The sequence below is a fragment of the Streptomyces cellostaticus genome, assembly GCF_001513965.1.
GTDB lineage: Bacteria > Actinomycetota > Actinomycetes > Streptomycetales > Streptomycetaceae > Streptomyces > Streptomyces cellostaticus.
Genome location: NZ_KQ948023.1, coordinates 1 through 55,262 on the forward strand (window position 1 = coordinate 1; position 55,262 = coordinate 55,262).

Sequence of the window (55,262 nt, forward strand, 5' to 3'; positions counted from 1 at the left end):
TTCTAGTCCGCGACCGCGTCCGTTGCTTCCTGCCTGGGCCCGCTCCCGTTACCGAGGGAGCGGGCCCTCGCACGTCGTTAAGGTGAACACCATGAGCGCACCCGCTGCCCGCTTCGACCGCGGCCACACCGACGACCTGATGTCCTTTCTGGCGGCGAGCCCGACGCCGTACCACGCCGTGGCGAACACCGCCGAGCGGCTGGAGAAGGCGGGCTTCAGGCAAGTCGCCGAGACGGACGCCTGGGACGGGTCGAGCGGCGGCCGGTACGTGCTGCGCGGCGGGGCGATCGTGGCCTGGTACGTCCCCGAGGGCGCCGCTGCGCACACCCCCTTCCACGTCATCGGCGCGCACACCGACTCACCGAGCCTGCGCGTCAAGCCGCAGCCGGACACCGGGGCGCACGGCTGGCGGCAGGTCGCGGTGGAGATCTACGGCGGCCCGCTGCTGAACTCCTGGCTCGACCGGGACCTGGGCCTGGCCGGCCGGCTGACCCTGCGCGACGGCTCCACGGTCCTCGTCAACGTGGACCGGCCGCTGCTGCGGGTGCCCCAGCTCGCCATCCACCTGGACCGCACGGTGTCCTCGGAGGGCCTCAAGCTCGACAAGCAGCGCCATCTGCAGCCGGTGTGGGGCCTCGGCAACGACCTGCGTGACGGCGACCTGATCGCGTTCCTGGAGGCGGAGGCGGGGCTGGCGGCGGGCTCGGTGACCGGCTGGGACCTGATGACGCACCCGGTGGAGGCGCCCGCATACCTGGGCCGGGACCGGGAGCTGGTCGCCGGGCCCCGGATGGACAACCTGCTGTCGGTGCACGCGGGCGCGGCCGCCCTGGCCGCCGCCGCGACCTCCGGCGCCGCGCTCACCCGCATCCCCGTGCTGGCCGCCTTCGACCACGAGGAGAACGGCTCGCAGTCGGACACCGGCGCGGACGGCCCGCTGCTCGGCACGGTGCTGGAGCGCTCGGCGTTCGCGCGCGGCGGGTCGTACGAGGACCGGGCCCGCGCCTTCGCCGGCACGGTCTGCCTGTCCTCCGACACGGGCCACGCCGTCCACCCCAACTACGCGGAGCGGCACGACCCGACGCACCACCCGCGGGTCAACGGCGGCCCGATCCTCAAGGTCAACGTCAACAACCGCTACGCCACGGACGGTTCGGGCCGCGCGGTGTTCGCCGCCGCCTGCGAGAAGGCGGGCGTCCCCTTCCAGTCCTTCGTCTCCAACAACTCCATGCCCTGCGGCACCACCATCGGCCCGATCACCGCGGCCCGGCACGGCATCCGGACCGTGGACATCGGAGTGGCGATCCTGTCGATGCACAGCGTGCGCGAACTGTGCGGCGCGGACGACCCGTTCCTGCTGGCGAACGCGCTGACGGCGTTCCTGGAGGGCTGAGTCCCCGTCAAGGGCCCGCCCCGGACATGACCGGGGCGGCGCCGGGTACCCGGACGGACCGGAGATTCCGGAACCGAAAGGGGAGGCGACGACTCATGGGCCTCGGCGGATGCATCATCCTCATCGCCGTAGGAGCCATCCTCACGTTCGCGACCGACTGGCACATGCAAGGGGTCGATCTCCACGTCGTCGGCGTCATCCTGATGGCCGTCGGGCTCATCGGCACCGCCACGTTCAGCAGCATCGCAGGGCGCCGGCGGGTCGTGGTCCCGCCGACGCACGTGGTCGACGAGGAACCCCACCACCCTCACCGCGGCGACGGCTGCACCGACGGCTACGGCGTCTGAGGCTCCCCGACCGCCGGTGGCGCGGCTACTGCTCGTCCATTCCCGCCAGGACGAGCGGCAGCCGGTCCGTCCCGCCCTCCGTGAGGCGCACCGGCACCCCCCAGTCCTGCTGGTGGACATGGCACGCGGGGTATTCGTTCGCCGGATCGTCGTCGCAGGACGCCGCCATCGCCGAGACGTGCAGGACGCCCTCCGCGACCGCAGGGTTCAGCTCCAGCTCGCGTGACAGGTCCGTGTCCGCTCCCTCGCCCCCCAGCAGCAGCTCGGGCGGGGTCGAGGAGACCAGCAGGCGGGTCGAGGGGCCGTATCGGGTGTCCAGCTTCTGGCCCGCGGGGGCCTGGAAGATCACGTCCAGCCGGAGGCGGCCGGGGGCGACCTCGGTCGCGGCGCGCCGGGTGCGGTGGGCGACCGCCTCCACGCGGACCGCCTCCTCGGGCAGCCGCAACCGGGTCAGACGGTGCCGGGCCGACTCCACGACCACGATGTCCTCACCGGCGAGGACCGCTCCGCTGGGCTCGCGCAGATCGGTGGCGAGGGTGCTGACCTCGCCGGTGGCGGGGTCGTAGCGGCGCAGGGCGTGGTTGTAGGTGTCGGCGACCGCGACCGAGCCGTCCGGGAGGGCGGTGACACCGAGCGGGTGCTGGAACAGGGCCTGCCCGGCCGCGCCGTCCCGGTGACCGAAGTCGAACAGGCCGGTACCGACGGCGGTGTGGACGTGTCCGTCCGGGTCCACCCAGCGCAGCGCGGAGGTCTCGGAGTCGGCGAGCCAGAGCCGGTCGGCGGTGGCCGCGAGCCCGGAGGGCTGCGCGAACCAGGCCTCGGCGCCGGGGCCGTCCACCAGGCCCTCGTTGGTGGTGCCCGCCGCCACGGCGACGGTCCGGGCGGCGGGATCGTACGTCCACAGCTGGTGGACGCCCGCCATGGCGATCCACACCCGGCCGCCGAAGACCGCCACGTCCCAGGGGGAGGAGAGGTCCACCTCGCGGGCCGGGCCGGACGTCGGGGACCCCTGCCACCACTGCCTGCCGGTGCCGGCCAGGGTGGTCACCTCGCCGGTGGCGAGGTCCAGGCGGCGCAGGGCGTGGTTGACGGTGTCGGCGACGATCACCGCCGTACCGTCCTCGGACAGGGCGAGGCCCTGCGGCTCGCTGAAGGAGGCCTCCTCGGGGCCGCCGTCGGCGAAGGCACGCATACCGCTGCCGATGCGCCGTACGACCGTCTCGGCGTCCTCGGCCAGCTCCACCAACTGGTGCCGGGTGGTGTCGCTGACCAGGAAGGTCCCGCCGGGCAGCAGCAGCGCCTTGCCAGGGAAGCGCAGCACCGTCGGCTCGGGCTCCGGCGGCACATAGGGGCCGTCGCCGCGGCGCAGGGTGCCCTTCGCGGCGTGCTCGGCCTCCAGCTCCTCGACCAGCCGCTCGATGGCGTGCGCATGACCCTCACCGGCGTGCTGGGCGACCACGTAGCCCTCGGGGTCGATGACGACGAGGGTCGGCCAGGCCCGGACCGCGTACTGCTTCCAGGTGGCCAGCTCCGGGTCGTCCAGCACGGGGTGCTGCACGCCGTACCGCTCCACCGCGTCCACGACCGCCTGGTGCTCGGCCTCGTGCACGAACTTCGGCGAGTGCACGCCGATGACCACCACCGTGTCCCGGTGCTTCTCCTCCAGCTCGCGCAGCTCGTCCAGGACGTGCAGACAGTTGATGCAGCAGAAGGTCCAGAAGTCCAGGACGACGATGCGTCCGCGCAGGTCGGCCAGGGTGTACTGCGTGTCTCCCGTGTTCAGCCAGCCACCCTTGCCGATCAGTTCGGGGGCGCGGACGCGGGCGCGTCGGGGTGCGGAGTCGGTCATGGCTCCAAGCGTGCCACCCGGCACCGACAACCGGCCCGGCGCCCGCCCTCAGTCCGGGTGGACCACGTTCCTGCCGGGTCCGCCGGAGAGCGTGTCCCGGCCGGGCCCGCCGTACAGCCTGTCGTTCCCGCTGTTGCCGTACAGCTTGTCGTTGCCGCCGTTGCCGTACAGGACATCGTCGCCCTTGCCCCCGTACAGCGAGTCGGCGTCGGCTCCGCCGTAGACGGTGTCGTTGCCGTCGTCGCCGGACAGGTACTGGGCGCCGGCGCCGCCGTGCAGCACGTCGTCGCCCCTGCCGCCCTGCACGATGTTGTCGCCGCCGCTCGCGTGGACCGTGTCGTTGCCGTCGCCGCCCCAGGCAAGCCCCTCCGCGCCCACCGTGAGGGTGTCGTCGCCGGCGTCGCCCGATACGTAGGCGCCGTCGAGACGGCCGGAGTCGGTCGCCTTGTCGTTGCCGGGGCCCAGCGAGATCTCGGCGTAGAAGTAGACCTGGTCGGTGGCGTTCTTGTACGCCACCGTGTCGTCGCGGTCGCCGAGGTCCATCACCAGGGCGGCATACGGGTCCTGGCTGTCCACGTCGGTGACCGTGCAGGAGACCTTCGTGCGGTCCGCGCTGTCGGGGTGCGCGCAGCCGTGGCCCGCGCCGATCGGGACGACGTCGTCGATCACGTAGGTGATGCCCGTGCGGTCCGCGGTGAGCGACGCGGTCACGGTGGCCTTGTCGGCCTGGCCGGGGGCGGCCTTGTAGGTGAGCTGCCAGCCGTACTGGTTGACCGCGGCGGTGGCCGGCGCCGTGGCGGCGTCGGCGGTGCCGGCCACCGTGAACGGGACGGCCAGGGCCAGCGTCGCCGCCGAGACGGCGTGTATCACCCGGCGGCGGGCGGGACGAGAGGGCATGGCGAAACCTCCGAGAGGAACGTGCGAAGCCGTGCGACTTCCGCAAGGTCCGACTCGGGGTCCGCCTGTTTGGTTGGGCAACTTCCTTACCGGCACGGGAAGTTCAGCTGCCGGACACCCCTCGGCCGGGTGGATTGCGGGGCTCGGTCAGGTGAGGGCGTGCCCGGCCGTCGCGTCCACGTGGTCCGGCACCTCGTCATGCCGGTCGCCCACCGTCGACGTACCGGTGGGCTCGATCACCAGGATTTCGGTGGGCACGCGCGCGTACGGCTTGTGTTCGGTGCCGCGCGGGACGGTGAACACCGAGCCCTTGGGAAGCACGACCGTGCGCTCGCCGGCCGGCTCGCGGAGAGCGATGTGCAGCTCACCCCCCAGGACCAGGAAGAACTCGTCGGTGTGGTCGTGCACGTGCCAGAGGTGTTCGCCCTCCACCTTCGCCACGCGTACGTCGTAGTCGTTGACGGTGGTGACGATGCGGGGGCTCCACTGCTCGGCGAAGGAGGCGAGGGCCATGTCCAGGGAGATCGGTTCCATGCGTTCCATCGTCGGGGGTGCCGGACCGGCCGACGAGTGCTAGAAATCGCATATGCCGCAAGGATCCTCTCACCGCGTCGTCCTCGTCGTCGACGAGAACTCGAACCCCTTCGAGATGAGCTGCGCCATCGAGATCTTCGGGCTGTCGCGGCCCGAACTGGGGCGGGACCTGTACGACTTCCGGCTGTGCGCGGCCGATCCGCAGACCCGGATGCGGGACGGCTTCTTCACGCTCACCGGGGTGGCCGGGCTGGAGGCCGCCGAGCAGGCGGACACGCTGATCGTGCCGAACCGGCCCGACACCGAGGTCCCGCGCGCGGAGCGCGTCCTGGACGCCGTACGCCGGGCCCACGCGCGTGGCGCCCGGTTGGTCGGCTTCTGCTCGGGCGCGTTCACCCTCGCGGAGGCGGGGCTGCTGGACGGGCGCCGGGCGGCCTGCCACTGGATGTGGGCCGAGGCCTTCCGGGCCCGCTTCCCCCGGGTGCGCCTGGAGCCGGACGTGCTCTTCGTGGACGACGGCGACATCCTCACGGCCTCCGGCAGCGCCTCCGCGCTCGACCTGGGCCTGCACCTCGTGCGCCGGGACCACGGCGCCGAGATCGCGGGCCACGTCTCCCGGCGCCTGGTCTTCGGCCTGCACCGGGACGGCGGCCAACGGCAGTTCGTGGAACGTCCGCTGCCCACGGTCCCCGACGAGTCGCTCGGTCCGCTGCTGGCCTGGGCGCAGGAACGGCTCGGCGAGCCGCTGACCGTCGCCGGCCTGGCCGCCCGCGCGGCCGTCTCCCCCGCCACCCTGCACCGCCGTTTCCGCTCCCAGCTGGGTACGACTCCGCTGGCCTGGCTCACCGGGGAGCGCGTCGCGCTCGCCTGCCGGCTGATCGAGCGGGGAGAGGAGCGGCTGGACGTCGTGGCGGCGCGCAGCGGTCTGGGTACGGCGGCCAACCTGCGGGCGCGGCTGCGGCGCGAGACGGGGCTCAGCCCGTCGGACTACCGCAGGCGTTTCGGGCCGACGGCCGGCGTCCTGGAGTCAGGGGACGCCGGGCGCTGAGGAGTCCGGCCCTTCGTCCGGCTCTGTGATGATCAGGTCCTGCCGGGGAACGGTATCCGCATGAGATTCCTCGTACGCGACCGGCTCCTCGGCATCGGTGACGACTACTGGATCGAGGACGAGCACGGCCGGAAGGTGTTCCTCGTCGACGGCAAGGCGATGCGGCTGCGCGACACCTTCGAGCTGAAGGACACCCAGGGACGCGTCCTGGTCGACATCCACCAGAAGATGTTCGCCCTGCGCGACACCATGGTGATCGAACGGGACGGCGAGGGCCTGGCCACCATCAAGCGCAAACGGCTCTCCCTGCTGCGCAACCACTACCGGGTGTCCCTGGTCGACGGCACCGAGCTGGACGTCAGCGGCAAGATCCTCGACCACGAGTTCGCCATCGAGTACGACGGTGAACTCCTCGCGGTGATCTCCCGCCGCCGGCTGCACATCCGGGACACGTACGGCGTCGACATCGTGCGCGAGGACGCGGACCCGGCGCTGCTGATCGCGGTGACCGTGTGCGTGATCCACCTGGCGCAGAAGGAGCGGGAGGATGACTAGAGGAGGCCAGGGCGTCACCACGGCTTCGGTCAGCGCCGTGGTGGCTCCAGGCCCAGCATCCGGTCCTTCAGGGCCGGGAACTGCTCACGGGTCGCCGCCACCTTCGCCGGGTCGAAGTCGACCGTGAGGACCTCCTCGCCGGCGCCCGCCTCGGCGAGCACCTCGCCCCACGGATCCACCACGATCGAGTGACCCGCCTGCGGAACTCCGGCGTGTGTCCCGGCCGTTCCACATGCGAGCACGAACGCCTGGTTCTCCACCGCCCGCGCCTGAGCCAGCAGCGTCCAGTGCGCACGTCGCCGCTCGGGCCAGCCCGCCGGGATCACCAGGGTCTCGGCGCCGGCGTCGACCAGTCCACGGAAGAGTTCGGGGAAACGGAGGTCGTAGCAGGTGGCCACGCCGAGCGTGGTCCCGGGCAGCCGGACCGTCACCAGGTCCCGCCCGGCGCTCATCAGCACGGCCTCGCCCTGGTCGAAACCGAAGCGATGGATCTTGCGGTAGGCCGCGGCCAGATCACCGGAGGGGGAGAAGAGGAGAGAGGTGTTGTAGAGGGGGCCGTCACCCGCGGCGGAGCCGCTGTCGGATGCAGTCCGCTCCGGGATGGAGCCCGCGTGCAGCCACACGCCCGCGTCGCTCGCCGCCTTGGCCATCGCCTCGTACGTCGGGCCTTCGAGCGGCTCGGCCTCGGGGCCGAACTCCTCGTAGGCGAAGGCGCCGGTGGTCCACAGCTCGGGCAGGACCACGAGGTCGGCCCCGGCCTGCTCCCGCACCAGCGCGGCCACCCGCTGCCGTCGGGAGGCAACCGATTCGCCCTCGTCTACGGCAATCTGGATCAGCGAGGCGCGCACACTACCACCGTCCTGGCATTCGAGTTGTCCACACGGGCCTACGATCGTCACACGAAAGCACTGCCGGGGTGCCTCAGAGCAGCGTAACTTGGGGGTCCCCCCGGTTCGAGCGAAGCCGAGAATCGGGGGAGTCCCGAGACGCCGCCGAGTGCAGCCACCTCCCGCTGGCAACGCCGCCACAACCTGCCCGTGTACCGAACCGCCGAGGGGTCCCGTTCCGTGAGTCTGCATCCCACCCTCCAGCCCTACGCCGACGCCTGGACCCACTCCATCGAAGCGATATCCGAGTTGGTGGGCTCGCTCGTGGAGGGCGAGTGGAACCGGCGGACGCCATGCCCGGGCTGGTCGGTCCGTGACGTGGTCTCGCACGTCATCGGCCTGGACTGCGAGATGCTCGGCGACCCGCGCCCCATCCACACGCTGCCCCGCGACCTCTTCCACGTCACCAACGAGCACCAGCGCTACATGGAGATGCAGGTCGACGTCCGCCGCCACCACACGGCTCCGGAGATGACGTCCGAGCTGGAGTACACGGTCATCCGCCGCAACCGCCAGCTGCGCAACGAGTCCCGCGACCCCGGCACCAAGGTCCGCGGCGCACTGAGCACCGAGGTCACCCTCGAACAGGCGATGCGGACCCGGGCCTTCGACGTGTGGGTGCACGAGCAGGACCTGCGCACGGCCCTCGGCCACCCCGGCAACCTCGACTCGCCGGGCGCGCACATCGTCCGCGACGTCCTGCTGTCCGCACTGCCCAAGGTGGTCGCCAAGGACGCGGACGCGCCACGCAGTTCGGCGATCGTCTTCGACGTGCACGGACCGATCGAGTTCCTGCGCACCATCCGCGTCGACATCCAGGGCCGCGGCACCCTGGAGACCGCCCCCGCGCTCGGCCCCGCCGCCACCCTGACCCTCGACTGGGAGACCTACGTCCGCCTGGCCTGCGGCCGCGTGACCCCGGAGGCGGTGGCGGACCGGGTGAAGACGGAGGGCGACCTGGATCTGGCGGCGGCGATCCTGCGCAACTTCGCAGTGACGCCGTAGACCCGGCCCCCCTCTCCGAGGCCCGTGCGACCGGGCTGGTCCGGCGCCTGGCGGCCTTGTGGACATCGGCTGCGGCTGGGGCTGCGGCTGGGGCTGGGGCTGGGGCGAGTTGATGCCGGCTCACGCCGGCACGTGCACCGTCTCCACCCGGCTCGCCACCAGCCGTTCCCGCTCCCGCCGGGCCGCCCGCCCGCGCAGCCGCAGGATCTGGCTCACCCCCAGCGCCTGGAGGACGAACACGGCCGAGAAGGCCACCGTGTAGTCGTCGCCGGTGGCGTCCAGCAGCACGCCGATCGCGAAGAGCGTCGTCATCGAGGCGACGAAGCCACCCATGTTGGTGATGCCGGACGCGGTGCCCTGTCGCTCGGGCGGGTTGGCGGGGCGGGCGAAGTCGAAGCCGAGCATCGAGGCCGGCCCGCAGGCACCGAGCACCGCGCACAGGGCCACCAGCAGCCCTGTCGGGGCGCGGTCACCGGGCCAGGCGAGGGTGAGCGCCCACAGGGTCGCCGTCGCCGCGACCGTGCCGAGGGCCAGCGGCAGCCGGGCGGCGTGGTGCCGGGCGACGATCTGGCCGTAGACCAGGCCGATCACCATGTTGGACAGGACGACGAGTGTCAGCAGCTCACCGGCCGTGGCGCGGCTGAGCCCCTGTGCCTGGACGAGGAACGGCAGGCCCCACAGCAGCAGGAACACCATCGCCGGGAACTGGGTGGTGAAGTGCACCCAAAGGCCGAGCCGGGTGCCCGGCTCCCGCCAGGACGCCGTGATCTGCCGGCGGACGTAGGCCGCGCCCTGGTGCGGGGACGGCTCGGGCTCGTGCCCCTCGGGGTGGTCCTTCAGGAACAGCAGCGTCAGCACGAGGACGACCGCACCGGCCAGCGCGCTGCCCGCGAACGCCCGGGTCCAGCCGACGCCGTGCAGCAGCCGGGCCAGGACCAGCGTGGAGACCAGGTTGCCCGCCATGCCGGCCAGGCCCGCGAGCTGGGCGACCAGCGGCCCGCGCCGGGCAGGGAACCAGCGCGTGCCGAGGCGCAGCACGCTGATGAAGGTCATCGCGTCGCCGCACCCGAGCAGCGCGCGCGAGGCGAGCGCCGTGCCGTAGGAGGGCGAGAAGGCGAAGCCGAGCTGGCCCGCCGTGAACAGCACCGCGCCGATGCTCAGCACCTTCCTGGTGCCGAGCCGGTCGACCAGCAGTCCCACGGGTATCTGCATGCCCGCGTAGACCAGCAGCTGGAGGATCGAGAAGGTCGACAGGGCCGAGGCGCCCACGTGGAAGCGGTCGGCCGCGTCCAGACCGGCCACACCCAGGGACGTTCGGAAGATGACGGCGACGAAGTAGACCGAGACGCCGATGGACCACACCGCGACGGCACGGCGGCCGCCCGGAGCATCACCCGGCAGGGTGGCGTTGTTCATCGCACCTCACCCCGGGCCAGGTGCGAGAACCAGCTCACGTGCCGGTGCACGATCCCGACGGCTGCCTCCGCGTCCCCGGCCCGCAGCGCGGCCAGGATCTCCTCGTGCTCGGCGAGCGTCTTGGCGATCCGGTCGGGGTGCGAGTGCATGACGGCGACGCCCATCCGCAGCTGACGGTCGCGCAGTTGGTCGTACAGGCGGGACAGGATCTCGTTGCCGCCGCTGCGGACGATCTCGGCGTGGAAACAGCGGTCGGTCTTCGCCGCGGCGGCCAGGTCACCGGCCGCGGCCTCGGCCTTCTGCCGCTCCAGCAGCTCGGCCAGCCGCTCCAGGAGCCCCGCAGGGGCCGGTACGGCCTTGCGGGCCGCGTGCTCCTCCACCAGCAGCCGGGTCTCCACCACGTCGGCGATCTCCTGCGCGGAGACCGGCAGGACCAGGGCGCCCTTCTTCGGGTAGAGCCTGATCAGGCCCTCCACCTCCAGTCTGAGCAGCGCCTCGCGGACAGGCGTGCGCGAGACCCCGACGGCCTCGGCCAGCTCGCCCTCGGTGAGCAGGGTCCCACCCTCGTAGCGGCGGTCGAGGACGCCCTGCTTGACGTGGGTGTAGACGCGGTCGGCGGCGGGTGGTTGCTTGGTGGGCGTGGCCATGCCCACAGGATAGATACAACACGTACGCAAGGGGCAGGGGCGTCCAGGATGCGGACGTGACGGAGATCTCACGCAGCGGCCACGCAACCTTCTGTGCTACTTACGTGTCACACACGTGCGGCCCCACTCCCCCTTGCCACCTCAACTCGGCCGCACAGTAGGGGCATTCAACATAATCGGGGTATCTCACTTGATTACCGGTATTAAGGGCACCCGCCGCTTCCGCAGAGCAACCGCCGTCGCCGTCACCTCCGGCGCGCTGCTCGCCACCGGGGCCCTCACCGCGGCGCCCGCGCAGGCCGTCACGACGCCCTCGATCGTGGCCAAGGGCGGCTACGTGATGAACAACGCGAACGGCTCCACGCTGTACAACAAGGCGATGGACTACAAGCGGTCCACCGGCTCCACCACCAAGATCATGACCGCCAAGGTCGTGCTCGCCCAGTCGAACCTCAACCTCGACGCCAAGGTGACGATCAAGAAGGAGTACAGCGACTACGTCGTCAGGAACAACGCCTCCCAGGCGCACCTGATCGTCGGCGACAAGGTCACCGTCCGCCAGCTGCTGTACGGCCTGATGCTGCCGTCCGGCTGCGACGCCGCCTACGCGCTCGCCGACAAGTACGGCAGCGGCGACACCATGGCCAAGCGCGTGGCGAACTTCATCGGGAAGATGAACACCGCCGCCAAGAACCTCGGCCTGAAGAGCACGAGCACCCACTTCGACTCGTTCGACGGCATCGGCAACGGCAACAACTACTCCACGCCGCGCGACCTGACGAAGATCGCCAGCAGCGCGATGAAGAACTCCACGTTCCGCACGATCGTCAAGACGAAGTCGTACACCGCGAAGACGATCACCAAGACCGGCGGCACCCGGATCATGCCGACGTGGGACAACACCAACACGCTGCTCAGCAGTTACAGCGGCGCCATCGGTGTGAAGACCGGCTCCGGCCCCGAGGCCGGCGCCTGCCTCGTCTTCGCCGCCACCCGCAACGGCAAGACCGTCATCGGCACGGTCCTGGCCTCCACCTCGTACGCCCAGCGCGCCGCGGACGCCACGAAGCTCCTCAACTACGGCTTCGCCAAGCTCGGCTGACCTGGGGTCACCCGCACAACGGGCCCGCCGTGAGACACGACGGGCCCGTTTTTCTGTGCCCGGCATCCGTTTCTGTGCCTGGAATCGGTCTTCTGTGCCCGGCCCCTGCACGAGCAGGTGGCGGGCGCCATCCGGCGGGCCATCGCCGAGGGAGAGTGCCGCCCGGGCGACCGTCTGCCGTCCGCACGCGAACTCTCCGAGGCGCTGGACGTCAATGTCAACACCGTCCTGCGCGGCCTGCGCGGCCTCAGGGACGAGGGACTGCTGGAGTTCCGCAGGGGCCGTGGGGTGACCGTGGCCGAGAGCGCCGGCCAACGCTCCGGGCTGCAGATCCGCGTGCACGAGCTGGTGACCGGGGCGGCACGCCTGGGCTACAGCCGGGCCGATCTCATAGAAATGATCAGGGGGATGCCCTGAACGAACGGAAGAGGCTCGGCTGCGGGGCGCGCCGGGCGGCCGCGGTGTGGGCAGGAGGCACCACAGCAGTGATCGCGGGGCTGCCGTGGACCGTGAGCGACCGGCTTCCGCACCGCGTGGCGACCCACTGGGGTGGGCCGGCGGGCCGACCCGACGGCTCGATGCCCCTCTGGGCCGCCTCCCTCTTCCCGGCCGCGATCATGGCCGGCGCTCGCGCTGACGCTGCTCCTGATACAGCGGCGTACCGCGGCGGCCGGCACCGGGATGCTCCCGTGGACGACGGCCGGACTCCTGACGAGCGGCATTGCCATCACGGGCGCCCAGGCCTCGATCGTACGGGCCAATCTCGACCGCGCGGACTGGCATAAGGCACGGCAGCCGACCGTCTGGATCGTCGCCTCGCTCGCCATCGCCATGGCCGCCGGCGTCGGCGGATGGCTGGTGAGTTCGCGTCGGCGGAAGAACGCCCCGGCCGCCGGGCGGGACGACCGTGAACCGATGGTGGAGATACCCGAAGGGCAGCGCCTGGTGTGGTTCTCCCGCGCCACGAACCTGTGGTTCCAACTGCTGGCCGCCGCGACCGGCCTGGTGGCCGTGACCACGCTTGTCGCCGTCGTCGCGGGTCTCGCCGGAACCGGGCAGCTGTGGGCCCTGTTCGCCCCCTTCGCCTTCGTCTCCCTCGCCCTGACCGCCTGCTCCTCGGTGCAGGCGCGCGTGTCGGAACGAGGCCTGGAGGTGTCCTTCGGTCCGCTCGGCCGGCCGGTACGGCGCTGGGCGCCCGCCGACATCGAGTCCGCGCGCGCCGAGCACCGTACGCCCGCGCAGGTCGGCGGCTGGGGCTACCGCCTCAGCGGCCTCGGCACCACGGTCATGCTGCGTGCCGGGGAATGCCTGGTCGTCCGGATCCGGGGGAGGCGGGGCGAATTCGCCGTGAGCGTGGACGACGCGGAGCGCGGCGCCGCACTGCTCAACGCGCTGACAGCGCCCCGGTGAACGCCGCCCACGTGGTGGGGGTGAGCCGGAGTACGGGGCCGTCGGCGTCCTTGGAGTCACGGACGGCGACGGTGCCGGGGATGTTGCGGGCGACCTCGACACACTCGCCATGGGGCTCACCGCTGCTGTACGTCGACTTCGTGAACTCGAACTCGGACACGTCGGTTTACATCTCCTTGCGGAAGTTGTCGATGAATGTGAGGGAGTCGTTCTGCGCCAAGCCCACGCGTGCGATGCGGTCGAAGAGCGCGTTGTGGTGTGCGGCATCAGTCTCGCTCTCCAGCCAGACCTGCGTCGAGAAGGTATCCGCCTGCACGAGATCCAAGGCTCCCGGCTCGGTGAACGAGACGACGGTGAACGCGCTGGTCATACCGGGATGGGCGCCCGCGCTGAACGGGACCACCTGCAAGTGCACGTTGGGAAGTTGAGCCGCGTCAAGAAGGTGCTCCAACTGGACACGCATCACGTCCCGTCCGCCGACCAACTGGCGCAGCACTCCCTCATGCAGCATCGCCCACAGTGACAACGGACGCTCACCGGTCAACCGCGCCTGACGAGCCATCCTCGCCTCGACAAAGGACTCGATCGCGCCGGGATCCTCCCAGACGCCGTTGCCCATCGCGAGGGCACGGGTGTAGTCGGGCGTCTGCAAGAGGCCAGGCACGAAGGCGAGTTGCCAGGTACGGAGTTCCGTGGCGATGTCTTCCAGGGCCACGTATTCCATCTGCGCCTTCAGCTGGGGGTACTGGTGCCACCATCCCTGAACCTTGCGCCGGTCTCGGTCAGCCTTCGCCAGCGCAAGCAGCTTTTCGATCACCGTCTCATCGGTCTCGCCATACAGATGGCACAACGCGCGGACATCAGGGTCACGCAACGGCACCTGGCCACGCTCCATCTTCGCGACCTTCGCGGTTGACGCCGTGAGCGCCTCGGCGGCATGCGTCTGGAGGAGAGAACGCAACTCCCGCATCCGCAGCAGCTCCCCACCGAGCCTGCGCCCCAGAACAGTTGTGATCGTCTTCCCACGGTTGGGGTCTCTGCCTGCCATATCGCGCTCCCTCCCGATGAGCTGCCCCAGTTTGAGGCTCCGGCGCGATCAGCCACAACTCTAGGGCCATTAATCCTTCTGTCCGAACCGCTTGCTGGCCTGAGTTTGCACCGCTACCGTCAGTACTCAATCGCCCACCCAGCGACACCAGTTGGCGGAAGCGCACCGTGCTGCCCACACGGCGGAGCCACCCCAACTGCCCCCACATCACACAAGGAGATGCGTGCCTGTGACCGACTCCTGCCCTCCCCCTCCCCACCCCAAGGGCTACGACCGCTACGACGCTGTGACGTACACCCCGTACCCCAGCAACATCCCCCTCGCCCGCAGACACGTCGCTCAACTGGCCGTCAGCTGGGACTACTCCGGCGCCGCAGGCGACGCCGCCCTGCTGGCAAGCGAGTTGTGCACCAACGCGGTGCTGCACGGATGCGTCCGGGGCCGCCTGTTCCGCGTGGAGACGTCCCTGACCGGCAACGCGCTTCGGGTCGCCGTCACCGACCCGAGGGGAGAACGCCTCCCCGACCCCCGCACCTCCGGCCCCGACGACCAGTTCGGCCGAGGCCTGCTCATCGTCCGCACCCTCGCCCACCGGTGGGCCGTGGAGAAGCTGACGGTGGGCAAGTCGGTGTGGGCGGAGTTGGACATGCCGGGAGATGCCGACGCGGCGCCTACCGGCGTCAGTCCGTATCCGTGGCGGCAAGGACAGCGAGGCGACGGCCGTCCGGGGTGAGGGCGGCGATGCCATAGTCGTCCATCTCGTTGTGGAACCACTCCGAGTCGGCCTCGAAGCGGTACCAGGCACAGGCTCGGGCCTGGCGTTCGACCTCCTGGGCACCTGCGGAGCGCTCGGCACCGCACAATCCCGCGAGGGCGCCCCATGCCGACAGTCGCCCATACGCCCCGAACGCGCCCAAGGTGTACATGCCACCGCTCGACACAGTCGCATACAACGTCTGCCAGACGGTGTCGAGGGAGCACGGTTCTCCCTCGAACCTGTCGTTGTCGCCAAGTCCCTTCACGCAGTCCAGCGGCAACGTCGTCAGGACGGCAAGGACATCGTCGCGGGGAATGGGCTGATCCGCGACGAACTCCCGCGCCTCGTACGCGCCCCAGCCACCGATCTCGGGTGGCCCGCCGATCGATTCGACCGTGTGAGGCGATGTCGCGTCGCGCAGCGAGTAGCCGGCGGCTGCCCTGCGCGCGCTCGGATCGACCCGGATCGGCGCTGTCAGTAGCCTGTAGTGGGAGCCGCCCGCTTCGCCTCGATAGGACCGCCTGGGGAAGCCGGCTCCGTGCTCCATGTCCGCGAGCCGGTCGGGCAGCCACGCAAGGGCGTGCCACGCAGGCTCGGGACGGAACCCGTGAGGTGGCAGCAGCTTCTCGGAGTCGACTCCGCGCAGCAGCAGCTCGTGGAAGAGGCAGGCACGCAGTTCCTGGTTCTCGTCGCCGCCGTCCCGGAGGACATACAGGGCGTCCTCCAAGGGCTGCGCCTCGGCTATGAGAGAAGCGAGCAGACGCGGACTGCACTCGTTGACGACGTATGGTCCAGGTCCGCCTGATCTACAAGAAGGGCATGAATCCTCCGTTCATCGCCCTTACCGCCATGCCCCACAAGGGGCCTTGAGAGAGGTAGTTCACTGTGCAGCCGATCCCTCCCTCACTGCTCTCCGAGGGCCCTGTGATTCGACTCCTGGACATCGCCATTGCGGTCCAGGAATCCAGCGGAAATTTGTCGCTGGACAACGAGATACAGCGATACATTCGGGTCGTCAATAGCGACAAGATCGCGCAATGGAACTGTTCCGTATACTCGGCCACCGGAGTCCTGGAGGCCATCGCCAACCACATCGAAGCCTTCGAAGCAGAATCACTTCCTTCGCATTTCCAGGACAGAATGAAACGAGCATGCGGTGGCATGGAGTCGCCAGACTACCTGCGCACACTCGCCGAAATCGTCCGTATCCATGACCGCCAGCCGCCACCGGAGTATTGGGAGCTTCCCATGGCCGGCTGGGAGTTCTTGCAGACTTTTCCCTATCTATTCGGGCTCGATGTGATTCTCATGGATGAAGGAGACAAGGATTTTGCGGCAGTGGTGCGCTCTGCCGTGACGGATGAGCACCCGTACTGTCACGAACGCGCCGCCGCCTACGCCACCGAGGCGCAGCGGGCGCTCGTTCTCTTCCCGGGTCCGGATGCGCTCGCAGAGCGACTGTCCTGGGCCACTCGCATCCGACTACAAGAACTCGTCGCCACCGTCAACGACCACATGCAGCAAGAGCACTCATGACCGCATATCCGACCCGCTCCGCCTCCTACCCCGACCGCGAAACCGCGCAATGGGCCACCCAGCAGGTTGTCACCGCCAACGAGCAGGCCATCCACAGGTGGCTGGCCCAGTCGACACGCTCCCGGCTGACCATCGAGGCGTCGTGGCCCTCCCGTTCCGACCCCGTCGGTCGGGTCCTGCTCCAAGCCATGTTGTTGGCAGGACAGGACCCCGTCGACGTGACGGCAGGCAGGGTCGTCCTCAGGCGGGACCCGTCCCGCCCGCACGGCTTCGCCGTCCACGCCACGTTCCCGATCTATCTATAGCGACCCGTAGAGGCTGACCACCGTGCCCCTGAGCCCTCTTGAACACGACCGTCGCTACGGCGAGCTCGACCAGGTCATGCGCGCCTACACCGGGCAGCCGGCCGACGACACCCCGGACGCGCCCAGCCAGGCCCTGACCGCCTACCTCCGTCACACCTGGCACACCCGCCCCTGGGCCCTCGCCACCGCCGAGCGGCAGCTGCGCGAGTACGCCGACAACCCACCGGGCCGACTCAGGCTGCGCCTCGGCGAGTTCTACGCCCTTCCCGATGTCGGCCTGCCGCAGGACGAGATCCAGCAGTGGCTGTTCTGCCTCGCCGACCACATCAAACACAGCCTCGAGACCGGCGCGGTACCGCCCCCGGCCACCCCCGCCACCCACTGGGAATGGCACGCCCGCTTCCCGGAGTTGGGGCAGTTCCTCGGCGGTTGGTTCTCGCAGGACATGCCGGACGAGTTCACTGATCACGATGCCGCCGTCGACGACTACCGGGCCACCACCGACCCCCAGCTCGTCGCCCGTCTCGCCGGAGAGCTTCATGAGCTGCTCGTCCTGGACCTGGACGAGTCCGACTACGCTCTCGCCGTCGCCGAGCTGGGCATGGAGGTCGACGCACCGGCGCCGTACTCGCCGAGCGGCTGGCTGGCGCGGGTCGCCGAGCAGCTTGCCACGCCACGTGCCGACTACGGCCCGTCCGCCTCAGCGAGCTGAAGTGCCGGTCTCCCGTGATGAGTTGTCAACGCTGATGAAGCGCCTGGCCCACCGGCAACGCGTGTACGTCCGCTCTGGGCGGCTCCCGTCGACGACCGGTGGCGCGAGAGGGGTCCGGGCCGCCGTCGCGGCTGAGGTGCATGTCCTCCTCCGGCAGGTCTGGAAGGACTGGCAGCAGTACGCCTCCGACCCGGCGGGCCCGGCCTCCGCCCAGCAGGTCGAGGCCGCCCTGGAGCCCTTCACCGCGGAAAGAGCGGCGGACCTCATGGGCCGGCTGGCCACCGAGTGCCTTGTGTGGCCCGGGGCCCGCTTCATGGAGCGGGCCGAAGCGGACACCGTCGCGCGTCGTGTGGCGCAGCTCCTCGGGCCTGACGCCCGGTGGTGGTCCAATCTCGACCCGGAACTCGAAAGCTGCTGGACCGGCGTCTCCGCCTGCACCTTCGACATGTTCGTCGCCGGCACCGACGGCACCCGCTTCGTCGCACTGATCCAGGTCGGCGAGGACTGAGCCACGCACCCGGCGTCGAGTGCGTGGACCGCTCGGCTCACGCCCAGGTGGCAGTACCGCAGCCTGATCCCGAGCGCTGTCACAGGCGCCGTAAGGTAATCCCGACATGGACATCCAGGGGGACAGTGCCGAACCATGGGAGACGGCCGCCGCGCTGGTCCGGGCCGCGCAGGGCGGGGACGCCCTGGCCATGGACGAGCTGCTGACGCTGGTGACGCCGTACGTGACCTGGCTGTGCCGCCCGATCGCCCCGCACGACGTGCCCGACGCCGTACAGGACTCACTGCTGGCGGTCTTCAAGGGCCTGCGCACCCTGCGCGATCCGCTCGCCTTCTACGGCTGGGTGCGCACCGTCACGGTCCGCGAGGCGGTACGCGTCGCGCGGCGCACCGCGGTCGAGGAACCGGCCGATCCCGCCGACCTGGCCCGGCTCGGGGAACTGCGGCCCGGTACCGACGGGGAGCTGCCCTCAGACGTCCGGGACGTACTCGCCCGGCTCCCGGTGCAGCACCGGGCGGTCCTGGTCCTGCGCGAGTTGGAGGGTCTGGACGAGGCCGCCGTGGCCGAACTGCTCGGGGTCCCCACGGGCACCGTCAAGTCCCGGCTGCACCGGGCCCGTTCCTCGTTCCGGAAGGCATGGTCGCGATGAGCAACGACCCCGATCCCGTACGACGTCTGCGCGTGCTGGCAGCCGGCCTGCACGCCGGGATGTACCGCGAGGAGCGCATCCCCCTGCCCTACGAGCGGGTGTGGGCCGTCGCCGCCGACCTCTCGGCCGAGCTGCCCCATCTGGTGCCGTTCCTGCACGCGTTCCAGGTCCCGGCGGGCGACGCGGACCGCAAACAGGCGCGGGCCGTGGCCCGCTCGGGCCTGCGCGAGGACTTCGAGGTACGTCTCGCCCCCGGCTGGTGCCTCATGCAGTCCCGGTTGATCGTGGGCGGCATGGCGGCCGTACCGGAGGACGGCGGAACCCGCTTCGCGGTCCTCGGCGCGACCCGCCCCACCGCCCTGCGACCGGTCCAGTGGCTCTACGGCCACCTGCTCGGCGGCCGGCGCGGCCGGGCGTTCGTGGGCCGGGTCACCGAGCGGGCGCGGCTGCGCTAGCGCCTGCCGCCGAGGAACGTCCGCAGGCTCCGGGCCACCTCCTCGGGCCGCTCCTGCGGCAGATGGTGCCCGGCGCCCGGCACCATCCGCACGGTCAGCGCGTCGGCGTACGGCTCCGCGCCGGCGAACAGCGACGGCCGCACCACAACATCCCGCTCCCCGCCGAGCAGCAGCGTGGGCACGGTCAGCCGGTGCCGCTTCCAGGTGCCGCGGACCAGCGCGGGGATGTCGTTGAGGACGTAACTCCAGAACAGGGACTGCGCGGCGGACGCGCTCGCGGAGGTCGCGGCCGCGTACTCGGCGAGCTCGGCGTCCGGCCACACGGTGGGGTCCGCGACCTGGTGGCGCAGCAGGAAGCGGGTGAAGCCGGGCCAGTGCCGCAGGACGGCCCGCCCGAGCACCGGGTATTCGACGAACGCGGTGTACCACAGCCGCCACAGGTTCGGCAGGACGGCCCGGTGCCGGGGCCAGGGGTGGGACATGTTGAGCGCGAGATACCCGGTGAACCGTTCCGGCGCCCGCAGGCACAGCCGGAACCCCAGGTGGGCACCCCAGTCGTGCCCGACCAGACCCACCCGCTCCAGCCCGAGCGCGTCGAGCAGCGCGAGGGCGTCCTCGGCGAGGGCGTCCATGTCGTACCCGCGTGCGGTCTGCCCGGACCAGCCGAAGCCGCGCAGATCCGGGCAGAGGAGCCGGTACCCCTCCGGCGAAAGCAGGGCGGCGACCCGGTGCCAGGCGTACCAGTGCTGCGGGAAACCGTGCAGCATCAGCACGGGTTGGCCGGCGCCGTACTCGGCGATGTGCAGGCGCGTGTCCCGGACGTCCAGCCAGTGGTGCGCGGCGTGTACGTCCTCGGGCATCGGCCGTTCGGTGTTCTGCTGCGGTGCCATGCATGACCCCTTCCGGGCCGGCGCGGTCCCCCGTCGGGTCCGCATCGCCGGGTCAGGAGTCGGGGACGGGGCGAAAGGTTCCCCGGATTTTTCCTGCGCTCGGCATACGGGAGTTGAGAGCAGTCCAGCCAAATCGGTGATCTTCCCTCGCAATGGTGAACATTCCAGGGCGAGTTGGCATATGCGCTTTCCTTCGCTCTACGTTCCGCGGAGGAGGTGGTTCAGATGAACGAACCCCATAAGCGATCCGACTCGGCCGAGCGGCACGAGGCGATCGACATCAGCGACTTCGTGTACGCGGCGACCGGAGCCCGGGTACGACGGCTGACGATGCCGGACGGGACTCATTGGTTTCCGGCGGTGGATGTCTGCAAGGAACTCGGGCACAGCAACTCTCGACAGGCTCTCGCCGATCATGTTCCCGAAGCGCACCGAGAGTGTCTTGAGACCGTAACTGGAGCTTACGGTCTCAGCATTCCCGCAGGTCGGGAGTGGCGCCGAGACATGAATCTCATCGATCTCCAGGGCCTGATCCTCCTGGTCCAGGCCTGTACAAAGGCTGCCTGCGCCCCCTTCAAGCAGTGGGCCGCCGAGGTCATCGAGACGGTCCAGAGGGAGGGCTCTTACTCTCTCGAAGAGGCCGAGGTTCAGCCCGCCGACCCGGGTGCCCCCATCGCGTACGCCATGCCGGAGCAGGTCGCCGAGGCCATCGTCCGGCTTGAGGCGCACAACCTTCGGCTGGACGAGGAGCTGGCGAACGGGCAGCGCGAATCGATCGTCCTGCAACGCGAATCCATCACCCTGCAAAAGGAGACGCTGGCCACGCAGAAGTCCACGCTCGCCGTGCAGCAGGCCATGGTCCGGGCGATGGAGCGCATCGCGGACCGGCTCGACGCCCTCGTCCTCGAACGCCGCGCGCCCCGCGGCCACCTCACGGTGCTGCCCACCACGGAGTCCGTGCTGGCCGACTGGCGGCAGCGGTTGTCCGTGACGGAGGACGTGTGGACGGTGGCCGTCGTCATCGCCCCGGTTCTCGTCGAGGAGGGCGAGCTGCGCGAGCCGCTCGAAGCGATCGCGGCCCGTACGGGTCTGTCGGTGCGCCGCGTCAACGAATGTCTCCGCCTGCTGCACAAGCACACCTGCATCCGCTCGCGGGGAGCTGCGGAGGACGGTGCGCCGGTGTACGTGCTCAACCAGCCCTGAGCGTCCTGAGAGAGGGGGCGGCCGCAAGACGAAGTTGCGGCCGCCCCCTTCAGGCCTCAGAGGCTACCTGCCGAGGGCCGTCAGGCCCAGGTGATCAACCGCTTCGGCTGCTCCAGGATGGCCGCGACATCGGCGAGCACCTTGGAGCCCAGCTCCCCGTCGACCAACCGGTGATCGAAGCTCAGCGCCAACGTGGTGACCTGGCGGGGCTTCACCTTGCCCTTGTGGACCCACGGCTGGAGCTTGATCGCGCCGACCGCGAGGATCGCGGACTCGCCGGGGTTGAGGATCGGCGTGCCGGTGTCGACGCCGAAGACGCCGACGTTGGTGATGGTCACCGTGCCGCCCTGCATGGCGGCGGGGGACGTCTTGCCGTCCCTCGCCGTCGTCACCAGCTCGCCGAGGGCGGAGGCCAGTTGCGGGAGCGTCTTGGCGTGTGCGTCCTTGATGTTCGGGACGATCAGGCCACGGGGGGTGGCCGCCGCGATGCCCAGGTTGACGTAGTGCTTGAGCACGATCTCCTGGTTCGCCTCGTCCCAGGACGCGTTGATGTCCGGGTTGCGCTTGATGGCGACCAGCAGGGCCTTGGCGATCAGGAGCAGCGGGTTCACCCGCAGGCCCTGGAACTCCTTGTCCTGCTTGAGCTCCTCGACCAGCTTCATCGTGCGCGTCACGTCCACCGTCACGAACTCCGTGACATGCGGGGCCGTGAACGCCGAGCCGATCATGGCCTGGGCGGTGGCCTTGCGGACGCCCTTGACCGGGATACGGGTCTCGCGGGCGCCGTCGTAGGCCACGACGGGTGCGGGAACCGGGGCGGTGGCGGGGGTCTCCACGACCGGCGCGGCGGCCTCGGCCGCCTTCGGGGCCGCCGCCGCGTGGACGTCCTCGCGGGTGATCACGCCGTCCGGGCCGGACGGTGTGATCGTGGCGAGGTCGACGCCGAGGTCCTTCGCCAGCTTGCGCACCGGCGGCTTGGCCAGCGGGCGGGACTGGGCCGGGGCTGCGGGCGCGCCGTGGCCGTTCAGCTCGGTCTGGATCGCCTGGGCTGCCGCCGGGACGGTGATCCCGGGGCCCTTGCGCGGGCGGCGCTTGGTGGAGGAGGTCGCCACGCCGTAGCCGACCAGGACCGGCTGGCGGGCCTGCGGCTTGGGCTCCGCCTGCTCCTTCGGCTCCGCCTTCGGCTGCTCGGCGGGGGCCTCGGCCGGTGCACCGCCCGCCACGTCCACCGCGATGATGGCCGTACCCACGTCCACCGTGGTGCCCTCGGGGAAACGCAGCTCGCGGACCACGCCGTCGTAGGGGATGGGGAGTTCGACGGCCGCCTTGGCGGTCTCGACCTCGCACACCACCTGGCCGTCGGTGACCGTGTCACCCGGCTGGACGTACCACTTGAGGATCTCGGCCTCGGTGAGTCCCTCGCCCACGTCGGGCATCTTGAACTCGCGTACGGAAGCTTCCGTCATCGTCGTCACGAACCCTCTCCTCAGTACGCCAGGGCACGGTCGACGGCGTCGAGCACCCGGTCCAGACCCGGCAGGTACTCCTCCTCCAGGCGCGCCGGCGGGTACGGGGCGTGGTAGCCGCCGACCCGGAGCACCGGGGCCTCCAGGTGGTAGAAGCAGCGCTCCGTGATCCGGGCGGCGATCTCCGCACCGGAGCCGAAGAACACCGGCGCCTCGTGGACGACGACCAGGCGGCGGGTCTTCTCCACCGAGGCCTGGATCGAGTCGAAGTCGAGCGGGCTGACCGAGCGCAGGTCGAGCACCTCGAGAGACTTGCCCTCCTCGGCGGCCGCGTCCGCGACCTCCTGGCACAGCTTCACCATCGGGCCGTAGGCGGCCAGGGTGAGGTCCGTGCCCTCACGGACGACGCGCGCCTTGTGCAGCGGGCCGGGGATGGCGTCGGTGCTGACCTCGCCCTTGTCCCAGTAGCGCCGCTTGGGCTCGAAGTAGATCACCGGGTCGTCGCTCTGGATGGCCTGCTGCATCATCCAGTAGGCGTCCGACGCGTTGGAGGGGCTGACGACCTTCAGGCCGGACACGTGCGCGAACAGCGCCTCGGGGGACTCCGAGTGGTGCTCGACCGCGCCGATGCCGCCGCCGTAGGGGATGCGGATGACGACCGGCATCTTGACCTTGCCCAGGGCGCGGGCGTGCATCTTCGCGAGCTGCGTGACGATCTGGTCGTACGCCGGGAAGACGAAGCCGTCGAACTGGATCTCCACCACCGGGCGGTAGCCGCGCAGCGCGAGGCCGATCGCCGTGCCGACGATGCCCGATTCCGCGAGGGGGGTGTCGATGACGCGGCTCTCGCCGAAGTCCTTCTGCAGGCCGTCGGTGACCCGGAAGACACCGCCGAGCTTGCCGACGTCCTCGCCCATGACGAGGACCTTGGGGTCCGTCTCCAGGGCGCGGCGCAGCGACTCGTTGATCGCCTTGGCCAGCGCCATGGTCTTGGTCTCGGCTGCCATGATCAGACCCCCTCTGCCTCTGCGTCCGCGAACGACGCCTGGTAGGCGGCGAACTGGGCTCGCTCCTCGTCGACGAGCGCGTGCCCGTCCGCGTACACGTTCTCGAAGATGGCGAAGTGGTCCGGGTCCGGCATGGCACGGACCGCTTCGCGCACTCGCCTGCCCAACGCCTCGGACTCGGTCTCGAGTTCCGCGAAGAATCCGTCGTCCGCGTGGTTTGAAGCCTCCAGGAACCGGCGAAGGCGCAGGATCGGGTCCTTCGCCTCCCAGGCCAGCCGCTCCTCGTCGCCCCGGTAGCGGGTGGGGTCGTCGGAGGTGGTGTGGGCACCCATGCGGTAGGTGTAGGCCTCGACCAGGGTCGGGCCCTCGCCGTTGCGGGCGCGCTCCAGCGCCCACTTGGTGACCGCAAGGCAGGCGAGCACGTCGTTGCCGTCCACGCGCACGCCCGGGAAGCCGAAGCCCTGGGCCCGCTGGTAGAGCGGTACGCGGCTCTGCTTCTCGGTGGGCTCGGAGATCGCCCACTGGTTGTTCTGGCAGAAGAACACCACGGGGGCGTTGTAGACCGCGGAGAAGGTGAACGCCTCCGCCACGTCGCCCTGGCTGGAGGCGCCGTCGCCGAAGTAGGCGATGACGGCCGAGTCCGCGCCGTCCTTGGTCACGCCCATGGCATAGCCGGTGGCGTGCAGCGTCTGGGAGCCGATGACGATCGTGTACAGGTGGAAGTTGTTGCTGTTGGGGTCCCAGCCGCCGTTGTTCACACCGCGGAACATCCCGAGCAGGTTGGTCGGGTCGACCCCGCGGCACCAGGCGACGCCGTGCTCGCGGTAGGTCGGGAAGACGTAGTCGTCGTCGCGCAGGGCCCGGCCGGAGCCGATCTGGGCGGCCTCCTGGCCGAGCAGCGAGGCCCACAGGCCCAGCTCGCCCTGGCGCTGCAGGGCGGTGGCCTCGGCGTCGAAGCGGCGGGTGAGCACCATGTCGCGGTACAGAGCGCGCAGGTCATCGGGGGTGATCCCGGCGACGTAACCGTCGTACTCGGCGTTCTTGACCCGCTTACCCTCGGGCGTCAGGAGCTGCACGAGTTCCGGGTCGGTGCTCTTCTTGGTGGTGCGGGTGGTGCGCTTGGTGCCGGTGGTACCGGCACTGCTGCCGGTGGTGCCGGCCTTGCCTGCGGCGCTGCGTCGCGGCTTGCGCGCGGCACTGCTGTCCACGGTCACGTGTGCTCCTCCGTCGTTCCGGCCCCCGGGGTTGCCGGTAGGCCAGTGCGGCTCACCTGTTGTCGACCACCGGGCACGGGGTGGGTGCCACTCGGCCGGGAACAGGCGTGACAGGTGCCCCGGCGAGCGCCCTGCAACTTTTACGTTACCCAGTGCTTCACATTTCTGTGAAACCCCTTCTGACCTGCGTTTTTGCTTGGATTTCCAAGTAAATCCGCAGGACCTCGAAGGCCGCTGGTCACAGCCTTGCAGGAGGCCGGAGCTACGGCACGTTATCCCGCCGACCCCGGACACGGGAAGACCCGTCGTGTGACACTGACCTCGTACGCGAAGACGGAAAAGTCCGGGTATTTCTGCTCGATATGCCGTACGCATTCCGGCCACGCGGCACCTCCGGACAGGTTCTGCGGCTGCGTGACCGTCCATCCCGAGTTCGCCACCGTGCACCACGTGACCGAAAGCGACCGCCAGCGACTGCCTGTGACAAGCCCCAGCTCACGGGCCCTTTACGTGCCCTAACATCTGGCGCGTGCCGCGCTCATGTGTACCAACCCTCGTGTCCCACGCGCCCCCTCTGGGCGCCCTGCTGCGCCTGTACGCCGCCGGTAGCGCCCTCACCTGCGAACCGGTCGACCAGGGCCTCCTCAACCGCGGCTACCGGCTGAGCACCACGCGCGGCCGCTACTTCCTCAAGCACCACTTCGACCCGGACACCGCCGACCCGGCCGCCATCGAGCGCCGGCACCGGGCCACCCAGCGGCTGGCCGACCTCGGCGTCCCGGTCGCCCCTCCGCTCGCGCACCGCGGGGGCCGTACGGTCGCCGTCGTCGGCGGCCACGCCTACGCCCTGCACCCGTGGATCGACGGCCGACACCGCCACGGCGGCCAGCTCACCCGCGGGGAGAGTGCACGCCTCGGAGCGCTCCTGGGCGCCGTGCACGCCTGTCTGGAGCGCGTGATGCCCCCCAAGGGGCGCACGCGCCCGGCCACGAGCCCGCATCCCGTGGAGAGCGCCGATCCGGCCGCCACGTTCGCCCTCATCGACCATCTGCTCGCCCGGGTGCGCCGTCACCGCCCCGCCGACGCCTTCGACGAACTGGCCCGCCACCGGCTCCTGGAGCGCCGCGCCCTGCTGGAGCAGCACACGGCCCGGCGCCCGCCGCGCGGCGGCTCGGTGGGCTGGGTGCACGGCGACTTCCACCCGTTCAACCTGCTCTACAAGGGCGATGCCCCGGCCGCCATCGTCGACTGGGACCGGCTCGGCGTACAGCCCCGCGCCGAGGAGGCCGTACGCGCCGCCGCGATCTTCTTCGTACGGCCCGCGGGCACGCTCGACCTGCCCAAGGTGCGCCGGTACGCGCGCGCGTACCGGCGCGCGGCCGGGGCCACGCCCTCGGAGCTGGCCGCGGCCGTGCACCGGGTGTGGTGGGAGCGTCTGAACGACTTCTGGATGCTGCGCTGGCACTACGAGCGCGGCGACACCCGCGCGGACTGCCAGTTCCCGGCCGCCTCGGCACTCGCGGTGTGGTGGACGCGGGAGTACGACGCGGTGTGCGACACCTTTGTCACCTAGGGTCTTTCGTTTGGATCAGGCCGGATCAGGGAGCGGGGTCTGGTGCCGTGCATCGCAAGGCGGAGGAGGGCGTCATGGCGGAGCCATGGCAACCGACGACAACGCGGCGAGGCGCGGTGCCAGACCCCGCGAGCCCGGCATGATCCAAACGACAGGCCCTAGGTGGGGCCGCGTGTCACCCAGGTGTGGCCGTGGCGCCTCAGGGCGTCGTCGGCGCGGTGGGCGTCGGTGGCCTTCAAGTCCCGTTGCCGCTGGTGGTGTCGCCCGTGGTGCCCGCATCCACGCCGCCGGCCGTGGTGCCCGCGTCCGTGCCGCCGTCCGCCGGGGCCGTCGGGTCCGACGGGGTGGTCGCCGGATCCGACGGCTCCGGCGAGGTCGCCGGGTCGCTCGGCTCATCGGTCGGGTCGGAACTGAACGACTGGGAGGGGGTGGACGACGGTGTGTCCGAGGGCGGCCATTCGGAACCGGTGCCCGGGTCCGATCCACTGCCCGTGTTCGGGTCCGAGGGCTGGTCGGTGGGGCTGTCCGACGGTGTCGCGGAGGGCTTGTCGTGCTTGGTGGCCTTCGAGTGGCTCGGCGTCGGATCGGTGCCGGTGCCGCCGCCGCCCGTGTTCTGGTGCTGGAGCGCCCACGCGACACCCGCCGCGATCGCGATCACCGCGAGGACGGCGAGGATCCACAGCTTGCCGCGGCCACTGCCCTTGCTGCCGTGCCCCTCGAAGCCGCCGTCGTCCCCGTTGTATCGGGTGGGCAGGATCGGCTGCGGGATCTGCGCGGTGCCCGGGCCGTAGTCGCCCGGGTGCTGCATCGCGGTCGTCCCCGCGAAGCCGCCCGCCGGGGTGTTGCGGCCCTCGTGCGTCGTCACCGGGCCGGTGTTCCAGGTGCCGGTGTGGCCGCCCTGGTCGTAGAGCATCTGCAGGCCGTACTGGACCATGCCGCGCATCTCTTCGGCCGTCTGGAACCGGTCGTCGGGTTCCTTGGCGAGGGAGCGCATGACCATGCCGTCCAGCTCCGGCGGGCAGCCGTCGGAGAACTGGGAGGGCGGGGTCGGGATGTCCTGGACGTGCTGGTAGACCACCGACAGCGGGGTCTCACCGGTGAACGGGGGCCTGAGCGCGAGGAGTTCGTACAGCAGGCAGCCGGTCGCGTACAGGTCGGAGCGGTGGTCGACGGCCTTGCCGAGCGCCTGTTCCGGGGAGAGGTACTGCGGGGTGCCCATGACCATGCCGGTCTGCGTCATCGTTGTCGACGCGCCGTGCAGGGCGCGGGCGATGCCGAAGTCCATGACCTTGACGGCGCCGTTGTGGGTGATGATCACGTTGGCGGGCTTGATGTCACGGTGCACGATGCCGTGCTGGTGCGAGTAGGCGAGCGCCTCCAGCACCCCGGAGACGATGATCAGGGCCTGCTCGGGGCCCGGCGCCTCGGCGTTCATCAGCAGGTCGCGGATGGTGCGGCCCTCGACCAGCTCCATCACGATGTACGGCACGGACTGGCCGCCCACGTAGTCCTCGCCGGAGTCGTACACGGCGACGATCGCGTGGTGGTTGAGCCCGGCCACCGACTGGGCCTCGCGCGTGAAGCGGGCCTTGGACGTCGGGTCCTCGGCCAGGTCGGCACGGAGCAGCTTGACGGCCACGGTGCGGCCCAGACGGACGTCCTCGGCAGCGAACACCTCGGCCATGCCGCCGCGGCCGAGCCGGTGGGTCAGCCGGTACCGGCCGTCGCCGACGAGCCCTCCGTTGCCCCACATCTCCGGCGTGTCTGACATGCCGCCGCCAGTCGCCTCGGGGTCGGACGGGCCCTGGGCGCTGTGCGTCTGTGCCATCGGTCCTCGCCGTCGTTTCTGCCCGCGGTGCGCGCGGTGTTGTTACGGTCTCCGTCGGCCACGCTACAGCCTCTACGCAAGCCTCCGGTCCGGGATCGGTACCTGGACCGGCCCGAGACGGACCGGCCATGAAACCCGTAGCACGCGCTGTCGTGCAAATTCTGTGTGCCGCTCGTACGCCCGCTGTAACGCTTCCGCGACGCTTCTTTCGCGTACGGTCACGGAACGGGCACCGCGCTTGACGTGTCAGTGCCCTGGGGCAGACTTGGCCGGGAATGACACATTCGATCAAGGCTTGTTCGCTCAATGACGGCGCCGGACGGCCAGTGGGGGACGCGGAGAGATGAGCCAGGACGGCGCACAGGGGCGGTACACGGGGTGGGCGCTGGCCGGCGGCCGCTACCAGCTGCGCGACTTGCTCGGCGAAGGCGGCATGGCCTCGGTACACCTGGCCTACGACGCCGTGCTGGACCGCCAGGTCGCGATCAAGACGCTCCACACCGAGCTGGGCCGGGAGCAGGCCTTCCGCGAGCGCTTTCGCCGCGAGGCTCAGGCCGTGGCCAAGCTCACGCACACCAACATCGTCTCCGTCTTCGACACCGGCGAGGACGACCTCGGCGGGATGACGACGCCGTACATCGTCATGGAGTACGTCGAGGGCCGCCCGCTGGGCTCGGCCCTGGACGAGGACATCCGGCAGTACGGAGCGATGCCCGCCGACAAGGCGCTGAAGGTCACCGCGGACGTGCTCGCGGCGCTGGAGATCAGCCACGAGATGGGGCTGGTCCACCGCGACATCAAGCCGGGCAACGTGATGGTGACCAAGCGCGGCGTGGTCAAGGTCATGGACTTCGGCATCGCCCGCGCCATGCAGTCCGGGGTCACCTCGATGACCCAGACCGGCATGGTCGTCGGCACCCCGCAGTACCTCTCGCCGGAGCAGGCCCTCGGCCGGGGCGTGGACGCCCGCTCCGACCTGTACTCGGTCGGCATCATGCTGTTCCAGCTCGTCACCGGTCGGCTGCCGTTCGAGGCGGACTCCCCGCTGGCGATCGCGTACGCGCATGTGCAGGAGGAGCCGGTGGCTCCTTCGTCGATCAACCGCGCGCTGCCCCCGGCCGTGGACGCGCTGGTTGCCCGCGCGCTGAAGAAGAACCCGAACGAGCGTTTCCCCACCTCCGAGTCGATGCGCGACGAGTGCCTGCGGGTCGCCGCCTCCCTCCAGGCGGCGGCGCCGAGCATCGTGCCGGGCTCCGGCCCGACGCAGAGCGGCGCGGGCGTCGGCTCCGCGGTGTTCCCGCCGGTCGACCAGTCGACCCCGGCGCCCACCGGCCCGGTCCAGACGCCGTACCAGCCGACTCCGGCGCCGGGCCCGTACGGCACCCCGGCGCCGACCCCGGCCGCGGCACCGGCGTACGGCTATCCGCAGCAGGGCGGCTACCAGACCCCTCCGGTGGGGTACGGCCAGCAGGCGGCCGCGACGCCGCCGCCGTACAACCTCACGCCCCAGACCGCGGTCCAGTCCGCGGGCGCGGGCGCGGGCGGCGGCAAGAGCAACAAGCCGGTGATCATCGGCTCGATCGTGGTGTCCCTGGTCGCGGTGGTCGGCCTGATCGTCGCGCTGACGCTCAACAACGGCGACGACACCGGGGGCGGCGGAGGCGCCAGCCCCTCGGCGTCGACCCATCCGGCGGGCTACCGGGGTCCGGACAAGTCCAGGACGATCGACAAGACCAAGTGCTCGGAGCCGCAGGAGTCGTACACCGAGGCGGGCAAGATCCGGCTGCCCGACTTCAGGTACAAGGACATCGACTCCGTGAAGGCGTGCTTCCAGGCCGCGGGCTGGGAGTACAAGACCAAGACGGAGGACAACAACACCTGGGGCGACGGGACCGTCCTGGACCAGTTCCCCTCCGCGGACACGGATCTCGATCCGAAGGCCATGCCGAAGATCGAGCTGAGTGTCTCGACGGGCAACCCCGCGCAGTGACCAAAGCTTTCAACGATCACTCGGCGATCGTGGTGTGACAGAGATCACCACATAGAGGAAGGGCCCGGCGGTCGCCCGCCGGGCCCCATGCATGAGCGCCTTACAGATAACGGCTTACAGGTAACGGCTTACAGATACGGTCCGCCCGAACGGCCGCCGGCCCGGGGGTCGTCGCCGTCCTCGTGGCCTCCCATGCCCGGCGGGAGCGCGCGGCGCATCTGCTCCAGCTGGGCCCGTGCGGCCATCTGCTGGGCGAACAGCGTCGTCTGGATCCCATGGAACAGACCCTCCAGCCAGCCCACCAACTGGGCCTGCGCGATGCGCAGTTCCGCGTCGCTCGGGGTCACGTCGTCCATGAAGGGGAGGGAGAGCCGCTCCAGCTCGTCGACCAGCTCCGGGGCGAGGCCGTCCTCCAGCTCCTTCACCGAACTGCGGTGGATCTCCTTGAGCCGGGCCCGGCTCGCCTCGTCCAGGGGAGCGACGCGCACCTCCTCCAGGAGCTGCTTGATCATGCTGCCGATGCGCATGACCTTGGCGGGCTGTTCCACCTGGTCCGTCACTGGCACCTCGCGGGAGTCCTCGTCTCCGTTGCCGCCACTGAGCGCCATGCCGTCCTGGCCCACGACCAGGATCTGCGGATTCTCCGGCGACCGTTCGTTCCTCGGCATCTCCATGCCGCCATTCTCTCGCACCCGTACACCTCACCACCGTGGTGCCCCCTCGCGCGGCTGATCCACCGTTTAGATCTGTCGGCCCAATAGGAAATGCCCGTTTAGCTGTGAAATGTGAGGCTGAATTCCGTCCGAATTCCGTCGGTCACGGGGACTGTGCTCCGGGAGGTCACCCGACGTGACTCCAAAGCTGGGACTCACGCTGCGCTGCGTGCGGCTGCTGCTCGTCCTCGCGACGGCTGTGCCGGTGTACGGCACAGCCGTCGCATACGGCACCGAGGCCGCCCCGCCGGACCACCCCGCGCCCTCGGCCGGGCCCGCCGCGTCCGCTTCCCCGGCCGCACGAGCCTCCCCCTCCCGGGCCGGAAGCCGGGCCGGTGAGGGCCGGATGCGCCCGGGCCGCCCGGACGGGCCACCAGCCGAAGACGAGGGCGACGACACCGGCCCGGCCACGAGAGGCCCGGACGACACCGACCCGGACACCGCCTACCCGGAGGAACCGGAGACCGCGGACTCCCCGGCCGCAACCCCGGCAGCCTCCGCCTCGCCCCAGGAGGCCGGGCTGAACCCGCCCCGCCCCCCGGACCACAACACCGTCCACCAGGGCGAGCCCCCCACCGAGCCAACCCTGCGCATCCTGCCGCTGGGCAGCGGCCTGGTCCTCATCGGCCTGGGCCTGGGCCTGGCATTCCTGGGCCTACGGGTACGGCGGGGCTGATCCGCCGGCTACGGCTGCGGGACTGATCCGTCAGTTACGGGGGCCGAGCTGATCTGCGGGCTGGGGCGGCGGGCTGATCTGTCAGTTACGGCGGCGGGTCCGGTCTGCCGGTCACGGGCGCGGATCCGATCCGCCGGTCACGAGCGCGGATCCGATCTGCCGGTCACAACGACCGAACCGACCTGCCCGCCACAACACCGGATCCGACCTACCGTCCACGGCCGCGGATCCGATCTGCCGGTCACAACGACCGAACCAACCTGCGCGCCACAACACCGGATCCGACCTACCGTCCACGGCCGCGGATCCGATCTGCGGCCACGACGGCCGACCCGACCTGCCGACTACGGCGGCGGATCCGATCCCGATCAACCGATCACGACACCGGGCCCGGTCAACCGGCCACGACACCGGGCCCGCTCTCTCGGCTACGGCGTAACCAGCAGCACCTTGCCGATGTGGTCGCTCGCCTCCAGCACCCGGTGTGCCTCGGGCGCCTCCGGCATCGGTAGTTCGCGGTCGACGACCGGGCGGACCTGCCCGGCCGCGAGCAGTGGCCACACGTGCTCGCGTACTGCTGCCACGATGGCCGCCTTCTCGCTCAGCGGCCGGGCCCGCAGCGAGGTCGCGCTGACGGCGGCCCGCTTGTTCAGCAGGGTGGCGATGTTCAGCTCGCCCTTGACGCCGCCCTGCATGCCGATGATCGCGAGCCGCCCGTTGACCGCGAGGGCCCGCACATTGCGGTCCAGGTACTTGGCACCCATGTTGTCGAGGATGACGTCGGCGCCCGCGCCGTCCGTTGCCCGCTCGATCTCGGCGACGAAGTCCTGCTCGCGGTAGTTGATCAGCACGTCCGCGCCCAGCTCGGCGCAGTACTCAAGCTTCTCCTTCGTCCCGGCGGTCACCGCGACCTTGGCACCGACGGCCTTGGCCAGCTGGATCGCCATCGTGCCGATGCCGCTGGAGCCGCCGTGCACCAGCAGGGTCTCGCCGGGCCGCAGATGGGCGACCATGAAGACGTTGGACCAGACCGTGCAGACCACCTCGGGCAGCGCGGCCGCCTGCTTCAGGTCGACGCCGTCGGGCACGGGCAGCAGCTGCCCGGCCGGAACGGCGACCTTCCCGGCGTACCCGCCCCCCGCGAGCAGCGCGCACACCTCGTCTCCGACGGACCAGCCGGAGACCCCGGAGCCGAGTGCGGCGATCCTGCCGGAGCACTCCAGGCCGGGGTACGGGGACGCGCCGGGCGGCGGGTTGTAGAAGCCCTGCCGTTGCAGGATGTCGGCACGGTTGACGGCGCTGGCCGCCACCTCGACCAGCACCTCGCCCTCGCCGGGCACCGGATCGGGGACCTCGTCCCACACCAGCGCCTCGGGCCCACCAGGTTCGGGAATCGTGATCGCATGCATACCCGCGACGCTACTCCCCGCCGGTGTCCGCTCCGGGGCAGGCCCGCTCAGTCGCCGGGCAGCGGGCGAGGATGCGGGGTGACCTGGTCGCCGGGGGTCACGCGGACGATCGTGATCAGGCGGTCCGTGAGCTGGAGGGCGCCGAGGGCGGGGTCGTCGTAGCCGAGCACCCGGTGGCCGCGTACGACGCTCACCACGAGGTCGTCCATCTCGCGCGGGGACTTGCCCGCCTCGGCCCGCACCACGGGCCGTTCGATGATGTCCAGGCCGCTGCCCTGCTGGATCAGGTCCTCCATGACCAGGCCGGCTGCGGGGCTGAGCACGGACAGGCCGAGCAGCCGGCCGGCCGCGCCGGAACTGGTGATGACGGCGTCGGCGCCGGACTGCTTGAGCAGCGGGGCGTTCTCCTCCTCGCGCACGGCGGCCACGACCTTCGCGCTCCGGTTGAGCTGGCGGGCCGTCAGGGTGACGAGGACGGCGGTGTCGTCGCGCTGCGGGGCGACGATGATCTGCCGGGCCCTGTGGACCTCGGCGCGCTTGAGCACCTCGCTGCGGGTGGCGTCGCCCATGACGCCCGCGTAGCCCTCGGCTGCCGCCGCGTCGATCACCTCGGAGCTGGGGTCGACCACGACGACCTGCTCCTTCTTCAGGCCGGTCGCGCAGACGGTCTGAAGGGCCGACCGCCCCTTCGTACCGAAGCCGATGACGACGGTGTGGTCGCGCACGGTGGACCTCCAGCGTTTTCCCGAAAGTACCCCAAGGCCCCATCCGTTGGTGCTCACCCGGAGTCGGCTGCCGAACGGCGAGTCGAAAGCCGTCACGGAACGGGAGCCGAGCCGCACGTCCGAATCCGGCGGCCGGCGTGAACCAGGCAACAATGGCGGGACACGGTTTCCCACGTCGCAGCACCGAGCACAGAGGAAGCGCGGGATGAGCGCCCCCCAGCAGCCAGGGTCCGACCGGACTCGTCTCCCGATCCTGCGGTCTCTTCGGTACTGGTCACGAGCCGAGGAAGGCCAATCGGTCAAGCTGCCGGTCGGCGACACGGTTCCGCCGCTCCAACAGGTGCTCCGCCGCCTGGCTCTGTCGCTGTTGGTGCTGGCCCTGACCACGCTGCTGGTCTGGCTGGACCGGACCGGATACCGGGACAGTGCCGACGGCAAGGTGGACTTGGCGGACTCCGCGTACTACGCGACCGTCACCCTCTCCACGACCGGGTACGGCGATGTCACCCCCGTCACCCACGCTGCCCGGCTCACCAACATCGAGCGCTGGCGCGCCCGCATCCGTGATCACGCAGTGGTCGTCGGCTACGGCACGAAGGGGCGGCACGCGGTCGAGACACTGCTGGGGCGGGGCACCCCGAAGAACCGGATCGTCGTGGTCGATCCGCAGAAGAAGGCCGTGGACGCTGCCGGCGGTGACGGCCTCGTCTCTGTGCAGGGCGACGCCACCCGCACCGAAACACTGCGCAGAGCCGAGGTGCACCGCGCTGCCCAGGTCATCGTGGCTCCGCAACGCGACGACACCGCGACCCTGGTCACCCTCACCGCGCGGCAGCTCAACAAGCGTGCCTCGATCGTCGTCGCCGTCCGTGAAGACGAGAACGTGCCCCTGCTGAAGCAGAGCGGCGCCGATGCCGTGATCACCAGTTCCAGTTCCGCCGGCCGGCTGCTCGGCGTGGCCATGTCCAGCCCGCACAGCGCGGACGTTCTGGAAGACCTCATGACCTACGGCAGCGGACTGGATCTCGTCGAGAGGCCGGTGTCGACGGACGAGGTAGGGCACTCTCCCCGTCATAGCGCTGATCTTGTCGTAGCTGTCGTGCGTGGCAAGGAAGTGCTGGACTACACCGACCCCCGGGCTGAAACCCTCCGGCCCGGAGACCGGTTGATCACCATTCGGCGTGCCGTGCCTCACCACTGATCAGGCAAGGGCCGTCGGCCCGTGGGCCGGTGCCCTGACTCTCCGCCGTTCGCAGTAACAAATCAAATCAATCGGAAATATGCTCGCAAATCGCACCAAAGGTTGACACTCTCCGAGCGGTGCGAATCCCGCGCCGACGGCGACGTTGGAGAGTGCAGCATGACGACCAAAGAGTCCCCTTCACAGGCCGCCCCCGAATTCCCGTTCGGGGCGACCGGTGAGACCTGGCTCAGCATCCTGGAGTCGGAAGGGCTGGCGGATGGTCAACCGGCCTATGTGACAAGCCCGTTGAAGGAGCCGAAGGAGGTCTACCCTCCCGAGCCCGGCATCGACGCCGCCGACTTCGAGCTGCAACCACGGGGGCTCCCCCCGGAGCGCCGCAAGAAGGCCCTGGACGCCATGGCCACGTACCTGATCAACAAGCGCGACCACATGCTCGGCTACCAGTTCAACCAGGACACGGACGGCGCCCAGCTGGATCTGTCCAGATTCCTCGACTGTCACGTCAACAACATGGGCGACCCGTTTGACCACGGCGGCTACAAGCCCAACACCCGGGCCGCGGAACGGGCAGTGCTCGATTACTACGCGGCTCTGTGGAAGGGCAAGTGGCCGCACAACCCCAAGGATCCGGAGTCGTACTGGGGCTACATGATCTCCATGGGCTCCACCGAGGCCAACCTGTACGCGATGTGGAACGCGCGCGACTATCTCGCCGGCAAGGCGTTGCTCAAGCCCAAGACGAAGGACGACTCACTGCACTTCGTCCAGGCGGCGCCGCCCAAGGACAATCCCAACGCGTTGATCCCCATCGCCTTCTACTCGCAGGACACCCACTACTCGTTCGGCAAGGCCATGCGGGTGCTCGGCATCGAGAACTTCTACGCCGCGGCCAAGAACCGCTACCCGAACGACGACTGCCCGCTGGGCGGCGAGTGGCCCACGGAGGTCCCGTCCAAGCCGAGCTCCAAGAAGGGCCTTGACGACGGCCCGGGAGAGATCGACATCGACAAGCTGGTTCCGCTGGTGAGCTTCTTCGTGGAGAAGGGCCACCCCATCCTGATCAGCCTCAACTTCGGCAGCACCTTCAAGGGGGCGCACGACGACGTCGAGTTGGTCTGCAAGCACCTGCTGCCGATCTTCGACAAGAAGGGGCTGGTCGAGCGGGAGCTGGAGATCATCAAGGGCAAGCCCGAGGTGCGGCGGGGCTTCTGGATCCATGTCGACGGTGCCCTCGGGGCCGGGTACGGGCCGTTCATGCGGATGGCCTCCGAGAAGCCCGAGGTGTTCGGCTGGACGCCCGAGGCGGAGCTGCCCGCCTTCGACTTCGGTCTCAAGGTGCACGCCAAGAAGCTGGGCAAGGACATCGACATGGTTTCGTCCATCTCGATGAGCGGTCACAAGTGGCCCGGCGCCCCCTGGCCGTGCGGCGTCTACATGACCAAGGTGAAGTACCAGCTCGCACCGCCCGCCGAGGTGCAGGTCATCGGCGCCAAGGACACCACCTTCGCCGGGTCGCGCAACGGCTTCTCCCCCCTGGTCATGTGGGACCATCTGGCCCAGTTCTCCTACAAGGACCAGGTCGAGCGCATCCGCGTGGCGCAGGAGATGGCGCAGTACCTTGAACGGCGACTGAAGGAGCTCAAGGCTCCGGTGTCGCTGAACGTGGCCCGGACGCCCGGCTCCCTCAGCGTGCGGTTCCGCCGGCCCAACGCGCGGATCTGCGCCAAGTGGTCGCTCTCGTCGGTCGGCCAGAACGTGCACGCCTTCGCGATGCCCTCGACCACCAGGGAGAAGATCGACGAGCTGATCTTCGACCTCCAGGCCTCCGACGCCTTCACCATCACGAAGAAGCCGCCGATCGTGGAACTGGAGGAGATCCTGGCCGCGGTGGAGGCCGTGGAACTCGCACCGGGGGCGATCTCCTGGGGCGCCGTCGCCTTCACCGGACGCGGCATGGAGTAGCCGGGACAGCGGTCTTACGGAGCCGGGCGCGCCGCAGGGCGCGCCCGGCTCCGACGTGTGGACTTGCAGAGGAAGACTTCCTCCATTCAACCGAATGGGGCCGCATAGCCCTTAGTTGACCGCCGACCGTGCCGCCGGTGGTGAGGACGAGGTCGGCGTCGGAGGCGGTGAGCGCCTTGCGCAGGGCCTTGGCGTATTCCGAGGCTCGGCAAGTGGATAACCGACTCCAGCAGACCGAACGCTGCGGTCGGTTATCTGTGGCGCTATATCGGTGACGGTGGGGCCATCAGGTGGTTCGACAGGCGCTACCAGGTCCTGGACGGTTCACCCCTGAAGCCCGCCTTCCGCCGTGCGCCCTCGCCCCGGTCCGCCTGCGGAAGGCAGACCCGGTTGCCCGGACGTTTCACGTGAAACACACCCCGATTCCGGCCGCCGCCCACGGCAGGTCCAGCACCTCGGCCTCCTCCCCCTGCCGGGCCCCGCCCGGGGGTACGACGGCGAGCGCGTCGGCGGCGGCGATCCCTCGCAGCATGGCCGGGCCGTTGTAGTGCAGCGGTACGGCACGGTCGCCGCGCAGCACCACGGGGACGAGCCGGGTGTCGTACGGATGCCCCTGCACCGCCTCCCCGAGCGGCAGCGCGTACGGCTCGGGCGCCGGGCGGGCGGCGAGGGTGCGCAGCAGGGGCTCGGCGAGGGTGAGCAGGCCGGAGACGGCTGCGAGGGGGTTGCCGGGCAGGCCGACGAGGTGCTGGTTCTCCTTGAGGCGGGCCAGCAGCATGGGGTGGCCGGGGCGCACCTTGACGCCGTCGACGAGGAGTTCGGCGCCGATGCGTTCCAGGGTGGGGTGGACATGGTCGACGGGTCCGGCGGCCGTGCCGCCGGTGGTGAGGACGAGGTCGGCGTCGGAGGCGGTGAGCGCCTTGCGCAGGGCCTTGGCGTCATCACCCAGTCGGCGTACTGCGGTCACCTCGGCGCCCATCGCGCGCAGCCAGGGCGGCAGCATGGGGCCGAGCGCGTCCCGGATCAGTCCGTCGTGCGGGAGTCCCGCGGCGAGCAGCTCGTCGCCGAGGACGAGGACTTCGGCGCGGGGGCGGGGGACAGCGGTGACGGTGTCGTATCCGGCGGCCGCGGCGAGGCCCAGGACGGCGGGGGTGACCAGGGTGCCGACGGGCAGCAACTGGTCGCCGCTGCGGCACTCCTGGCCGCGTGGGCGGATGTCCTGGCCGTGGCTCACCTCTCGGGTGGCGTGCAGCCGGCCCTGAGCGTCGATACGGCCGTGTTCGCTGCGCAGGACGGCGGTGGTGTCGGCCGGGATACGGGCGCCGGTCGCGATACGGATCGCCTCGCCGTCGGTCAGCGGCCCGGGCTGCGCGTGTCCGGCGAGCACGCCCTCGTCCCGCACCTCCCAGGGACCCGGTCCGGCGACGGCCCAGCCGTCCATCGCGGAGGTGTCGAAGGAGGGCAGGTCGGTGAGGGCGTCGAGGGGGGTGGCGAGGACCAGGCCGAGGGCGTCGGCGAGGGAGACGGAGACGGGGGTGCGGCGGCTGCCCGAGCGGGCGGCGCGGGCAGCGATCTCGCGGGCCCGGGGCCAGGGGGTGGCCCGGTGCCGCTCGTGCCGCCGCGCGCCCGGGGCTGCGGAGTCGGGCACCGGTCCGTCGCTGTCGTCCTTGGGTTCCCTCACGAGGGCCAGGGCCTCCTCGACGTCCAGGTCGTCGCTGTCCTCGGCGCTCACCCCGGTCCGGGTGCCGGGGGCGGTCATCCGGCGTCCGGCCCGGAGGGGCCCGAGCCCTTCTCTGTGTTCTCTGCGTGCTCTTCCTCCCAGCGCACCGCCAGTGCGGCGGCCTTGCGGGCGGCCTCGGCGACGGCCTCGGGGCCGCCCTTGGCCTGGGCGGCGGCATAGCCGACCAGGAAGGTGGTCAGCGGCGCGGCGGGCCGGGCCACGCCGTGCGCGGCGTCACGGGCCAGGTCGAGCAGGAGGCCGGTGTCGACGTCCAGGTCGAGGCCCAGCTCGTCCTTGACTGCGGAGATCCATTCATCCAACACGTGCCCATGCTCCCTGATACGTGCCCTGGCGCTGGCGATGTCGTCCCAGGTGTCGCAGTCGAAGGACGCGAGCGGGTCCGGAACGCGGGTGAGGTCGAGGGCGCCGGTCAGCCGGCGCAGGGGCAGGCCGGTCAGGCCGTCGGGCGCGGCGGCGAGGGTCGCGAGTGCGCGGCGCAGCGCGGCGGTGCGGTAGGCGGCGACGAGCGGCTGGTCGCGGCCGTCGGCGTCGGTGAGCAGCGCGCCGTCGGCGCCGGTGTCCCGCAGGGCGGCGAGCAGCCGCTCCAGTGTGGCCGCTTCGAGGAACGGCAGGTCGGCGGAGAGGACGACGGCGTGCTCGGCCGTGGTGTGGCGCAGGCCGGCTTCCAGCGCGGCGACCGGTCCGGCGCCGGGCGGCTCCTCGCGCGCCCAGCGCACCGGGCGGGTGGTGGACCGGGCGTCGGCCACGACGACGGTCGTGCGGGCGCCCGCGCAGGCCGCGAGCACCCGGTCGAGCAGCGCGCGCCCGCCGACCCGCAGTCCGGGCTTGTCGGCCCCGCCGAGCCGCCGGGCGGCGCCGCCGGCCAGCACCACCGCGTCGTACGGCGCGGTGGTCCCGGAAGCGGCGGGCGGGCTGTCGGTCACCCCCCGAGTATGTCCTCTCGGCCCTCTGCCTTGACCCGCGCGGGGGTCACAGAGTGCGCAGCAGCACCGCCGGCTGTTCCACGCAGTCCGCCACGTACCGCAGGAAGCCGCCTGCCGTGCCGCCGTCGCACACGCGGTGGTCGAAGGTGAGCGAGAGCTGGACGACCTGGCGCACGGCCAGTTCGCCCTCGTGCACCCAGGGCTTGGGGACGATGCGGCCGACGCCGAGCATGGCCGCCTCGGGGTGGTTGATGATCGGGGTGGAGCCGTCGACGCCGAAGACCCCGTAGTTGTTCAACGTGAAGGTCCCGCCGGTGAGTTCCCCGGGGGTCAGCTTCCCGGCCCGGGCTGCCTCGGTGAGCCGGGCGAACTCCGCGGTCAGCGCCTCGGCGTCGCGCGCGTGGGCGTCCCGGACGACCGGCACGACCAGACCGCGCTCGGTCTGTGCGGCGAACCCGAGATGCACATGATCGAGCTGGACGACCTCGCGGGCGTCGGTGTCGACGTAGGAGTTCAGCTCGGGGTACCGCGCGAGGGCGGCGGTGCAGATGCGGGCGAGCAGCGCGAGAAGGGAGATCTTCGGCGCTCCGGCGGCGTTCATCGCGGCCCGTGCGCGCATGAGTTCCGTCGCGTCGGCGTCGACCCAGCAGGTCGCGTCAGGGATCTCCCGGCGGCTGCGGGAGAGCTTGTCGGCGACGGCACCGCGGACGCCCTTGAGGGGGGTGCGGATGCCGTTGCGGACGGGGGAGATGCGGGCGGCCGGTGCCTGCACCGCGGGGGCCGTGGGCGCCTCGGCCACGGGGGCGTGGGCCGCCTGCGCCCTGAGGGCGTGCTCGACGTCCGCGCGCAGGATCAGCCCGTCCGGTCCCGAGCCTGCCAGGTGGCGCAGATCCACGCCGCCCTCGCGGGCGAGGCGACGGACCAAGGGTGAGATCACGGGCACGGGGCCTTCGGCCTGGGCTGCGGCCACGCGCACGTGGGCCGGCCCGGTGGAGACCGCCGGGGCGCCCGCCCCGGTCGCCGCGCTCGCGGTCCGCGGCAGATCCGCGCCCGTCCGCCCGCCGGCGGTATGCGGCCCCAGGGGTGCCGGCCGCACCCTGCGCCGCCGCGACGGAGCTTCCGAGGTGCCGTACCCGACCAGCACGTTGCCCGAGCCTTCGCTCTCCCCTCCGGGAGCAGGCGGGCCCACCGCCACCGTCAGCAGCGGCGCTCCCACGGGAAGTTCCGTGCCCTCCTCGCCGAAGCGGGCGGTGATCACACCGCCGTAGGGGCAGGGGACCTCGACCATCGCCTTGGCCGTCTCGACCTCCACGACCGGCTGGTCGACGGCGACGACGTCACCGACCTGCACCAGCCAGCGCACGATCTCCGCCTCGGTGAGGCCCTCGCCGAGGTCGGGGAGCTTGAACTCCAGCACCTGTGCCATCAGCCCTCGGCCTCCCACTGCAGGCGCGCCACGGCGTCCAGGATGCGGTCGACGCCGGGCAGGTGGTGCCGCTCCAGCATCGGCGGCGGGTAGGGGATGTCGAAGCCGGCCACGCGCAGCACCGGCGCCTCCAGGTGGTGGAAGCAGCGCTCGGTGATCCGGGCCGCGATCTCGCCGCCCGGCCCGCCGAACCCGGTCGATTCATGCACGACGACCGCGCGCCCGGTGCGTCGTACGGCGGCGCAGACCGTCTCGTCGTCGAACGGCACCAGGGAGCGCAGGTCGACGACCTCCAGGTCCCAGCCCTCCGCCCGGGCGGCCTCGGCGGCCTCCAGACAGACCGGCACGGAGGGGCCGTAGGTGAGGAGAGTGGCGCTGCTGCCGGGCCGTCGCACCACGGCCCGGCCGATGGGCTCGACGTCCGTGGGGTGCTCGGGGTTCCAGCTGTCCTTCGACCAGTAGAGCCGCTTGGGCTCCAGGAAGACGACCGGGTCGTCGGAGGCGATGGCCTGGCGCAGCAGCCCGTAGGCGTCGGCAACGGTGGCGGGTGTGACGACGTGGAGGCCCGGGGTGGCCATGTAGTAGGCCTCGGACGAGTCGCTGTGGTGCTCGACGCCGCCGATGCCACCGCCGTAGGGGACGCGGACGGTGATCGGCAGGGGCATCCGGCCGCGGGTGCGGTTGCGCATCCGCGAGACGTGGCTGATCAGCTGCTCGAACGCCGGGTAGGCGAACGCGTCGAACTGCATCTCCACCACCGGGCGCAGGCCGTACATGGCCATGCCGACGGCGGCGCCGAGGATGCCCGCCTCGGCCAGCGGGGTGTCGGTGCACCGGTCCTCGCCGAACTGCTTGGCGAGCCCGTCGGTGACCCGGAAGACACCGCCGAGGGTGCCGACGTCCTCGCCCATGACGTGCACGGTGGGGTCGGCGGCCATCGCGTCGCGCATCGCGCGCGTGAGGGCCTGCGCCATGGTGGCGGGCTTGACGGCGACGGTGGTCATCGCAGGTCGCCTTCCTTGTCGTCCTGCCCCGCCTCCAGCTCGGCGCGCAGCAGGGCGCGCTGCTCGCGCAGTTGCGCGGTGGTCTCGGCGTAGACGTGGTCGAAGAGGTCCATGGGGTTGAGTTCGGGGTCCCGGTTCATGCGCTCGCGCAGGTCGGCGGCCATCGCCTCGGCGTCCTGCCGGGCGGCCTCGATGGCGGCCTCGTCGAGCTGACCGCGCGCGGTCAGCTCGCGCTCCAGCAGCTGGATCGGGTCGTGCGCGCGCCAGGCCTCGACCTCGGCGTCGCCCCGGTAGCGGGTGGCGTCGTCGGCGTTGGTGTGGGCCTCGATGCGGTACGTCACCGCCTCCACCAGGGTCGGGCCGCCGCCGGTGCGCGCGCGGCGCACGGCGTCGCTGAGGACCTCGTGCATGGCGGCCGCGTCGTTGCCGTCGACCAGCCGGCCCGGCATGCCGTAGCCGACGGCCTTGTGGGCCAGGGAGGGCGCGGCGGTCTGCTTGGCGAGCGGGACGGAGATGGCGAAGCCGTTGTTCTGCACGAGGAAGACGACCGGTGCCTGCCAGACGGCGGCGAAGTTCAGCGCCTCGTGGAAGTCGCCCTCGCTGGTGCCGCCGTCGCCGACCATGGCGAGCGCGACCACGTCGTCGCCCTTGAGGCGGGCGGCGTGCGCGAGGCCGACGGCGTGCGGGAGCTGGGTGGCCAGCGGAGTGCTCAGGGGGGCCACCCGGTGCGCGTGCGGGTCGTAGCCGGTGTGCCAGTCGCCGCGCAGCAGGGTGAGGGCTTCGACGGGGTCCACGCCCCGGGCGACGACGGCGAGGGTGTCGCGGTAGCTGGGGAAGAGCCAGTCGCGCTCCTCCAGGGCCAGGGCGGCGGCGACCTCGCAGGCCTCCTGGCCGGTGCTGGACGGGTAGACGGCGAGGCGGCCCTGCTTGGTCAGCGCGGTGGCCTGCGTGTTGTAGCGGCGGCCGCGCACCAGCTGGGCGTGGAGCCGGCGCAGCAGGTCCGGGTCGGCCTTGGCGGCCGCCTCGGTGCCGAGGACGCGATAGGGCTCGGCGTCGGGCAGCAGCGGCGCGGGGTCCATGCGGGGCTGCCAGGCGGGCGGCGGCGATGGCCGGTACGCGCCCCGCTGCTCCATGACCGTCATGACGGCACCTCCTCGTGGGAGCGGCTACGGGAGGCGTGTCGGCTGTGACCCGCCTCACCTACCGATTGTTCGGTCGTCGGCACATTTTGGCTACAGGCCCCGTCAGGCTGTGGACAAACGGTTCTCCACAACCTGGAATGAATGCAGGACGTCCACGGCGATGAAGCGGGGGGACATGGCAGCTGAACAAATGGCCGAACGACCGCAGGACGGCGCCGCTCCGCCGGCGCGCCCGCTGGACGCCATCGACCAGGACATCCTGAAGATCCTCCAGGCGGACGGCCGCGCCTCGATACGCTCGGTCGCCGAACGCGTCCACGTCTCCCGGGCCAACGCCTACGCGCGCATCAACCGTCTCGTCGAGGACGGGGTGATCCGGGGTTTCAGCGCGCGCGTCGACCACGAGCGGGCGGGGCACGGCACGTCGGCCTACGTCACGCTGAAAATCGTCCAGAACACCTGGCGCACGGTCCGCGAGCAGCTCAGGCAGCTGCCCGGTGCCTCTCACATCGCCCTGGTGGGCGGCGACTTCGATGTCCTGCTCCTGGTGCACACGCCCGATAACAAGGCGCTGCGCGAGCTGGTACTCACCCGGCTCCAGGCGATCCCCGAGGTGCTCAGCACCCGCACGCTGCTGGTGTTCGAGGAGGAGGACCTGGAGCCGGAGACCTGACCTCAGGCCCGGCGCAGTCCCGAGAAGGCGAGGCGGGCCACCGCGTCGGCCACCTCACGGCCGCTGGCGCCGCGTGTGTCGGGCCGGTACCACTCCACGATGGAGTTGATCATTCCGAAGACCAGCCGGGTGGCCAGGCGCACCTCGACGTCGCCGCGTATGTCCCCGTCGGCGGCCGCGGCCTTCAGCAGCTCTGCGACCTGGTGGTCGAAGTCGCGGCGCCGCTCCAGCGCCCACCGTTCGGTCTCGGTGTTGCCGCGCACGCGCAGCAGCAGCGTCACGTACGGCAGCTCGGATATGAGCACCTCGACCATGCGCCGTACGACGTGTTCCAGACGGTCCGCGGCGCGCCCCACGCGCGCGTGCTCCTCGTCGAGGATCCCGAACAGTCCGTCCAGCGCCCGGCTGACGGCCCGGCGCAGCAGCTCCTCCTTGCCGCTGACGTGGTGGTAGATCGACGACTTGGAGATGCCGGCCGCCTTGGAGAGGTGCTCCATGGAGGTGCCGTCGTAGCCGCGCTGGTTGAACACCTGGACGGCCACGGAGAGCAGCGTCTCGGGGGTGTACGTGTCGCGCTTGGCAGTGGTCATGGGGTGCCCTCCCGCTTGTCGGTGGCGTACGCGTGCCGGTAGAGCGCGAGGGACGGCGCGTACCGGCCGGAGGGGTCGCGCAGGTGCAGGTCGTCCAGCAGGTCGTAGGCCCAGCCGCGGCCGAGCCTGCGGCTCCACTCGAAGGGGCCGAGCGGGTAGTTGACGCCGAGGCGCATCGCGGTGTCGATGTCCTCCTCGGTGGCCACGCCCTTGGCGACGGCGTCGTGCGCGAGGTCCACGATCCGGGCGACCGTACGGGCCACGATCATGCCGGGGGCGTCACCGATGACGCTGACGTCCTTGCCGAGCGCCTGGAAGAGGCCTGTGGCCTCGGCGAGGGTCTGCGGCGCGCTGTCCTGGGAGGCGGACAGGGCGATGCGGGTGGCCTTGCGGTAGTCGAGGGCGAGGTCGAAGTAGACGACGTCGCGGAACTCCACGGAGGTCTGGCCGTCGGCGAGGACCAGCTGGCCGCCGCTCGGCAGCACCAGCCGGGTGCCGTGGTCCTCGTCCTCCTCGCGGACCTGGATGCCCGCCTCACGGATCAGCGTGAGGAGTTCGGCCGCGGGGCCGAGGTTCCCCTCGGCGACGACGTACGCGGGCGGCTGGGCCTTCTCGGCGGTGTGCGGCTCGGGGCGCTCGGCGCCCTCGGCGTAGTCGTACCAGCCGTGCCCGGACTTGCGGCCGAGCCGCCCGGACTCGACCAGCCGGCGCTGGGCCAGCGAGGGCGTGAAGCGGACGTCCTGGAAGAAGGACTGCCACACGGAGTGGGTGACCGACTCGTTCACGTCCTGCCCGATGAGGTCGGTCAGCTCGAACGCGCCCATCCGGAAGCCGCCCGACTCGCGCAGCACCGCGTCGATGGTGGCCGGGTCGGCGGCCTGGGCCTCATAGACGGCGAGGGCCTCGGCGTAGAAGGGCCGGGCGATGCGGTTGACGATGAAGCCGGGAGTGTCCGCGCAGGCCACGGGCGTCTTGCCCCAGGTGCGGGCGGTCTCGTACGCGCGCGTGGCCGAGGTGACGTCGGTGGCGAACCCGGAGACGACCTCGACCAGCGGCAGCAGCGGGGCCGGGTTGAAGAAGTGCAGGCCCAGGAAGCGGCCGGGGTTGCGCAGGGCGCTGCCGATGGCCGTCACCGACAGGGACGAGGTGTTGGTGGCGAGCAGGCAGTCCTCGGCGACGATCTCCTCCAGCTCGCAAAAGAGCTGCTGTTTGACGTCCAGCCGCTCCAGGACGGCCTCGACGACCAGCGCGCAGTCGGCCAGCTCGGTGAGGCTGTCGGCGGGCGTCAGCCGGGCCCGGGCCGCGTCCCGGTCGGCGGCGCCGAGCCGGTCCTTCGTCACGAGCCGGTCGAGGCGGGCGCCGATCGCTGCGGCCGCCTCCTGGGCGCGCCCGGGAACGGCGTCGTAGAGCCGCACGGGGTGGCCGGCGACCAGCGCGACCTGGGCGATGCCCTGGCCCATGGTGCCGGTGCCGACGACGGCCACGGGGCTGCTGAGGTCGAGTGCTGTCATGTGCGCGATCCTCCCGCACGACGTTTTCCACAGATGCGGCGGACCCCCTTGTACCGACCGATCGTTCGGTTACTCTAGCTCTGACTGGCTGTTCCTGCCTCTGTTTCCGCCCAGGTCGAACTCGACGAAGAGTTCTCCATACGAGGAGTTGGTCCCGCATGGCCGCCCAACTGACCCCCCACGAGCTGATCGCGAAGCACCGGCCCACGCTCGACCAGGCCCTGGAGGCGATCCGCACCCGCGCGTACTGGTCCCCGCACCCCGAGCACCCCAAGGCGTACGGCGAGCACGGCAGCCTGGACGCGGGCTCGGGCAAGGCCGCCTTCGACGCCCTGCTGGGCAACCGCCTCGACCTCGCGGACCAGCCCGGCATCGACGACTGGGTCGGCGGCGAGGTCTCCCCGTACGGCATCGAGCTGGGCGTGACCTATCCGCACGTGGACGTGGACGTGCTGTTGCCCGCCATGAAGGCCGGCCGGCGCGCCTGGCGCGAGGCGGGCGCGGAGACTCGCGCGGTGGTCTGCGTGGAGATCCTCAAGCGGATCAGCGACCGGACGCACGAGTTCGCGCACGCGGTCATGCACACCAGCGGACAGGCCTTCATGATGGCGTTCCAGGCGGGCGGCCCGCACGCCCAGGACCGCGGCCTGGAGGCGGTGGCGTACGCGTACGCGGAGCAGGTCCGCACACCCGAGACGGCGGAGTGGACCAAGCCCCAGGGCAAGCGCGAACCGCTGGCGCTGACCAAGCAGTTCACGCCGGTCCCGCGCGGCATCGGCCTGGTCATCGGCTGCAACACCTTCCCGACCTGGAACGGCTACCCGGGCCTGTTCGCCTCCCTGGCGACCGGCAACGCGGTCCTGGTCAAGCCGCACCCGCGCGCGGTGCTGCCGCTCGCCCTCACCGTCCGGATCGCCCGGGACGTGCTCGCCGAGGCCGGCTTCGATCCGAACCTCGTCGCGCTGGCCGCCGAGCGCCCCGGCGAGGGCATCGCCAAGACCCTCGCCACCCGCCCCGAGATCAGGATCATCGACTACACCGGCTCGACCTCCTTCGGCGACTGGCTGGAGGCCAACGCCCGCCAGGCGCAGGTCTACACGGAGAAGGCCGGCGTCAACACGGTCATCGTGGAGTCGACCGACAACTACAAGGGCATGCTGTCCAACCTGGCCTTCTCGCTGTCCCTGTACAGCGGCCAGATGTGCACCACCCCGCAGAACCTGGTCATCCCGCGCGACGGCATCCGCACCGACGAGGGCCCCAAGACCTTCGACGAGGTGACCGCCGACCTCGCCCGCGCGGTCGACGGCCTGCTCGGCGACGACGCCCGGGCGAACGCCCTGCTGGGCGCCATCGTCAACCCGGACGTGAAGGCCCGCCTGGAGGCGGCCTCCGGCCTCGGCGAGGTCGCCCTGGCCTCCCGGGAGGTCAGCAACCCCGAGTTCCCGGACGCGGTCGTCCGCACGCCCGTGATCGTCAAGCTCGACGGCGCCAAGCCGGACGACGAGGCCGCCTACATGAGCGAGTGCTTCGGCCCCGTCTCCTTCGCCGTCGCGGTCGACTCGGTGACCGACGCGGTCGAGCTGCTGCGCCGCACGGTCCGCGAGAAGGGCGCGATGACCGTCGGCGCGTACACCACCGACGCCGACGTCGAGCAGGCGATCGAGGAGGTCTGCCTGGAGGAGGCCGCTCAGCTGTCGCTCAACCTGACCGGCGGGGTGTACGTGAACCAGACGGCCGCCTTCTCCGACTTCCACGGCTCGGGCGGCAACCCGGCGGCGAACGCGGCCCTCACCGACAGCGCGTTCGTGGCGAACCGCTTCCGGGTGGTGGAGGTCCGCCGGGAGGCCTAGGAAGCCGTGGGTGCGCCCCCGGCGGCACTCCAGTGGTACAGCGTCATGGCCACACTGGTGGCCAAGTTGTAGCTGGAGACCTGGGGGCGCATCGGCAGCGCCAGCAGGTGGTCGGCACGCGCGCGCAGGTCCGCGGACAGCCCGCTGCGCTCCGACCCGAACGCCAGCACGGCGTCGTCGGGCAGCTTGGTGCCCCGGATGTCCTCACCCTCCGGGTCGAGGGCGAACAGCGGCCCGGCGGGCAGCTCCTCGACCTCGAGCCGCTCCACGGCGGTCGCGAAGTGCAGCCCCGCCCCGCCGCGCACCACCGTGGGGTGCCAGGGGTCGAGCGTGCCCGTGGTGACCACTCCGGTCGCCCCGAACCCGGCGGCCAGCCGGATCACGGCTCCGGCGTTGCCGAGGTTGCGCGGGTGGTCGAGGACCACGACGGGCGCGGTGCGCGGCGTGTGGGCGAGGGCCCGCAGATTGGCCTCGCGGGACGGCCGTACGGCCAGGGCGGCCACCCCCGTCGGATGGGGCCGCGGCACGAGCGAGGCGTACGTCTCCTCGGGCACCTCCGTCAGGAGCGCGTCCAGCGTGTCCCTGACGTCCCCGGCCAGCTCGGCGGCGAGGGCGAGCGCCGCCCGCCGGTCGGTGGTGACCGCCACCGGGACCTCGGCACCGAAGCGCAGCGCGTGCTTGAGGGCGTGGAAGCCGTCGAGCAGCACGGCGCCCCCGGCACGCTCGCGCCAGCGGGTCACGGGGTCGGTCATGCGGTGAACCCTACGCGGCCGGGGCGGCTCTCCTCCGCAGAGCGCGGTGGCGGCAGCGTACGGTCGCCGTCGCCGCGCCGGACCAGCTGTCCACGCGCGCGTGCCGCCCAGCCGCCGAGCAGCAGCAGGAAGGCCGTGGGCAGGAAGACCGCGTCCGCGGTGATCATCGCCAGCGAGAAGAACGGCAGCCCGAGGACGACCGCGATCACGGCGTGCTCGGTCATCATCAGCACCAGCAGGACGTTCTTGACCCGCCGGTTGAACAGCGTGAACGGGAAGGCCACCTGCACCATGACCGTCCCGTAGGTCACGATCATCATGATCGTGCCGCTGGAGGACATCAGGTCGGCGAGTGCGGGCCAGGGCGAGAAGTAGTCCAGGTGGAGCGGGTAGTAGACGGCGGTGCCGTCCTGCCAGCGCGAGCCCTGGATCTTGTACCAGCCGGCCGTGGCGTAGATCAGGCAGGCCTCCGCCATGATCACGAACAGAGCGCCGTTGTGCAGGACGTTGGCGATCACGTCCAGCAGGATCCACGGCTCCTGCGACTTCGCCCGGCGCTGCACCGCCCCCCACAGGCCGAGCACGGCCCACACCGTCCACAACAGCGCGGGCACCAGCCAGCCGTTGTCGAACCGGCCCGCCAGCGTCACACCGCCGAGCGCGAGGCCGAGCACCGCCCACAGCACCGGTCCGAGCCGGTCGGCACGGACCCGCTCCCCACGCGCGCGTGCCGCCTCGACACGGGCCGCCCGCCGCGCGTCGAGGGACCACACCTGACCGCAGCGCGTGAACACCAGGTAGAAGGACATCAGGTGCAGGACGTTGTCGCCGCCGTCCCCCACGAAGACGCTGCGGTTCTGCAGCGACAGCACGCCCACCATGAACAGCACGGAGGCGGTCCGGGTGCGCCAGCCGAGCAGCAGCGCCGCGCTGGAGAGGATCGCCAGCAGGTAGAAGCCCTCGAACCAGCCCTGTCCGGCGGACCACATCAGGGCCGTGAAGGCGTGGTTGTCGGAGGTCAGCTGCTGGGCCAGATCCCAGCTCCACGGGCCGTCGGGGCCGTACAGCTCCTGGCGGTGGGGGAACTCGCGCAGCAGGAAGAGCAGCCAGGTCGCCGCGAAGCCGATGCGGATCACGGCACTCTGGTACGGGCCGAGCGCCGACTCGGTGACGCGGGCGATGCCGCGCGACAGGGTCAGGGACAGACGGTTCACCGCACACCTCCCGCGGCCTCGTCGGCCGACACCGTCCACCAGGGCAGCAGACGGTAGACGGGCTTGTCGGAGATCTTCTCGCTGCTCCACTTGGGCGGCTGCACATTGGTGGTGCTGGAGCGGACCTGCACGCGCTGGATGACGCCCTCCCGGCTGATCGCGTCCTCCCGGTACAGGCGCATCACGACGACCCGGCGCACGTACTGCTCGGAGAGCGCACCGCGCATGCCCACGGGCCGGTTGTCGGCGCCGTGCGTGGCGGCGAAGAAGTCCCAGGCACGGCGCAGCTCGTTCTGCTGGGTGTGGCTGGGCAGCAGACTGCCGTCGATGGCGGCGCCGTCCCGGGCGGAGAGGTCGTTCCAGCCGGTGGTCCGCATGCTGCCGTCCTTCATCCGTACCTCGGCGCGCACCTGGACGGCGATGTTCTGCTGGAGCGGGTTCGGGGCGAACAGCTTCCAGTTCTGCTCGAACTCCGGGTACACCCACTGCTCGATCGCCTTGCCGTGCTGCTTGGTCACCGTGTTCGCCGGCGCGAGGCTCAGGAACACCATGCCCAGATGGACACAGGCGGCGACGGCGACCACCGCAAGCGCTACAGCCGCACCGACCTGGTAGCGGGGCGAGAGGCCCGCGACACCGGTTCGGGGTGCCGGGGGGAGAGGCGGGGAGCCGTCAGGGCCGCCGGAGCCCTCGGGGGTGAAGGGGCCGTCCGGATCGCCGGAGTCGTCCCGGGCGTGGGGACCGTCGGGATCGGCGGAGCCCTCCCGGGCAGGGGAACCCTCGCGGTCCCCCGGGTCCTGCGGGCGACGCGCCCCGGTCGACCCGTCCGGCCCGTGCCGGGCCTGCGAGTCCTCGTCGTACGCGTCCATTGCGCCCCGTCCCCCGCTTCCGCTCCGTCGTCCGGCCACCGTCACAGGCGCCTCGTTCTTCCCGAGCGCCACTCCTCGACACTCGCACGGAACGGTACTCAGCCCCGGCCTCTCGGCGCAGCCCCGGGTACGGCCCGGGCCAGTGGCCCTCACCACGCCGCGCCGCCCGCACCACGGTTTTCCACAGGCTGACCGCAGGGTTTTCCACAGCGGTTGACACCCGCAGCGGCCCGGCACACCATTGATGACGCACGGACCGAACGATCGGTCGGGAGTGTGTTCAAGGAGAGCCCGAGGTCAGGGGGACCGCATGGCCACAGCAGCCGCGCACCGCACGGCCCGCACAAAGGCGGACGGCGCACCGGACACCGCCGTCGACACGGCGGCGTACCAGCACGCCTTCGACACGGCCGTGGCCGCCGACGAACGCATCGAGCCACGCGACTGGATGCCCGACGCCTACCGCGCGACGCTGGTCCGGCAGATCGCCCAGCACGCGCACTCCGAGATCATCGGCATGCAGCCGGAGGCCAACTGGATCACCCGCGCGCCCAGCCTGCGCCGCAAGGCGATCCTGATGGCCAAGGTCCAGGACGAGGCCGGCCACGGCCTGTACCTGTACAGCGCAGCCGAAACCCTCGGCACCGGCCGCGACGAGCTGCTCGACAAGCTGCACAGCGGCCGCCAGAAGTACTCCTCGATCTTCAACTACCCGACGCTGACCTGGGCCGACGTCGGCGCGATCGGCTGGCTGGTGGACGGCGCCGCAATCACCAACCAGGTCCCCCTGTGCCGCTGCTCCTACGGCCCCTACGCGCGCGCAATGGTGCGGATCTGCAAAGAGGAGTCCTTCCACCAGCGCCAGGGCTACGAACTGCTGCTGGCCCTCAGCAACGGCACCCCGGAGCAGCACGCGATGGCCCAGGACGCGGTGAACCGCTGGTGGTGGCCCTCGCTGATGATGTTCGGCCCGCCGGACGACGAGTCCCAGCACTCCGCGCAGTCGATGGAGTGGAAGATCAAGCGCCACTCGAACGACGAGCTGCGCCAGCGCTTCGTCGACATCTGCGTCCCCCAGGCCGAGTCCCTGGGCCTGACCCTCCCCGACCCGGACCTGCAGTGGAACGAGGAGCAGGGACACCACGACTTCGGCGCGATCGACTGGACGGAGTTCTGGGAGGTCCTCAAGGGCAACGGCCCGTGCAACGAGCAGCGGATCACCCAGCGCAGGCGCGCACACGACGAGGGCGCATGGGTACGGGAGGCGGCCGCGGCATACGCGGCCAAGCACACCGGCACCACCGGTGGGACGGGAGAAACACGAGCATGACGAACACCGACTGGCCCCTGTGGGAGGTCTTCGTGCGCTCCCGCCGCGGCCTCTCCCACACCCACGCCGGCAGCCTGCACGCACCGGACGCGGAACTGGCCCTGCGCAACGCCCGCGACCTGTACACCCGGCGCGGCGAAGGCGTCTCGATCTGGGTCGTCCCGGCCACCGCGATCACCGCCTCCTCACCGGACGAGAAGGACCCCTTCTTCGAACCGGCCGCCGACAAGCCCTACCGGCACCCGACCTTCTACGAGATCCCGGAAGGGGTGAAGCACCTGTGACCGCGACCGCCCCCGCGACCGCCGCGCTCGCCCTCGGCGACGACGCCCTGGTGCTCTCCCACCGCCTGGGCGAGTGGGCCGGGCACGCTCCCGTCCTGGAGGAGGAGGTCGCCCTCGCCAACATCGCCCTCGACCTGCTCGGCCAGGCCCGCGTCCTGCTGTCGATGGCCGGCGACGAGGACGAGCTGGCATACCTGCGCGAGGAGCGGGCCTTCCGCAACCTCCAGCTGGTCGAGCAGCCGAACGGCGACTTCGCCCACACCATCGCCCGCCAGCTGTACTTCTCCACCTACCAGCAGCTGCTGTACACCGAACTGGCTGCGGGCGACGGCCCGTTCGCACCACTGGCCGCGAAGGCCGTCAAGGAAGTCGCCTACCACCGCGACCATGCCGAGCAGTGGACGCTGCGGCTCGGCGACGGAACCGAGCTCAGCCAGGAGCGGATGCAGCAGGCGTGCGACGCGCTGTGGCGGTTCACCGGCGAGATGTTCCAGCCGGTGGAGGGCCTGGACGCCGACTGGGCGGACATGGAGACCCGTTGGCTGGAGTCCATGACGGACGTCCTCGGCCGCGCCACCCTGACCGTGCCCGAGGGACCACGCTCGGGCGCCTGGTCGGCGGGCGCCGGCCGGCAGGGCCTGCACACCGAGCCGTTCGGGCGGATGCTCGCCGAGATGCAGCACCTGCACCGCAGCCACCCGGGCGCGTCATGGTGACGGCCACCGCCCTGGAGGCGGAGCTGCTGGAGCTGGCCGGCTCGGTGCCCGACCCCGAACTGCCCGTGCTCACACTCCAGGAGCTGGGCGTCCTGCGCGCGGTACACGCCAGCGGCCCCGACACGGTCGAGGTCGACCTGACCCCGACCTACACCGGCTGCCCCGCCATCGAGGCGATGAGCACGGACATCGAGCGGGTGCTCCGCGCCCACGGCATGCGCGAGGTCACCGTCCGCACGGTGCTCAGCCCCGCCTGGTCGACCGACGACATCACCGCCGAAGGCCGCCGCAAACTCCAGGAGTTCGGCATCGCTCCCCCACGCGAGCGTCACGACACAGGGCCCATACCCCTGACCCTGGGGGCGACCCGCACGCTCGCCGAGGACACCGACCCGGTCCGCTGCCCGCACTGCGGATCCGCGGACACCGAGCTGCTGAGCCGGTTCTCCTCCACCGCGTGCAAGGCGCTGCGCCGCTGCCTGTCCTGCCGTGAACCGTTCGACCACTTCAAGGAGTTGTGATGGCACGCTTCCACCCGCTCCCGGTGGCCGCGGTCGACCGGCTCACCGACGACTCCGTCGCGCTCACCTTCACCGTCCCGCCCGAGCTGCGCGAGGAGTACCGGCACTCGCCCGGCCAGCACCTCGCCCTGCGGCGGCTCGCGGACGGCACCGAGATACGGCGGACCTACTCGATCTGCTCCCCGGCCCCCGACCCGGCCGGCGAGGGCCCGGGCACCCTGCGGGTGGGAGTGCGGCTGGTCGAGGGCGGAGCCTTCTCCACGTACGCGCTGAAGGAGATCACCGTCGGCGACGAGCTGGAGGTGATGACCCCGGCCGGACGCTTCACCCTCGAACCGGCACCGGGTCTGTACGCGGCGATCGTCGGCGGCAGCGGCATCACCCCGGTCCTGTCGATCGCCTCCACCCTGCTGGCGCGGGAGCCCGAGGCCCGGTTCTGCCTGATACGCAGCGACCGTACGGCCGCCTCGACGATGTTCCTGGAGGAGGTCGCCGACCTGAAGGACCGCTACCCGCAGCGGTTGCAGCTGGTGACCGTGCTCTCCCGCGAGGAGCAGCAGGCGGGGCTGCCGTCCGGGCGGCTCGACCGGGAGCGGCTCACAGCCCTGCTGCCCGCGCTGCTGCCGGTGGACCAAGTGGCGGGATGGTTCCTGTGCGGGCCGCTGGGGCTGGTCCAGGGCGCGGAGAAGGCCCTGCGCGAGCTGGGCGTGAACCGGGCCCACATCCACGAGGAGATCTTCCACGTGGACGCGGGTGCGGCCCCTGCCACCGCCGTCCCGGCGCCGGCGCACAGCACCGTCACCGCCCGGCTCGACGGGCGCGGCGGCACCTGGCCGGTACAGGACGGCGAGTCCCTGCTGGAGACGGTGCTGCGTAACCGGCCCGACGCGCCCTACGCCTGCAAGGGCGGAGTGTGCGGCACCTGCCGGGCCTTCCTGGTCGCGGGCGAGGTGCGCATGGACCGCAACTTCGCGCTGGAGGCGGAGGAGACCGAGGCCGGGTATGTGCTGGCCTGCCAGTCACATCCGGTGACGGAGAAGGTGGAGCTGGACTTCGACCGCTGAGGCTTGCCTCGGTGGCGGGCGGGGTGGGGCTGGGGGGAGGGGAGGGAGGGGGGAGGGGACCCCCAGAGGCGATCTCGAGAAGCGCCCCCGAAGACACCACCCCCTCCTCCCCGTTCCCTTCTCCTAGAACCTGTTCTATCTTGACGGCCCGTCAGACGAACGCCTGACGAACCGCCCGACGAACCGTCGAGCGACCCGTCGGGCAACCGAACCCCGGAAGGACAGGCCGTGGACTTCACCTTCACCGAGGAGCAGTTGGCGGCGGCCGAGGCGGCACGGGGGGTGTTCGCCGGGGTGGCGCCGGACGCGGTGCCGAGTCCGGCACTCACCACCGGCGCCGTGGCCGAGGGCTTCGACCGGGAGCTGTGGTCCCGGCTGGCCGGCGCGGACCTGATCGGCCTGCTGCTGGACGAGCGGTACGGCGGGGCCGGCCTGGACGCCATCGCGCTGTGCCTGGTGCTGCGCGAGTGCGCGAAGGTGCTCGCCCGGGTGCCGCTGCTGGAGCACAGCGCGGCCGCGGCGACCGTACAGGCCTACGGCGGCAAGGAACTGGGCGAGCGGTTCCTGGCCCGGGCGGGGCGGGGCGAGCCGGTGCTGACCGTCGCCGCGCACGGCCGGACCGGTCACGACGCGGCAGAACTCGCCGTCACCGCACGGCGGGACGGGCAGGCATGGGTGCTGGACGGGGTGCAGACGGCGGTGCCGTGGGCGTACGACGCGGACTTCGTC

The 55,262-nt window shown here is 71.1% G+C and carries 55 protein-coding genes and 1 pseudogene (1 of these 56 running past the window's edge); 29 read left to right on the forward strand and 27 right to left on the reverse strand.

Translation table 11 applies throughout. The features are described 5' to 3' along the window. The first annotated feature begins 91 nt into the window (after positions 1–91). Complete coding sequence (locus AQI88_RS18355; protein WP_067000093.1) at positions 92–1,393, forward strand: M18 family aminopeptidase; 1,302 nt, start codon at positions 92–94, stop codon at positions 1,391–1,393. A gap of 95 nt (positions 1,394–1,488) precedes the next feature. Continuing rightward, entirely contained in the window at positions 1,489–1,740 is a 252-nt protein-coding gene (locus AQI88_RS18360; RefSeq protein WP_067000097.1) for a DUF6458 family protein, read from the forward strand. Between the two features lie 25 nt (positions 1,741–1,765). Here the strand turns inward: AQI88_RS18360 and AQI88_RS18365 are convergent, their stop codons facing one another. The 3 genes from AQI88_RS18365 to AQI88_RS18375 all read right to left on the reverse strand — a co-directional run bounded on the left by AQI88_RS18365 (position 1,766) and on the right by AQI88_RS18375 (position 5,029). Next, complete coding sequence (locus AQI88_RS18365) at positions 1,766–3,589, reverse strand: thioredoxin-like domain-containing protein (RefSeq protein ID WP_067000101.1); 1,824 nt, start codon at positions 3,587–3,589, stop codon at positions 1,766–1,768. 48 nt (positions 3,590–3,637) lie between these two features. Then, positions 3,638–4,486 (reverse strand): calcium-binding protein, encoded by an 849-nt coding sequence (locus AQI88_RS18370; protein WP_067000104.1) that lies wholly within the window; start codon positions 4,484–4,486, stop codon positions 3,638–3,640. 147 nt (positions 4,487–4,633) lie between these two features. Continuing rightward, a complete protein-coding gene (locus tag AQI88_RS18375; protein WP_067000107.1) occupies positions 4,634–5,029 on the reverse strand; it encodes a cupin domain-containing protein in 396 nt (131 codons plus the stop codon). Positions 5,030–5,072: 43 nt separating this feature from the next. Here AQI88_RS18375 and AQI88_RS18380 point away from each other — a divergent pair, with 43 nt between their 5' ends. Together AQI88_RS18380 and AQI88_RS18385 are read left to right on the forward strand one after the other, a co-directional pair. Continuing rightward, positions 5,073–6,068, forward strand: a complete 996-nt coding sequence (locus AQI88_RS18380) for a GlxA family transcriptional regulator (protein WP_067000110.1) — start codon at positions 5,073–5,075, stop codon at positions 6,066–6,068. Positions 6,069–6,128: 60 nt separating this feature from the next. Further along, on the forward strand, positions 6,129–6,623 hold the full coding sequence (locus AQI88_RS18385; RefSeq protein ID WP_067000112.1) for an LURP-one-related/scramblase family protein: 495 nt from the start codon (positions 6,129–6,131) through the stop codon (positions 6,621–6,623). Positions 6,624–6,652: 29 nt separating this feature from the next. Here the strand turns inward: AQI88_RS18385 and AQI88_RS18390 are convergent, their stop codons facing one another. Next, entirely contained in the window at positions 6,653–7,471 is an 819-nt protein-coding gene (locus AQI88_RS18390) for a carbon-nitrogen family hydrolase (protein ID WP_067000115.1), read from the reverse strand. Positions 7,472–7,690: 219 nt separating this feature from the next. On the opposite strand from AQI88_RS18390, the gene AQI88_RS18395 reads away from it, so the two are divergent. Next, on the forward strand, positions 7,691–8,515 hold the full coding sequence (locus tag AQI88_RS18395) for a maleylpyruvate isomerase family mycothiol-dependent enzyme (RefSeq protein ID WP_067000118.1): 825 nt from the start codon (positions 7,691–7,693) through the stop codon (positions 8,513–8,515). A 120-nt stretch (positions 8,516–8,635) separates the two neighbouring features. On the opposite strand, the gene AQI88_RS18400 is transcribed toward AQI88_RS18395, so the two are convergent. After that, a complete protein-coding gene (locus tag AQI88_RS18400) occupies positions 8,636–9,931 on the reverse strand; it encodes an MFS transporter (RefSeq protein WP_067000121.1) in 1,296 nt (431 codons plus the stop codon). Beyond that, positions 9,928–10,578 carry a GntR family transcriptional regulator gene (locus AQI88_RS18405; RefSeq protein ID WP_067000870.1) on the reverse strand — a complete coding sequence of 217 codons (651 nt, stop codon included), beginning with the start codon at positions 10,576–10,578 and terminating at the stop codon, positions 9,928–9,930. Before AQI88_RS18405 ends, AQI88_RS18400 begins: the two co-directional genes overlap by 4 nt. 190 nt (positions 10,579–10,768) lie before the next feature. On the opposite strand from AQI88_RS18405, the gene AQI88_RS18410 reads away from it, so the two are divergent. The 3 genes from AQI88_RS18410 (at position 10,769) to AQI88_RS18420 (ending at position 13,090) form a co-directional block, all read left to right on the forward strand. Then, positions 10,769–11,680 (forward strand): D-alanyl-D-alanine carboxypeptidase family protein, encoded by a 912-nt coding sequence (locus tag AQI88_RS18410; protein ID WP_067000124.1) that lies wholly within the window; start codon positions 10,769–10,771, stop codon positions 11,678–11,680. Between the two features lie 72 nt (positions 11,681–11,752). Next, entirely contained in the window at positions 11,753–12,097 is a 345-nt protein-coding gene (locus AQI88_RS18415) for a GntR family transcriptional regulator (protein ID WP_067000126.1), read from the forward strand. Between the two features lie 264 nt (positions 12,098–12,361). After that, positions 12,362–13,090 carry a DUF1648 domain-containing protein gene (locus tag AQI88_RS18420; protein ID WP_317933691.1) on the forward strand — a complete coding sequence of 243 codons (729 nt, stop codon included), beginning with the start codon at positions 12,362–12,364 and terminating at the stop codon, positions 13,088–13,090. On the opposite strand, the gene AQI88_RS18425 is transcribed toward AQI88_RS18420, so the two are convergent. Both AQI88_RS18425 and AQI88_RS18430 read right to left on the reverse strand, forming a co-directional pair. Next, on the reverse strand, positions 13,065–13,250 hold the full coding sequence (locus AQI88_RS18425; protein WP_067000129.1) for a DUF397 domain-containing protein: 186 nt from the start codon (positions 13,248–13,250) through the stop codon (positions 13,065–13,067). The genes AQI88_RS18420 and AQI88_RS18425 overlap by 26 nt on opposite strands. Positions 13,251–13,256: 6 nt before the next feature. Continuing rightward, positions 13,257–14,138, reverse strand: coding sequence for a helix-turn-helix domain-containing protein (locus AQI88_RS18430; RefSeq protein WP_067000134.1), 882 nt, complete (start codon positions 14,136–14,138; stop codon positions 13,257–13,259). A 223-nt stretch (positions 14,139–14,361) separates the two neighbouring features. Here AQI88_RS18430 and AQI88_RS18435 point away from each other — a divergent pair, with 223 nt between their 5' ends. Then, positions 14,362–14,871 carry an ATP-binding protein gene (locus AQI88_RS18435; RefSeq protein ID WP_317933693.1) on the forward strand — a complete coding sequence of 170 codons (510 nt, stop codon included), beginning with the start codon at positions 14,362–14,364 and terminating at the stop codon, positions 14,869–14,871. Here AQI88_RS18435 and AQI88_RS18440 read toward each other — a convergent pair. Further along, entirely contained in the window at positions 14,819–15,622 is an 804-nt protein-coding gene (locus AQI88_RS18440) for a DUF6183 family protein (RefSeq protein ID WP_159050359.1), read from the reverse strand. The genes AQI88_RS18435 and AQI88_RS18440 overlap by 53 nt on opposite strands. Before the next feature lie 197 nt (positions 15,623–15,819). Here AQI88_RS18440 and AQI88_RS45980 point away from each other — a divergent pair, with 197 nt between their 5' ends. From AQI88_RS45980 to AQI88_RS18480, 6 genes are all read left to right on the forward strand, one after another. Further along, the gene (locus AQI88_RS45980) at positions 15,820–16,431 is read left to right on the forward strand and encodes a hypothetical protein (RefSeq protein ID WP_159050360.1); all 612 of its coding nucleotides are present in this window, start codon (positions 15,820–15,822) and stop codon (positions 16,429–16,431) included. Continuing rightward, on the forward strand, positions 16,428–16,736 hold the full coding sequence (locus AQI88_RS18460) for an RNase A-like domain-containing protein (RefSeq protein ID WP_067000153.1): 309 nt from the start codon (positions 16,428–16,430) through the stop codon (positions 16,734–16,736). Before AQI88_RS45980 ends, AQI88_RS18460 begins: the two co-directional genes overlap by 4 nt. A 22-nt stretch (positions 16,737–16,758) precedes the next feature. Beyond that, positions 16,759–17,448: a contact-dependent growth inhibition system immunity protein gene (locus tag AQI88_RS18465; RefSeq protein ID WP_067000156.1), complete on the forward strand. Its 690-nt coding sequence runs from the start codon at positions 16,759–16,761 to the stop codon at positions 17,446–17,448. 34 nt (positions 17,449–17,482) lie between these two features. Continuing rightward, positions 17,483–17,956 (forward strand): hypothetical protein, encoded by a 474-nt coding sequence (locus tag AQI88_RS18470; RefSeq protein ID WP_067000160.1) that lies wholly within the window; start codon positions 17,483–17,485, stop codon positions 17,954–17,956. Between the two features lie 106 nt (positions 17,957–18,062). Further along, complete coding sequence (locus tag AQI88_RS18475; protein ID WP_067000164.1) at positions 18,063–18,605, forward strand: RNA polymerase sigma factor; 543 nt, start codon at positions 18,063–18,065, stop codon at positions 18,603–18,605. Next, positions 18,602–19,060 (forward strand): hypothetical protein, encoded by a 459-nt coding sequence (locus tag AQI88_RS18480; protein ID WP_159050361.1) that lies wholly within the window; start codon positions 18,602–18,604, stop codon positions 19,058–19,060. Before AQI88_RS18475 ends, AQI88_RS18480 begins: the two co-directional genes overlap by 4 nt. On the opposite strand, the gene AQI88_RS18485 is transcribed toward AQI88_RS18480, so the two are convergent. Next, positions 19,057–19,950 carry an alpha/beta fold hydrolase gene (locus AQI88_RS18485; RefSeq protein WP_067000170.1) on the reverse strand — a complete coding sequence of 298 codons (894 nt, stop codon included), beginning with the start codon at positions 19,948–19,950 and terminating at the stop codon, positions 19,057–19,059. The two genes, AQI88_RS18480 and AQI88_RS18485, sit on opposite strands and share 4 nt — an antisense overlap. 225 nt (positions 19,951–20,175) lie before the next feature. On the opposite strand from AQI88_RS18485, the gene AQI88_RS18490 reads away from it, so the two are divergent. Then, a complete protein-coding gene (locus tag AQI88_RS18490; protein ID WP_067000173.1) occupies positions 20,176–21,153 on the forward strand; it encodes a BRO-N domain-containing protein in 978 nt (325 codons plus the stop codon). A gap of 80 nt (positions 21,154–21,233) precedes the next feature. Here the strand turns inward: AQI88_RS18490 and AQI88_RS18495 are convergent, their stop codons facing one another. From AQI88_RS18495 to pdhA (AQI88_RS18505), 3 genes are read right to left on the reverse strand one after another with little or no spacing between them, the layout of a single operon-like run. Next, positions 21,234–22,628: a dihydrolipoamide acetyltransferase family protein gene (locus AQI88_RS18495; RefSeq protein WP_067000176.1), complete on the reverse strand. Its 1,395-nt coding sequence runs from the start codon at positions 22,626–22,628 to the stop codon at positions 21,234–21,236. Between the two features lie 11 nt (positions 22,629–22,639). Beyond that, positions 22,640–23,626 carry an alpha-ketoacid dehydrogenase subunit beta gene (locus tag AQI88_RS18500; protein ID WP_067000179.1) on the reverse strand — a complete coding sequence of 329 codons (987 nt, stop codon included), beginning with the start codon at positions 23,624–23,626 and terminating at the stop codon, positions 22,640–22,642. A gap of 2 nt (positions 23,627–23,628) precedes the next feature. Beyond that, on the reverse strand, positions 23,629–24,840 hold the full coding sequence (pdhA, locus tag AQI88_RS18505) for a pyruvate dehydrogenase (acetyl-transferring) E1 component subunit alpha (RefSeq protein ID WP_067000182.1): 1,212 nt from the start codon (positions 24,838–24,840) through the stop codon (positions 23,629–23,631). A gap of 556 nt (positions 24,841–25,396) precedes the next feature. On the opposite strand from pdhA (AQI88_RS18505), the gene AQI88_RS18510 reads away from it, so the two are divergent. Then, positions 25,397–26,413 carry a phosphotransferase gene (locus AQI88_RS18510; protein ID WP_208615827.1) on the forward strand — a complete coding sequence of 339 codons (1,017 nt, stop codon included), beginning with the start codon at positions 25,397–25,399 and terminating at the stop codon, positions 26,411–26,413. Between the two features lie 235 nt (positions 26,414–26,648). On the opposite strand, the gene AQI88_RS18515 is transcribed toward AQI88_RS18510, so the two are convergent. Further along, entirely contained in the window at positions 26,649–28,241 is a 1,593-nt protein-coding gene (locus AQI88_RS18515; RefSeq protein WP_167357464.1) for a protein kinase domain-containing protein, read from the reverse strand. A gap of 343 nt (positions 28,242–28,584) precedes the next feature. Between AQI88_RS18515 and AQI88_RS18520 the strand changes: the two genes are divergently transcribed. Beyond that, entirely contained in the window at positions 28,585–30,231 is a 1,647-nt protein-coding gene (locus tag AQI88_RS18520; RefSeq protein WP_067000185.1) for a protein kinase domain-containing protein, read from the forward strand. A 128-nt stretch (positions 30,232–30,359) separates the two neighbouring features. Here the strand turns inward: AQI88_RS18520 and AQI88_RS18525 are convergent, their stop codons facing one another. Then, the gene (locus tag AQI88_RS18525) at positions 30,360–30,905 is read right to left on the reverse strand and encodes a bacterial proteasome activator family protein (RefSeq protein WP_067000188.1); all 546 of its coding nucleotides are present in this window, start codon (positions 30,903–30,905) and stop codon (positions 30,360–30,362) included. 175 nt (positions 30,906–31,080) lie between these two features. On the opposite strand from AQI88_RS18525, the gene AQI88_RS18530 reads away from it, so the two are divergent. Beyond that, a complete protein-coding gene (locus AQI88_RS18530) occupies positions 31,081–31,620 on the forward strand; it encodes a hypothetical protein (protein ID WP_067000191.1) in 540 nt (179 codons plus the stop codon). A gap of 428 nt (positions 31,621–32,048) precedes the next feature. Here the strand turns inward: AQI88_RS18530 and AQI88_RS18535 are convergent, their stop codons facing one another. Together AQI88_RS18535 and AQI88_RS18540 are read right to left on the reverse strand one after the other, a co-directional pair. Next, entirely contained in the window at positions 32,049–33,029 is a 981-nt protein-coding gene (locus AQI88_RS18535) for an NAD(P)H-quinone oxidoreductase (protein WP_067000194.1), read from the reverse strand. Positions 33,030–33,076: 47 nt separating this feature from the next. After that, positions 33,077–33,769, reverse strand: a pseudogene (locus AQI88_RS18540) (potassium channel family protein); the annotation flags it as partial. 190 nt (positions 33,770–33,959) lie between these two features. Between AQI88_RS18540 and AQI88_RS18545 the strand changes: the two are divergent. Together AQI88_RS18545 and AQI88_RS18550 are read left to right on the forward strand one after the other, a co-directional pair. Next, positions 33,960–34,955, forward strand: a complete 996-nt coding sequence (locus tag AQI88_RS18545) for a potassium channel family protein (RefSeq protein WP_079057650.1) — start codon at positions 33,960–33,962, stop codon at positions 34,953–34,955. Between the two features lie 159 nt (positions 34,956–35,114). After that, positions 35,115–36,920: a PLP-dependent aminotransferase family protein gene (locus AQI88_RS18550; protein WP_159050362.1), complete on the forward strand. Its 1,806-nt coding sequence runs from the start codon at positions 35,115–35,117 to the stop codon at positions 36,918–36,920. Positions 36,921–37,323: 403 nt separating this feature from the next. Here the strand turns inward: AQI88_RS18550 and AQI88_RS18555 are convergent, their stop codons facing one another. The 5 genes from AQI88_RS18555 to pdhA (AQI88_RS18575) are packed head-to-tail and all read right to left on the reverse strand — an operon-like array spanning position 37,324 to position 43,156. Then, positions 37,324–38,679: a molybdopterin molybdotransferase MoeA gene (locus AQI88_RS18555; protein ID WP_067000200.1), complete on the reverse strand. Its 1,356-nt coding sequence runs from the start codon at positions 38,677–38,679 to the stop codon at positions 37,324–37,326. Then, a complete protein-coding gene (locus AQI88_RS18560; protein WP_067000203.1) occupies positions 38,676–39,584 on the reverse strand; it encodes an NTP transferase domain-containing protein in 909 nt (302 codons plus the stop codon). Before AQI88_RS18560 ends, AQI88_RS18555 begins: the two co-directional genes overlap by 4 nt. Before the next feature lie 46 nt (positions 39,585–39,630). Then, positions 39,631–41,010 carry a dihydrolipoamide acetyltransferase family protein gene (locus AQI88_RS18565; protein ID WP_067000206.1) on the reverse strand — a complete coding sequence of 460 codons (1,380 nt, stop codon included), beginning with the start codon at positions 41,008–41,010 and terminating at the stop codon, positions 39,631–39,633. Further along, positions 41,010–42,014: an alpha-ketoacid dehydrogenase subunit beta gene (locus AQI88_RS18570; protein ID WP_067000209.1), complete on the reverse strand. Its 1,005-nt coding sequence runs from the start codon at positions 42,012–42,014 to the stop codon at positions 41,010–41,012. The genes AQI88_RS18565 and AQI88_RS18570 overlap by 1 nt, the downstream gene beginning before the upstream one ends. Beyond that, positions 42,011–43,156, reverse strand: coding sequence for a pyruvate dehydrogenase (acetyl-transferring) E1 component subunit alpha (gene pdhA / locus AQI88_RS18575; protein WP_067000212.1), 1,146 nt, complete (start codon positions 43,154–43,156; stop codon positions 42,011–42,013). Before pdhA (AQI88_RS18575) ends, AQI88_RS18570 begins: the two co-directional genes overlap by 4 nt. 175 nt (positions 43,157–43,331) lie before the next feature. Here pdhA (AQI88_RS18575) and AQI88_RS18580 point away from each other — a divergent pair, with 175 nt between their 5' ends. Further along, positions 43,332–43,829 (forward strand): Lrp/AsnC family transcriptional regulator, encoded by a 498-nt coding sequence (locus AQI88_RS18580; protein WP_398698301.1) that lies wholly within the window; start codon positions 43,332–43,334, stop codon positions 43,827–43,829. 2 nt (positions 43,830–43,831) lie between these two features. Here AQI88_RS18580 and AQI88_RS18585 read toward each other — a convergent pair whose 3' ends face one another. Together AQI88_RS18585 and AQI88_RS18590 are read right to left on the reverse strand one after the other, a co-directional pair. After that, on the reverse strand, positions 43,832–44,419 hold the full coding sequence (locus AQI88_RS18585; RefSeq protein ID WP_067000218.1) for a TetR/AcrR family transcriptional regulator: 588 nt from the start codon (positions 44,417–44,419) through the stop codon (positions 43,832–43,834). Beyond that, a complete protein-coding gene (locus tag AQI88_RS18590; protein ID WP_067000221.1) occupies positions 44,416–45,930 on the reverse strand; it encodes a 3-hydroxyacyl-CoA dehydrogenase in 1,515 nt (504 codons plus the stop codon). The genes AQI88_RS18585 and AQI88_RS18590 overlap by 4 nt, the downstream gene beginning before the upstream one ends. Before the next feature lie 158 nt (positions 45,931–46,088). Between AQI88_RS18590 and paaN the strand changes: the two genes are divergently transcribed. After that, a complete protein-coding gene (gene paaN / locus AQI88_RS18595; protein ID WP_067000223.1) occupies positions 46,089–47,783 on the forward strand; it encodes a phenylacetic acid degradation protein PaaN in 1,695 nt (564 codons plus the stop codon). Here paaN and AQI88_RS18600 read toward each other — a convergent pair. From AQI88_RS18600 to AQI88_RS18610, 3 genes are read right to left on the reverse strand one after another with little or no spacing between them, the layout of a single operon-like run. Beyond that, positions 47,780–48,535 (reverse strand): TrmH family RNA methyltransferase, encoded by a 756-nt coding sequence (locus AQI88_RS18600; RefSeq protein WP_067000226.1) that lies wholly within the window; start codon positions 48,533–48,535, stop codon positions 47,780–47,782. The genes paaN and AQI88_RS18600 overlap by 4 nt on opposite strands. Continuing rightward, on the reverse strand, positions 48,532–49,749 hold the full coding sequence (locus tag AQI88_RS18605) for an HTTM domain-containing protein (protein ID WP_067000229.1): 1,218 nt from the start codon (positions 49,747–49,749) through the stop codon (positions 48,532–48,534). The genes AQI88_RS18600 and AQI88_RS18605 overlap by 4 nt, the downstream gene beginning before the upstream one ends. Next, positions 49,746–50,618: a DUF5819 family protein gene (locus AQI88_RS18610; RefSeq protein WP_067000232.1), complete on the reverse strand. Its 873-nt coding sequence runs from the start codon at positions 50,616–50,618 to the stop codon at positions 49,746–49,748. Before AQI88_RS18610 ends, AQI88_RS18605 begins: the two co-directional genes overlap by 4 nt. 310 nt (positions 50,619–50,928) lie before the next feature. Here AQI88_RS18610 and paaA point away from each other — a divergent pair, with 310 nt between their 5' ends. The 6 genes from paaA to AQI88_RS18640 all read left to right on the forward strand — a co-directional run. Further along, positions 50,929–51,948 (forward strand): 1,2-phenylacetyl-CoA epoxidase subunit PaaA, encoded by a 1,020-nt coding sequence (gene paaA / locus AQI88_RS18615; protein ID WP_067000235.1) that lies wholly within the window; start codon positions 50,929–50,931, stop codon positions 51,946–51,948. Further along, positions 51,945–52,232, forward strand: a complete 288-nt coding sequence (paaB, locus tag AQI88_RS18620) for a 1,2-phenylacetyl-CoA epoxidase subunit PaaB (RefSeq protein ID WP_067000238.1) — start codon at positions 51,945–51,947, stop codon at positions 52,230–52,232. Before paaA ends, paaB begins: the two co-directional genes overlap by 4 nt. Next, a complete protein-coding gene (gene paaC / locus AQI88_RS18625; RefSeq protein WP_067000241.1) occupies positions 52,229–52,948 on the forward strand; it encodes a 1,2-phenylacetyl-CoA epoxidase subunit PaaC in 720 nt (239 codons plus the stop codon). The genes paaB and paaC overlap by 4 nt, the downstream gene beginning before the upstream one ends. After that, complete coding sequence (gene paaD / locus AQI88_RS18630) at positions 52,942–53,469, forward strand: 1,2-phenylacetyl-CoA epoxidase subunit PaaD (RefSeq protein WP_067000244.1); 528 nt, start codon at positions 52,942–52,944, stop codon at positions 53,467–53,469. The genes paaC and paaD overlap by 7 nt, the downstream gene beginning before the upstream one ends. Next, positions 53,469–54,533 (forward strand): 2Fe-2S iron-sulfur cluster-binding protein, encoded by a 1,065-nt coding sequence (locus tag AQI88_RS18635; RefSeq protein WP_067000247.1) that lies wholly within the window; start codon positions 53,469–53,471, stop codon positions 54,531–54,533. The genes paaD and AQI88_RS18635 overlap by 1 nt, the downstream gene beginning before the upstream one ends. 228 nt (positions 54,534–54,761) lie before the next feature. Further along, positions 54,762–55,262 carry the 5' portion of an acyl-CoA dehydrogenase family protein gene (locus tag AQI88_RS18640; protein WP_067000249.1) on the forward strand. 633 nt of this gene lie beyond the right edge of the window, so only the first 501 of its 1,134 coding nucleotides appear in the window; the start codon lies at positions 54,762–54,764; its stop codon lies off the right edge, out of view.

Bases quoted from the DNA above. Each gene is read 5' to 3' on its own strand.
- AQI88_RS18475 (WP_067000164.1), top strand. From the start codon at position 18,063: ATGGACATCCAGGGGGACAGTGCCGAACCATGGGAGACGGCCGCCGCG.
- AQI88_RS18380 (WP_067000110.1), top strand. From the start codon at position 5,073: ATGCCGCAAGGATCCTCTCACCGCGTCGTCCTCGTCGTCGACGAGAAC.
- AQI88_RS18460 (WP_067000153.1), top strand. From the start codon at position 16,428: ATGACCGCATATCCGACCCGCTCCGCCTCCTACCCCGACCGCGAAACC.
- AQI88_RS18550 (WP_159050362.1), top strand. From the start codon at position 35,115: ATGACGACCAAAGAGTCCCCTTCACAGGCCGCCCCCGAATTCCCGTTC.
- AQI88_RS18635 (WP_067000247.1), top strand. From the start codon at position 53,469: ATGGCACGCTTCCACCCGCTCCCGGTGGCCGCGGTCGACCGGCTCACC.
- AQI88_RS18355 (WP_067000093.1), top strand. From the start codon at position 92: ATGAGCGCACCCGCTGCCCGCTTCGACCGCGGCCACACCGACGACCTG.
- AQI88_RS18500 (WP_067000179.1), bottom strand. From the start codon at position 23,626: ATGGCAGCCGAGACCAAGACCATGGCGCTGGCCAAGGCGATCAACGAG.
- AQI88_RS18405 (WP_067000870.1), bottom strand. From the start codon at position 10,578: ATGGCCACGCCCACCAAGCAACCACCCGCCGCCGACCGCGTCTACACC.
- AQI88_RS18535 (WP_067000194.1), bottom strand. From the start codon at position 33,029: ATGCATGCGATCACGATTCCCGAACCTGGTGGGCCCGAGGCGCTGGTG.
- AQI88_RS18485 (WP_067000170.1), bottom strand. From the start codon at position 19,950: ATGGCACCGCAGCAGAACACCGAACGGCCGATGCCCGAGGACGTACAC.
- AQI88_RS18480 (WP_159050361.1), top strand. From the start codon at position 18,602: ATGAGCAACGACCCCGATCCCGTACGACGTCTGCGCGTGCTGGCAGCC.
- AQI88_RS18385 (WP_067000112.1), top strand. From the start codon at position 6,129: ATGAGATTCCTCGTACGCGACCGGCTCCTCGGCATCGGTGACGACTAC.
- AQI88_RS18525 (WP_067000188.1), bottom strand. From the start codon at position 30,905: ATGGAGATGCCGAGGAACGAACGGTCGCCGGAGAATCCGCAGATCCTG.
- AQI88_RS18570 (WP_067000209.1), bottom strand. From the start codon at position 42,014: ATGACCACCGTCGCCGTCAAGCCCGCCACCATGGCGCAGGCCCTCACG.
- AQI88_RS18545 (WP_079057650.1), top strand. From the start codon at position 33,960: ATGAGCGCCCCCCAGCAGCCAGGGTCCGACCGGACTCGTCTCCCGATC.
- AQI88_RS18400 (WP_067000121.1), bottom strand. From the start codon at position 9,931: ATGAACAACGCCACCCTGCCGGGTGATGCTCCGGGCGGCCGCCGTGCC.
- AQI88_RS18490 (WP_067000173.1), top strand. From the start codon at position 20,176: ATGAACGAACCCCATAAGCGATCCGACTCGGCCGAGCGGCACGAGGCG.
- AQI88_RS18555 (WP_067000200.1), bottom strand. From the start codon at position 38,679: ATGACCGCCCCCGGCACCCGGACCGGGGTGAGCGCCGAGGACAGCGAC.
- AQI88_RS18365 (WP_067000101.1), bottom strand. From the start codon at position 3,589: ATGACCGACTCCGCACCCCGACGCGCCCGCGTCCGCGCCCCCGAACTG.
- AQI88_RS18360 (WP_067000097.1), top strand. From the start codon at position 1,489: ATGGGCCTCGGCGGATGCATCATCCTCATCGCCGTAGGAGCCATCCTC.
- AQI88_RS18515 (WP_167357464.1), bottom strand. From the start codon at position 28,241: ATGGCACAGACGCACAGCGCCCAGGGCCCGTCCGACCCCGAGGCGACT.
- AQI88_RS18520 (WP_067000185.1), top strand. From the start codon at position 28,585: ATGAGCCAGGACGGCGCACAGGGGCGGTACACGGGGTGGGCGCTGGCC.
- AQI88_RS18590 (WP_067000221.1), bottom strand. From the start codon at position 45,930: ATGACAGCACTCGACCTCAGCAGCCCCGTGGCCGTCGTCGGCACCGGC.
- AQI88_RS18580 (WP_398698301.1), top strand. From the start codon at position 43,332: ATGGCAGCTGAACAAATGGCCGAACGACCGCAGGACGGCGCCGCTCCG.
- paaN (WP_067000223.1), top strand. From the start codon at position 46,089: ATGGCCGCCCAACTGACCCCCCACGAGCTGATCGCGAAGCACCGGCCC.
- AQI88_RS18430 (WP_067000134.1), bottom strand. From the start codon at position 14,138: ATGGCAGGCAGAGACCCCAACCGTGGGAAGACGATCACAACTGTTCTG.
- AQI88_RS18470 (WP_067000160.1), top strand. From the start codon at position 17,483: ATGAAGCGCCTGGCCCACCGGCAACGCGTGTACGTCCGCTCTGGGCGG.
- AQI88_RS18600 (WP_067000226.1), bottom strand. From the start codon at position 48,535: ATGACCGACCCCGTGACCCGCTGGCGCGAGCGTGCCGGGGGCGCCGTG.
- paaB (WP_067000238.1), top strand. From the start codon at position 51,945: ATGACGAACACCGACTGGCCCCTGTGGGAGGTCTTCGTGCGCTCCCGC.
- paaA (WP_067000235.1), top strand. From the start codon at position 50,929: ATGGCCACAGCAGCCGCGCACCGCACGGCCCGCACAAAGGCGGACGGC.
- AQI88_RS18420 (WP_317933691.1), top strand. From the start codon at position 12,362: ATGCTCCCGTGGACGACGGCCGGACTCCTGACGAGCGGCATTGCCATC.
- AQI88_RS18370 (WP_067000104.1), bottom strand. From the start codon at position 4,486: ATGCCCTCTCGTCCCGCCCGCCGCCGGGTGATACACGCCGTCTCGGCG.
- AQI88_RS18585 (WP_067000218.1), bottom strand. From the start codon at position 44,419: ATGACCACTGCCAAGCGCGACACGTACACCCCCGAGACGCTGCTCTCC.
- paaD (WP_067000244.1), top strand. From the start codon at position 52,942: ATGGTGACGGCCACCGCCCTGGAGGCGGAGCTGCTGGAGCTGGCCGGC.
- pdhA (WP_067000212.1), bottom strand. From the start codon at position 43,156: ATGACGGTCATGGAGCAGCGGGGCGCGTACCGGCCATCGCCGCCGCCC.
- AQI88_RS18375 (WP_067000107.1), bottom strand. From the start codon at position 5,029: ATGGAACGCATGGAACCGATCTCCCTGGACATGGCCCTCGCCTCCTTC.
- AQI88_RS18565 (WP_067000206.1), bottom strand. From the start codon at position 41,010: ATGGCACAGGTGCTGGAGTTCAAGCTCCCCGACCTCGGCGAGGGCCTC.
- AQI88_RS18610 (WP_067000232.1), bottom strand. From the start codon at position 50,618: ATGGACGCGTACGACGAGGACTCGCAGGCCCGGCACGGGCCGGACGGG.